General features: G+C 72.3%; 59 protein-coding genes and 1 pseudogene (1 of these 60 only partly in view). 30 read left to right on the top strand and 30 right to left on the bottom strand.

The features are described 5' to 3' along the window. The 4 genes from ACZ7GX_RS32820 to ACZ7GX_RS32835 form a co-directional block, all read right to left on the bottom strand. Positions 1 to 251, bottom strand: a 251-nt coding sequence (locus ACZ7GX_RS32820; protein WP_498782400.1) for a hypothetical protein, incomplete at its 3' end; no start/stop codon positions are given. Between the two features lie 113 nt (positions 252 to 364). Further along, positions 365 to 667: a type VII secretion target gene (locus tag ACZ7GX_RS32825; RefSeq protein ID WP_498782402.1), complete on the bottom strand. Its 303-nt coding sequence runs from the start codon at positions 665 to 667 to the stop codon at positions 365 to 367. Positions 668 to 688: 21 nt separating this feature from the next. After that, positions 689 to 1249, bottom strand: a complete 561-nt coding sequence (locus ACZ7GX_RS32830) for a YbaB/EbfC family nucleoid-associated protein (protein WP_498782404.1) — start codon at positions 1247 to 1249, stop codon at positions 689 to 691. Positions 1250 to 1378: 129 nt separating this feature from the next. Continuing rightward, positions 1379 to 1753: an FKBP-type peptidyl-prolyl cis-trans isomerase gene (locus tag ACZ7GX_RS32835; protein WP_230572641.1), complete on the bottom strand. Its 375-nt coding sequence runs from the start codon at positions 1751 to 1753 to the stop codon at positions 1379 to 1381. Between the two features lie 159 nt (positions 1754 to 1912). On the opposite strand from ACZ7GX_RS32835, the gene ACZ7GX_RS32840 reads away from it, so the two are divergent. Continuing rightward, complete coding sequence (locus ACZ7GX_RS32840) at positions 1913 to 3844, top strand: beta-propeller domain-containing protein (protein WP_498782406.1); 1932 nt, start codon at positions 1913 to 1915, stop codon at positions 3842 to 3844. Here the strand turns inward: ACZ7GX_RS32840 and ACZ7GX_RS32845 are convergent. Next, positions 3837 to 4589, bottom strand: a complete 753-nt coding sequence (locus ACZ7GX_RS32845) for an EI24 domain-containing protein (protein ID WP_498782543.1) — start codon at positions 4587 to 4589, stop codon at positions 3837 to 3839. The two genes, ACZ7GX_RS32840 and ACZ7GX_RS32845, sit on opposite strands and share 8 nt — an antisense overlap. A 114-nt stretch (positions 4590 to 4703) precedes the next feature. Here ACZ7GX_RS32845 and ACZ7GX_RS32850 point away from each other — a divergent pair, with 114 nt between their 5' ends. After that, positions 4704 to 4934 carry a hypothetical protein gene (locus tag ACZ7GX_RS32850; protein WP_498782408.1) on the top strand — a complete coding sequence of 77 codons (231 nt, stop codon included), beginning with the start codon at positions 4704 to 4706 and terminating at the stop codon, positions 4932 to 4934. Between the two features lie 27 nt (positions 4935 to 4961). Here ACZ7GX_RS32850 and ACZ7GX_RS32855 read toward each other — a convergent pair whose 3' ends face one another. From ACZ7GX_RS32855 to ACZ7GX_RS32875, 5 genes are all read right to left on the bottom strand, one after another. Next, on the bottom strand, positions 4962 to 5399 hold the full coding sequence (locus tag ACZ7GX_RS32855) for an SRPBCC family protein (protein ID WP_498782410.1): 438 nt from the start codon (positions 5397 to 5399) through the stop codon (positions 4962 to 4964). A gap of 53 nt (positions 5400 to 5452) precedes the next feature. Next, a complete protein-coding gene (locus ACZ7GX_RS32860; protein ID WP_053722518.1) occupies positions 5453 to 5635 on the bottom strand; it encodes a hypothetical protein in 183 nt (60 codons plus the stop codon). Between the two features lie 129 nt (positions 5636 to 5764). Then, positions 5765 to 6211, bottom strand: coding sequence for a DUF309 domain-containing protein (locus ACZ7GX_RS32865; protein ID WP_498782413.1), 447 nt, complete (start codon positions 6209 to 6211; stop codon positions 5765 to 5767). 44 nt (positions 6212 to 6255) lie between these two features. Beyond that, the gene (locus tag ACZ7GX_RS32870) at positions 6256 to 6666 is read right to left on the bottom strand and encodes a VOC family protein (RefSeq protein ID WP_498782415.1); all 411 of its coding nucleotides are present in this window, start codon (positions 6664 to 6666) and stop codon (positions 6256 to 6258) included. A 22-nt stretch (positions 6667 to 6688) separates the two neighbouring features. Beyond that, positions 6689 to 7096 carry a helix-turn-helix transcriptional regulator gene (locus tag ACZ7GX_RS32875; protein ID WP_498782417.1) on the bottom strand — a complete coding sequence of 136 codons (408 nt, stop codon included), beginning with the start codon at positions 7094 to 7096 and terminating at the stop codon, positions 6689 to 6691. A gap of 31 nt (positions 7097 to 7127) precedes the next feature. Between ACZ7GX_RS32875 and ACZ7GX_RS32880 the strand changes: the two genes are divergently transcribed. The 3 genes from ACZ7GX_RS32880 to ACZ7GX_RS32890 all read left to right on the top strand — a co-directional run bounded on the left by ACZ7GX_RS32880 (position 7128) and on the right by ACZ7GX_RS32890 (position 9186). Then, a complete protein-coding gene (locus ACZ7GX_RS32880; protein WP_498782419.1) occupies positions 7128 to 8165 on the top strand; it encodes a DNA polymerase IV in 1038 nt (345 codons plus the stop codon). Further along, positions 8162 to 8719 carry a dihydrofolate reductase family protein gene (locus tag ACZ7GX_RS32885; protein ID WP_498782421.1) on the top strand — a complete coding sequence of 186 codons (558 nt, stop codon included), beginning with the start codon at positions 8162 to 8164 and terminating at the stop codon, positions 8717 to 8719. Before ACZ7GX_RS32880 ends, ACZ7GX_RS32885 begins: the two co-directional genes overlap by 4 nt. Before the next feature lie 344 nt (positions 8720 to 9063). Next, the gene (locus tag ACZ7GX_RS32890; RefSeq protein WP_498782423.1) at positions 9064 to 9186 is read left to right on the top strand and encodes a hypothetical protein; all 123 of its coding nucleotides are present in this window, start codon (positions 9064 to 9066) and stop codon (positions 9184 to 9186) included. Here ACZ7GX_RS32890 and ACZ7GX_RS32895 read toward each other — a convergent pair. Continuing rightward, positions 9167 to 9964 carry an SDR family NAD(P)-dependent oxidoreductase gene (locus tag ACZ7GX_RS32895; protein WP_498782425.1) on the bottom strand — a complete coding sequence of 266 codons (798 nt, stop codon included), beginning with the start codon at positions 9962 to 9964 and terminating at the stop codon, positions 9167 to 9169. The genes ACZ7GX_RS32890 and ACZ7GX_RS32895 overlap by 20 nt on opposite strands. A gap of 48 nt (positions 9965 to 10012) precedes the next feature. Here ACZ7GX_RS32895 and ACZ7GX_RS32900 point away from each other — a divergent pair, with 48 nt between their 5' ends. After that, positions 10013 to 10417, top strand: coding sequence for a winged helix-turn-helix transcriptional regulator (locus ACZ7GX_RS32900; RefSeq protein WP_498782427.1), 405 nt, complete (start codon positions 10013 to 10015; stop codon positions 10415 to 10417). On the opposite strand, the gene ACZ7GX_RS32905 is transcribed toward ACZ7GX_RS32900, so the two are convergent. Then, positions 10369 to 11031, bottom strand: coding sequence for a type 1 glutamine amidotransferase domain-containing protein (locus ACZ7GX_RS32905; protein ID WP_498782429.1), 663 nt, complete (start codon positions 11029 to 11031; stop codon positions 10369 to 10371). The two genes, ACZ7GX_RS32900 and ACZ7GX_RS32905, sit on opposite strands and share 49 nt — an antisense overlap. A gap of 113 nt (positions 11032 to 11144) precedes the next feature. Between ACZ7GX_RS32905 and ACZ7GX_RS32910 the strand changes: the two genes are divergently transcribed. After that, complete coding sequence (locus ACZ7GX_RS32910) at positions 11145 to 12050, top strand: LysR family transcriptional regulator (protein WP_498782431.1); 906 nt, start codon at positions 11145 to 11147, stop codon at positions 12048 to 12050. Between the two features lie 22 nt (positions 12051 to 12072). Here the strand turns inward: ACZ7GX_RS32910 and ACZ7GX_RS32915 are convergent, their stop codons facing one another. Then, positions 12073 to 12783 carry a S1 family peptidase gene (locus tag ACZ7GX_RS32915; protein WP_498782433.1) on the bottom strand — a complete coding sequence of 237 codons (711 nt, stop codon included), beginning with the start codon at positions 12781 to 12783 and terminating at the stop codon, positions 12073 to 12075. Between the two features lie 132 nt (positions 12784 to 12915). Here ACZ7GX_RS32915 and ACZ7GX_RS32920 point away from each other — a divergent pair, with 132 nt between their 5' ends. Beyond that, positions 12916 to 13749, top strand: a complete 834-nt coding sequence (locus ACZ7GX_RS32920; RefSeq protein ID WP_498782435.1) for an ADP-ribosylglycohydrolase family protein — start codon at positions 12916 to 12918, stop codon at positions 13747 to 13749. Here the strand turns inward: ACZ7GX_RS32920 and ACZ7GX_RS32925 are convergent. Together ACZ7GX_RS32925 and ACZ7GX_RS32930 are read right to left on the bottom strand one after the other, a co-directional pair. Further along, complete coding sequence (locus tag ACZ7GX_RS32925) at positions 13737 to 14585, bottom strand: SRPBCC family protein (protein WP_498782437.1); 849 nt, start codon at positions 14583 to 14585, stop codon at positions 13737 to 13739. The genes ACZ7GX_RS32920 and ACZ7GX_RS32925 overlap by 13 nt on opposite strands. Continuing rightward, complete coding sequence (locus ACZ7GX_RS32930; RefSeq protein WP_498782439.1) at positions 14582 to 14908, bottom strand: ArsR/SmtB family transcription factor; 327 nt, start codon at positions 14906 to 14908, stop codon at positions 14582 to 14584. The genes ACZ7GX_RS32925 and ACZ7GX_RS32930 overlap by 4 nt, the downstream gene beginning before the upstream one ends. A gap of 148 nt (positions 14909 to 15056) precedes the next feature. Here ACZ7GX_RS32930 and ACZ7GX_RS32935 point away from each other — a divergent pair, with 148 nt between their 5' ends. The 6 genes from ACZ7GX_RS32935 (at position 15057) to ACZ7GX_RS32960 (ending at position 19408) form a co-directional block, all read left to right on the top strand. Further along, positions 15057 to 16190, top strand: coding sequence for an aminotransferase-like domain-containing protein (locus tag ACZ7GX_RS32935; RefSeq protein WP_498782441.1), 1134 nt, complete (start codon positions 15057 to 15059; stop codon positions 16188 to 16190). An 87-nt stretch (positions 16191 to 16277) separates the two neighbouring features. Beyond that, on the top strand, positions 16278 to 16667 hold the full coding sequence (locus tag ACZ7GX_RS32940; protein WP_498782443.1) for a hypothetical protein: 390 nt from the start codon (positions 16278 to 16280) through the stop codon (positions 16665 to 16667). Between the two features lie 7 nt (positions 16668 to 16674). Next, a complete protein-coding gene (locus ACZ7GX_RS32945; RefSeq protein WP_498782445.1) occupies positions 16675 to 17769 on the top strand; it encodes a sensor histidine kinase in 1095 nt (364 codons plus the stop codon). Further along, on the top strand, positions 17766 to 18371 hold the full coding sequence (locus tag ACZ7GX_RS32950) for a response regulator (protein ID WP_498782447.1): 606 nt from the start codon (positions 17766 to 17768) through the stop codon (positions 18369 to 18371). Before ACZ7GX_RS32945 ends, ACZ7GX_RS32950 begins: the two co-directional genes overlap by 4 nt. 147 nt (positions 18372 to 18518) lie before the next feature. Next, positions 18519 to 18908, top strand: a complete 390-nt coding sequence (locus ACZ7GX_RS32955; protein ID WP_498782449.1) for a hypothetical protein — start codon at positions 18519 to 18521, stop codon at positions 18906 to 18908. A 14-nt stretch (positions 18909 to 18922) separates the two neighbouring features. Beyond that, on the top strand, positions 18923 to 19408 hold the full coding sequence (locus ACZ7GX_RS32960) for a hypothetical protein (protein ID WP_498782451.1): 486 nt from the start codon (positions 18923 to 18925) through the stop codon (positions 19406 to 19408). On the opposite strand, the gene rnhA is transcribed toward ACZ7GX_RS32960, so the two are convergent. Next, entirely contained in the window at positions 19364 to 19849 is a 486-nt protein-coding gene (gene rnhA, locus ACZ7GX_RS32965) for a ribonuclease HI (protein ID WP_498782453.1), read from the bottom strand. The two genes, ACZ7GX_RS32960 and rnhA, sit on opposite strands and share 45 nt — an antisense overlap. 85 nt (positions 19850 to 19934) lie before the next feature. Here rnhA and ACZ7GX_RS32970 point away from each other — a divergent pair, with 85 nt between their 5' ends. From ACZ7GX_RS32970 to ACZ7GX_RS32980, 3 genes are all read left to right on the top strand, one after another. Beyond that, complete coding sequence (locus tag ACZ7GX_RS32970) at positions 19935 to 20765, top strand: class I SAM-dependent methyltransferase (protein WP_498782455.1); 831 nt, start codon at positions 19935 to 19937, stop codon at positions 20763 to 20765. 63 nt (positions 20766 to 20828) lie between these two features. Further along, on the top strand, positions 20829 to 21227 hold the full coding sequence (locus ACZ7GX_RS32975; protein ID WP_498782457.1) for a hypothetical protein: 399 nt from the start codon (positions 20829 to 20831) through the stop codon (positions 21225 to 21227). Between the two features lie 37 nt (positions 21228 to 21264). Further along, positions 21265 to 21543 (top strand): DUF7336 domain-containing protein, encoded by a 279-nt coding sequence (locus tag ACZ7GX_RS32980; RefSeq protein WP_498782459.1) that lies wholly within the window; start codon positions 21265 to 21267, stop codon positions 21541 to 21543. Between the two features lie 290 nt (positions 21544 to 21833). On the opposite strand, the gene ACZ7GX_RS32985 is transcribed toward ACZ7GX_RS32980, so the two are convergent. Then, positions 21834 to 22931 (bottom strand): beta family protein, encoded by a 1098-nt coding sequence (locus tag ACZ7GX_RS32985; protein ID WP_498782461.1) that lies wholly within the window; start codon positions 22929 to 22931, stop codon positions 21834 to 21836. Between the two features lie 240 nt (positions 22932 to 23171). On the opposite strand from ACZ7GX_RS32985, the gene ACZ7GX_RS32990 reads away from it, so the two are divergent. Further along, positions 23172 to 23993, top strand: a complete 822-nt coding sequence (locus ACZ7GX_RS32990) for a DUF4365 domain-containing protein (protein WP_498782463.1) — start codon at positions 23172 to 23174, stop codon at positions 23991 to 23993. 61 nt (positions 23994 to 24054) lie between these two features. Here ACZ7GX_RS32990 and ACZ7GX_RS32995 read toward each other — a convergent pair whose 3' ends face one another. After that, positions 24055 to 24732 carry an MBL fold metallo-hydrolase gene (locus tag ACZ7GX_RS32995; protein WP_498782465.1) on the bottom strand — a complete coding sequence of 226 codons (678 nt, stop codon included), beginning with the start codon at positions 24730 to 24732 and terminating at the stop codon, positions 24055 to 24057. A gap of 117 nt (positions 24733 to 24849) precedes the next feature. Here ACZ7GX_RS32995 and ACZ7GX_RS33000 point away from each other — a divergent pair. Further along, positions 24850 to 25788: pseudogene (locus tag ACZ7GX_RS33000) on the top strand (acyltransferase family protein); the annotation flags it as partial. A gap of 101 nt (positions 25789 to 25889) precedes the next feature. Here the strand turns inward: ACZ7GX_RS33000 and ACZ7GX_RS33005 are convergent. Beyond that, complete coding sequence (locus tag ACZ7GX_RS33005) at positions 25890 to 26681, bottom strand: maleylpyruvate isomerase family mycothiol-dependent enzyme (RefSeq protein ID WP_498782467.1); 792 nt, start codon at positions 26679 to 26681, stop codon at positions 25890 to 25892. A gap of 247 nt (positions 26682 to 26928) precedes the next feature. Here ACZ7GX_RS33005 and uvrA point away from each other — a divergent pair, with 247 nt between their 5' ends. Next, positions 26929 to 29802 carry an excinuclease ABC subunit UvrA gene (uvrA, locus tag ACZ7GX_RS33010; protein WP_498782469.1) on the top strand — a complete coding sequence of 958 codons (2874 nt, stop codon included), beginning with the start codon at positions 26929 to 26931 and terminating at the stop codon, positions 29800 to 29802. 358 nt (positions 29803 to 30160) lie between these two features. Next, the gene (locus ACZ7GX_RS33015; RefSeq protein ID WP_498782471.1) at positions 30161 to 30682 is read left to right on the top strand and encodes an SRPBCC family protein; all 522 of its coding nucleotides are present in this window, start codon (positions 30161 to 30163) and stop codon (positions 30680 to 30682) included. Positions 30683 to 30820: 138 nt separating this feature from the next. Here the strand turns inward: ACZ7GX_RS33015 and ACZ7GX_RS33020 are convergent, their stop codons facing one another. The 7 genes from ACZ7GX_RS33020 to ACZ7GX_RS33050 form a co-directional block, all read right to left on the bottom strand. Further along, positions 30821 to 32194, bottom strand: coding sequence for a hypothetical protein (locus tag ACZ7GX_RS33020; RefSeq protein ID WP_498782473.1), 1374 nt, complete (start codon positions 32192 to 32194; stop codon positions 30821 to 30823). Beyond that, positions 32191 to 33564, bottom strand: coding sequence for a hypothetical protein (locus ACZ7GX_RS33025; RefSeq protein ID WP_498782475.1), 1374 nt, complete (start codon positions 33562 to 33564; stop codon positions 32191 to 32193). Before ACZ7GX_RS33025 ends, ACZ7GX_RS33020 begins: the two co-directional genes overlap by 4 nt. Before the next feature lie 5 nt (positions 33565 to 33569). Then, complete coding sequence (locus tag ACZ7GX_RS33030; protein WP_498782477.1) at positions 33570 to 34220, bottom strand: hypothetical protein; 651 nt, start codon at positions 34218 to 34220, stop codon at positions 33570 to 33572. Next, on the bottom strand, positions 34217 to 34828 hold the full coding sequence (locus ACZ7GX_RS33035; protein ID WP_498782479.1) for a response regulator transcription factor: 612 nt from the start codon (positions 34826 to 34828) through the stop codon (positions 34217 to 34219). The genes ACZ7GX_RS33030 and ACZ7GX_RS33035 overlap by 4 nt, the downstream gene beginning before the upstream one ends. A 385-nt stretch (positions 34829 to 35213) precedes the next feature. Then, positions 35214 to 36608, bottom strand: coding sequence for a GntP family permease (locus ACZ7GX_RS33040; protein ID WP_498782481.1), 1395 nt, complete (start codon positions 36606 to 36608; stop codon positions 35214 to 35216). After that, on the bottom strand, positions 36605 to 38194 hold the full coding sequence (locus ACZ7GX_RS33045; RefSeq protein ID WP_498782483.1) for an N-acyl-D-amino-acid deacylase family protein: 1590 nt from the start codon (positions 38192 to 38194) through the stop codon (positions 36605 to 36607). The genes ACZ7GX_RS33040 and ACZ7GX_RS33045 overlap by 4 nt, the downstream gene beginning before the upstream one ends. 11 nt (positions 38195 to 38205) lie before the next feature. After that, positions 38206 to 39459: an amino acid deaminase gene (locus ACZ7GX_RS33050; RefSeq protein WP_498782485.1), complete on the bottom strand. Its 1254-nt coding sequence runs from the start codon at positions 39457 to 39459 to the stop codon at positions 38206 to 38208. Between the two features lie 102 nt (positions 39460 to 39561). Between ACZ7GX_RS33050 and ACZ7GX_RS33055 the strand changes: the two genes are divergently transcribed. From ACZ7GX_RS33055 to ACZ7GX_RS33065, 3 genes are read left to right on the top strand one after another with little or no spacing between them, the layout of a single operon-like run. Beyond that, on the top strand, positions 39562 to 40530 hold the full coding sequence (locus ACZ7GX_RS33055) for a sugar kinase (RefSeq protein ID WP_498782487.1): 969 nt from the start codon (positions 39562 to 39564) through the stop codon (positions 40528 to 40530). Next, complete coding sequence (locus ACZ7GX_RS33060; RefSeq protein ID WP_498782489.1) at positions 40527 to 41276, top strand: IclR family transcriptional regulator; 750 nt, start codon at positions 40527 to 40529, stop codon at positions 41274 to 41276. Before ACZ7GX_RS33055 ends, ACZ7GX_RS33060 begins: the two co-directional genes overlap by 4 nt. A gap of 29 nt (positions 41277 to 41305) precedes the next feature. After that, positions 41306 to 41689, top strand: a complete 384-nt coding sequence (locus ACZ7GX_RS33065) for a RidA family protein (RefSeq protein WP_498782491.1) — start codon at positions 41306 to 41308, stop codon at positions 41687 to 41689. A 432-nt stretch (positions 41690 to 42121) separates the two neighbouring features. Here ACZ7GX_RS33065 and ACZ7GX_RS33070 read toward each other — a convergent pair whose 3' ends face one another. Continuing rightward, entirely contained in the window at positions 42122 to 44398 is a 2277-nt protein-coding gene (locus ACZ7GX_RS33070) for an ATP-binding protein (protein ID WP_498782545.1), read from the bottom strand. A gap of 107 nt (positions 44399 to 44505) precedes the next feature. Here ACZ7GX_RS33070 and ACZ7GX_RS33075 point away from each other — a divergent pair, with 107 nt between their 5' ends. Beyond that, the gene (locus ACZ7GX_RS33075; protein ID WP_498782493.1) at positions 44506 to 45102 is read left to right on the top strand and encodes a hypothetical protein; all 597 of its coding nucleotides are present in this window, start codon (positions 44506 to 44508) and stop codon (positions 45100 to 45102) included. Between the two features lie 37 nt (positions 45103 to 45139). Here ACZ7GX_RS33075 and ACZ7GX_RS33080 read toward each other — a convergent pair whose 3' ends face one another. Further along, entirely contained in the window at positions 45140 to 46669 is a 1530-nt protein-coding gene (locus tag ACZ7GX_RS33080; RefSeq protein WP_498782495.1) for a S8 family serine peptidase, read from the bottom strand. A gap of 245 nt (positions 46670 to 46914) precedes the next feature. On the opposite strand from ACZ7GX_RS33080, the gene ACZ7GX_RS33085 reads away from it, so the two are divergent. Continuing rightward, positions 46915 to 49146 carry an ATP-binding protein gene (locus ACZ7GX_RS33085; protein WP_498782497.1) on the top strand — a complete coding sequence of 744 codons (2232 nt, stop codon included), beginning with the start codon at positions 46915 to 46917 and terminating at the stop codon, positions 49144 to 49146. A 4-nt stretch (positions 49147 to 49150) separates the two neighbouring features. Here ACZ7GX_RS33085 and ACZ7GX_RS33090 read toward each other — a convergent pair whose 3' ends face one another. Further along, positions 49151 to 49501, bottom strand: coding sequence for a DUF1844 domain-containing protein (locus ACZ7GX_RS33090; protein WP_053722440.1), 351 nt, complete (start codon positions 49499 to 49501; stop codon positions 49151 to 49153). Between the two features lie 267 nt (positions 49502 to 49768). On the opposite strand from ACZ7GX_RS33090, the gene infC reads away from it, so the two are divergent. From infC to ACZ7GX_RS33110, 4 genes are all read left to right on the top strand, one after another. Continuing rightward, complete coding sequence (gene infC, locus ACZ7GX_RS33095) at positions 49769 to 50374, top strand: translation initiation factor IF-3 (RefSeq protein WP_498782499.1); 606 nt, start codon at positions 49769 to 49771, stop codon at positions 50372 to 50374. Between the two features lie 73 nt (positions 50375 to 50447). Continuing rightward, the gene (rpmI, locus tag ACZ7GX_RS33100; RefSeq protein WP_123746324.1) at positions 50448 to 50642 is read left to right on the top strand and encodes a 50S ribosomal protein L35; all 195 of its coding nucleotides are present in this window, start codon (positions 50448 to 50450) and stop codon (positions 50640 to 50642) included. A gap of 99 nt (positions 50643 to 50741) precedes the next feature. Continuing rightward, positions 50742 to 51131 carry a 50S ribosomal protein L20 gene (gene rplT / locus ACZ7GX_RS33105; protein WP_073892005.1) on the top strand — a complete coding sequence of 130 codons (390 nt, stop codon included), beginning with the start codon at positions 50742 to 50744 and terminating at the stop codon, positions 51129 to 51131. Next, complete coding sequence (locus ACZ7GX_RS33110; RefSeq protein ID WP_498782546.1) at positions 51128 to 51976, top strand: TrmH family RNA methyltransferase; 849 nt, start codon at positions 51128 to 51130, stop codon at positions 51974 to 51976. Before rplT ends, ACZ7GX_RS33110 begins: the two co-directional genes overlap by 4 nt. A 402-nt stretch (positions 51977 to 52378) precedes the next feature. On the opposite strand, the gene ACZ7GX_RS33115 is transcribed toward ACZ7GX_RS33110, so the two are convergent. Continuing rightward, positions 52379 to 54798 carry the 3' portion of a hypothetical protein gene (locus ACZ7GX_RS33115; protein WP_498782501.1) on the bottom strand. Its footprint extends 382 nt past the window's final position, so the window shows 2420 of its 2802 coding nt (coding positions 383–2802); its start codon lies off the right edge, out of view; it ends in the stop codon at positions 52379 to 52381.

Below are 54798 nucleotides of genomic sequence, written 5' to 3' on the forward strand. Positions count from 1 at the left end.
GCGATCTTCCCGAGCTCCTCGGCGACGTTGTTCCACGTCGTGGAGTACGACTCGATCACCGGCGGGTTCCCGGCCAGCCAGTCCAGCATCTCCTTCAACGGCTGCATGTGCTCCATCAGGAACGACGCCGCCGAGGACAGCAACGTGCCGAACGGGTCGATCGCCATCGCCGCCGCGTCCGCCGCCAACCCGACCATGCCCAGGCCGGCCTCGACCCAGTTGCCGTCCTTGATCCCGTTGAACGTGTCCATCGCCGACTCCGCGATGGAAATACCGGTCGCCCACCCGTTGTCACCGGTACCCGCGTTGAAGAACGAACCCGACTCCGCCGGCGGCGCCTCGACTAAGGGGTTCTCGCCCGCCATCAGTCACCGGCCTTGAAGCTGTCCCGGATCGCCTCTTCCATCTCCCGGTACTGGTTGACGGTGTCCTTGACCGCCTTGCCGGCGGCGTCCATGGCCTCCACGGCACCCTGGAGGGCGTCCAGCCCGTACTGCTCGACGGGGTCGAGCATCATCCGGAACGGCTGGCAGATGATGCCGTAGGCGTCGGTCGGCATGCTCACGGTCTTCGCCGCGTCCACCGCGCCCTGCAGCCGCGCGCCCAGGTCGTCCAGTTGCTTGCTGTGCGCCTCGAGCGTTTCCGCGACGATCTCGAAACCGGCCATGTGATCCCCCTGGAAGGCTGGTCAGGAAAGGAAGGACTGTCCGCCGAAGTCGTCGTCCTCGTCCGGACGGCGCGCGGGCCTGCGCGCGGGCGGCGGGGTGGGCGGTGGCGTGGCCGGCGGTCCGGGACGCGTGGCGGGCGGCGGGGGCGTGTCGTCGTCCTCGATCCCGAAGCGCATCTCACGGCCCACCGGCGGCGGCACGGGCTCTTCGTGCGGCGGGGTGGGGAAGTTGCGCTTGGCCTCGTTGAACAGCACGTTGGCCGTCTCGTCCTGCGTGCCGATGGTCTCGGCCATGGCCTGCTGGAGCAGTTCCGGGATGCGCGCCTGCGCGCGTTGCAACGTCCTCATCACCTCGGCCGACACCTCGGCCATCCGCTTGTCCCGCGCGGACTCGGCGATCTCCAGGTGGGTCAGGATGCCGTTCGAGCCGATGGTGAGCTTGACCGAGCCGTCGCGCGAGGCCTCGGAGATGGTCATGCCCTGCACGCGGGCGGCCATCTCCTGGTAGCGCTCGGCCTTCTGCTCGATGCTCTGCTGCCACTGGCTGAGCATCCGCTCGGACGCGCCGATGTCCTCGGGCACGACGGCTCTCCCCCTCGAAGATGACGTGCGGTTGGTCCACTCAGGATGACGCAATGGTGAACGGCCCGGTTCCGCCCCCGGGTCAAATGCTCCGAACGGAGCAGGGGGCGCAACCGGGCCGTGCCGGCACTAGTTCACGCCGAGCAGGTCCACCACGAAGATCAGCGTCTCGCCGGGCTTGATCACGCCGCCCGCGCCGCGGTCGCCGTAGCCCAGGTGCGCCGGGATGACCAGCTTGCGCCGGCCGCCGACCTTCATGCCCGCGACACCGCGGTCCCAGCCGGCGATGACGCGACCCCCGCCCAGCGGGAAGCTGAACGCCTCGCCGCGGTCCCAGGAGGCGTCGAACTGCTCGCCGGTCGAGTGCGACACACCGACGTAGTGCACGTGCACGAGCTGACCGGGGGCCGCCTCGGGCCCGTCGCCGACGGTGATGTCCTCGATCACCAGGTCGGCGGGCGGGGCGCCCTCGTACGGCTCGACCTCGGGCTTGCTCGGGGCCATTTGACTCTCCTGTGGTCGCTCCGCCCCCGGACGCGAGGGCGTTGGGCAATCGGTCCTGCCCTACTCAATCATGTCGCCCCGGGTGCAGCCGATCGGCCTACGCCCGGACCGTGACCGCCGCCGCGCAACCTTTTGCCCCGTCCGTCCCGTCCTGGGTGCATGAGGCGACGGTCCTGGGGTACGCGTGCGGCGCTGTTCGGCGGCGCGGCACTGGTGGTGGGGGTGAGCGCGGCCTCCGCCGTGCCCACCGAGGCGGAGGACTGGCGGATCGTGCCGCCGATCGAAGCCGTGCCGGTGGAGCTGGTGGCGTTCGACACGTGCGACACCGCGCTGGCCGAGCTGCGCGAGGCGATCTCGCCGCACGTCGGCGCGCACGGGGTGGGTGGCCGCACGTTCCTGGCCAAGACCGACGGCGACGTCGCGATGGAGAGCCAGGCGGACTCCCGTGCGGGCAGCCCGCCCCGTGACGCCGCCGCCGTGCCCGAGCACTCCAAGACGAACGCGCACGAGGCGGGCGTCGACGAGCCGGACCTGGTCAAGACCGACGGCAAGCGGGTCGTGACGGTGGCCGACGGCAAGCTGCGGGTGCTGGACGTGGCCACCCGGCAGCTCACCGGCACGCTCGACGTGCCGGGCGGCCACGCCTCCCAACTGCTGCTGCACGATGACCGCGCGTTCCTCATCGGCGCCGGGCACGGCATCGCGGGCCGCGGAATCGAGTTCGACGGCCCGACGGAGGTGTACGCCGAGGACTCGTCGGTGACGTTGGTCGACCTGTCCGCCGCGCCGCGCGTGCTGGGCACGCTCACCGTGGACGGCCGGTACGTCGACGCGCGCCAGGTCGGCGGCGTGGTGCGGGTGGTCGTGCACTCGGGGCCGCGGCTGCCCTGGGTGTACCCGACGAACGACCGCAGCGAGGCGGAGTCCCTGATCGCGAACCGGGAACTCGTCGCCACCGCGCCGATCGAGTCGTGGCTGCCGCGCTACGAGCTGTCCGACGCGGACGGCTCGCGCTCGGAGGGCACGCTGGTCGCGTGCGACCGGGTCAGCCACCCCGAGCAGCACTCGGCCACGTCGATGCTGTCCGTGCTGACGTTCGACTTCCCGGGCGAGCTGGGCAATGGCGACGCGGTGACGATCATGGCCGACGGCGACACCGTGTACGGCACGGGCACGTCGCTGTACGTGGCCGACGACCACCACCTGCGGCCGATGACGCGCTTCGCGCCGACCACGCCCGCGACCACGGCGATCCACCAGTTCGACGTGTCGCAGCCGGGCCCGCCGAAGCACGTCGCGTCCGGGCGGGTCGCGGGCACGCTGCTCAACCAGTACTCGCTGTCCGAGCACCAGGGTCACCTCCGGGTGGCGACGACCTCCGGTGACGCGCCGGGCATCCCCGAGCAGGCGCCCGCCACGCAGAGCGCGGTCACCGTGCTCAAGCGGGACGGCGCGACGCTCGTGGAGGTCGGCAAGGTCGACGGGCTCGGCGTCGGCGAGCGGATCTACAGCGTCCGGTTCGCCGGGCCGGTCGGGTACGTGGTGACGTTCCGGCAGGTCGACCCGCTCTACACGCTGGACCTGTCCGACCCGGCGGCGCCGCGCAAGGTCGGCGAGCTGAAGATCACCGGCTACTCGGCGTACCTGCACCCCGCCGGTGACGGGAAGCTGATCGGCGTCGGCCAGGAGGCCACGGCGCAGGGCCGCGTCACCGGCACGCAGGTGTCGCTGTTCGACGTGTCGAACCCGGCCGCGCCGGCCAAGCTCGCGGGCCACCACCTGCCCGGCGCGAGCTCGGAGGTCGAGTTCGACCCGCACGCGTTCCTGTACTGGCCGGCCCGCGACCTGGTGGTGCTGCCGGTGTTCGGGTCGGGCGCGAGCGGGTCGGCGGCGGGCGGCCTGCTGGTGCTGCGGCTCGGTGACGGCGCGTTGTCCGCGCTGGGCACGGTCCGGCACGAGCAGTCGACCTACGACCCGGGCATCCGCCGGGCGCTGGTGATCGGCGACGACCTGTGGACGGTGTCCGCCGTGGGCGTGGGCGTGGACCGGATCGACGGGTTGGCGCGGCAGGCGTGGGTGCCGTTCACCTGATCTGGTCGTGGAGCAGGCGGTGCGCGAGGACCGTGCCGCCTGCCATCGCCGCCGGCAGCACCACCAGCGCCGCCAACGGGATCAGGCACAGCAGGTAGGTCGGCACGGCGAAGCCGAGCGTGACGGCGCGCCGCTTGCGCAGCGTCCGCCGGCGCACGTCGAGCTTGAGGCCGCGCCGGGTGAACGGGATGCCGGTCAGCTCGATCGCCAGCAGCGACGCGTTGACGAGCACCGCGACCACCGGCACCACCGTCTGCCCGACGACCGGGATGAACCCGGCGGCGAACAGCGGGATGGCCAGCAGGATCGCGATGCCGACGAGCACGATCGCGTCCCGCACGCCGACCGCCGCCGACCGCAGCCAGGTCACCTGCTCCGCCTCGGGCACGCCGCCGAGGTGCGTGTCCTCGACGGTCTCCGCGATGTGCTCGTAGAACGGTCCGCCGATGATCAGCGTGATCGCGGTGAACAGCAGCAGTCCGATCGCGACGAACGCGCCGATGATCGAGAACCCGGCGGCGAACCGGGTGGCCGCGCGCAGGCCCTCGTTCCAGTCGTCGGCGAACGGCGTGACCCAGGCGGCGATCTCGTCGATCCACACCGCGAGCCCGACCAGGCCGCCGACCAGCAGCACGGTCGTGATCAACGCCGGGACGGCGCCGATGAGCAGCAGTTTCGGCGAGCGGAACACCAGCGAGAAGCCCTGGCCGAGCAGTCCGACACCGGTCGAGAAGTCCCGCAGCACCCTGATCACCGGCGGAGCATATCCACCGTGGGGCCCGTGAAGTCGAAAAACGGTGGTCGCGCCGTTCTGGGAGCGGTGCCAGACTGAGGGTCTCTGGGGAGAGGACGTTTCGTCATGGCACTGGATCACACCGAGCCCGTCCTGCTCGTGCGCAAGCGCGCGGACCTCGTCGGCGAGTGGGAGCGGAGCTGCCACCTGGCGCCGTTGCCCGACGACGGCACGCGGTCGACCCTGCTGACCCTCTGCGGGGAACAGCTCGACCTGGACATGGCCGAGCTGCTGCCGGAACCGGAGGGAATGCCCTGCGTGGCGTGCCTGCTCACGGCGCCGCCACCGCACCGCTGAACCGTCGTCGTCGGGCCGCCGTCGTCGTCAGCCGACGTGGCGGGAGAGGGCGTGGAGGTCCTTGCGGAGGTTGGCGCGGACGAACCGCGCCACGAGCGGGCCGACCAGCCGGTAGTGCCGGCCCGCGTCACCGCGGACGCGGATGGACGCCATCGTCGCGCCCGCGTGGGCGGTGTCGAACCGGTAGGTGACGTGCATCGGGAACGGCCCGGCGACCGACTTCATCTCCAGCAGCGTCGGCGGCTCGTGCGCCACCACCCGCAGCACGTAGTCGATGCGCCTGCCGAGGAAGTGCGCGGTGCGCGTGACCTCCGCGCCGACGCCGAACCCGCCGCCGGGCGCGGGCGCGCTCAGCTCGGCGCGCTTGATGCCGCGCGTCCACTCGTGGTCGTGCCGCCAGTCCATCGCGTACCGCGCCACGACCTCGGGCGGCTGGTTGATCAATCGGCGCGCGGACACGTCCACGCGCCGATTGTCCATCCGGGACGGCCCCCGCACCCGGCGAGGGCCGTGCTCTCCTAGCGACGGCGGCGGAAGCTCAACGCCCGCGCGCCGGCGCCGACGCCGGCCAGGTGCAACGCCACGCACAGCAGGCCCGCCACGAGCAGCGTGCCGCCGTCCAGGACGGAGCCGAGCGAGGCGTTCGCGAGGTCCAGCAGGAGGGCGAGGCCGAAGATGACCGCGGCGATGATCGCTAACACGGGAAACCTCCCTGGTGAGGTGGGTGACCACCAGTTACCCCGCGGCGGGGTCCGCCAAGCGCGCGTTCGGCCGCACTTCGCGGTCCGGACAGGTCAACGGCACGGCGGCAGCCGAGCGTGATCAGTTCGTCACGAATCCTTGGCCAGCCGCGGCACGCCGTCGCCCGACGCCGCCCAGGCGACCAGGCCCGCCACGTCCACCCCGTGCGGCGGGTCGTCGCGGTAGGGGGTGATGTTGCGCGCGCCGCGGCTCAGCAGCGCCGAAGCGCCCGACGCGTTGCCGCGCGCGGCGTGGGTCATGCCCACGGCCAGTTGCGCCAAGCCGCGCCACAGCTCCCGCTCGGGCTCGGGCGCGGCCTTCCACGCGTCCTCCAGCACTTCGTGCGCGTGGAACGGCCGGCCGAGGTCGAGCAGGCGCTGTGCTTCGACGAGCGACTCCTCGGGCGTGCGCGGCACGCCTTCGGGCTGGCGCTCGACGCCCGGCAGCCCGTAGGGCAGCGGGCGGCCGAGCCCGTCGCGCGGGCGCGCGTTGCGGGCCCGGCCCTGCTCGTCGCGGTCGCGTGGGCTGGTCGGCACGTGGTGATCGTGTCACGAACCCCGTCACCGCGAAACGGCGCGGTTCAGCTCTTGAGCGGCCCGGAGAACCGCAGGTGGTTGCCCGACGGGTCGCGGAACGCGCAGTCGCGCACCCCGTACGCCTGGTCCATCGGCTCCTGCATGACCTCCGCGCCCGCCGCCCGGAGCCGCTCGAACGTGGCGTCGCAGTCGTCGACCCGGAAGATCGCCGCGCCCAGGGAGCCCTTGGCCATCAGCTCCGTCATCGCGGCCGCGTCGTCCGCCGGCCGGCCCATGCGCGGGTCCTCCAGGACGATCTCCACGTCGGGCTGGCCGGCCGGGCCGACCGACAGCCAGCGGAACTGCTCGATCGGCGCGTCGGTGCGCACTTCGAGGCCGATCACGTCGCGGTAGAAGGCGAGCGCCTCTTGCTGGTCGCGGACCTGCAGGAACGTGTGCGAGATCTTCATGCTCATGCGGGGAACCTATCCGCGCTGGTCAGACTCGTGCTTCTCGAGATCTGCTCGGGCGGGTGACCATTTTGGACCAGCACGCGGGCACCGCGGCGACCTCGTCGTGGCGGCGCGCCCGGTAGGCGCTGGGCGTCTCGCCGACCAGTTCGGTGAACCGCGAGCTGAACGAGCCGAGCGACGTGCAGCCGACCTCCATGCACACGTCGGTGACGCTGAGGTCGCCGCGGCGCAGCAGGGCTTTCGCGCGTTCGACGCGCCTGGTCATCAGGTAGTTGTACGGCGTCTCGCCGTAGGCCAGCTTGAACTGCCGGGCGAAGTGGGACGGCGACATCAGCGCGGCGCGCGCCATCGCCGGCACGTCCAGCGGACGGGCGTACTCGCGGTCCATCAGGTCCCGTGCCCGGCGCAGGTGGGCCAGTTCTTCCGGTCGCACGGTGACAGCCTCCCACGGCGATACTGGCGTGGTGTCCGGATCGGACTGGGTCCTGCACGTCGACCTCGACCAGTTCATCGCGGCGGTCGAGGTGGCGCGCCGGCCCGAGTTGCGCGGCAGGCCCGTGGTCGTCGGCGGAGCAGGCGACCCGACGCAGCGCGCCGTCGTGGCCACCGCGTCCTACGAGGCGAGGGAGTTCGGCGTCCACTCGGGGATGCCGTTGCGGCTGGCGAAGAAGCGCTGCCCGGACGCGGTGTTCCTGCCGTCCGACGCGCCCGCGTACGAAGAGGTGTCCGCGCACGTGATGGACGTGCTGCGGGAGCTGCCCGTGGTGGTCGAGGTGCTCGGCTGGGACGAGGCGTTCCTCGGCGCGCGCACCGACGACCCGGAGGCGCTGGCCGACACCGCGCGCCGCGCGGTCAAGGCGGAGACCGGGCTGGAGTGCTCGGTCGGCATCGGCGACAACAAGCTGCGCGCCAAGCTCGCCACCGGGTTCGCCAAGCCCGCCGGGGTGTACCGGCTGACCAGGGACAACTGGGTCGAGGTGATGGCCGGACGGCCGGTGACCGCGTTGTGGGGCATCGGGTCGCGGACCGCGGCCAAGCTCGCCGAGCTGGGCGTCGGCACGGTCGAGGAGTTGGCGCGGACCGAGCCGGAGGTGCTGGCGGCGCGGTTCGGGCCGGCGATGGGGCCGCACTTCCGGCAGCTGGCGCTGGGCGCCGGCGACACGGACGTGACCGCGACGCCGTGGGTGGCCAAGTCGCGCAGCCGGGAGACGACGTTCCAGCGGGACCTGACCGAGCCGGACCGGATCCGGGAGGAGGTCCGGCTGCTCGCGCGGCGGGTGGTCGAGGACGTGCGGGCGGAAGGGCGGCCCGCGGTCCGGGTGGTGGTGAAGGTGCGGTTCGTGCCGTTCTTCACCTACACGCGGGGCGTGTCGCTGGCGGAGCCGACGATGGAACCCGGGCCGATCGAGGACGCGGCCGTGGCGGCGTTGGCAAGATTCGAGGACACACGTGCCGTGCGCCTGCTGGGGGTGCGCGTCGAGTTCGCTGGAGGAGCACCGTGACGAAGGTCGTGCTGAACGGCTCGGTGTCGCTCGACGGCTACAGCGCCGGGCCCAACGTGGGCGAGGAGCACCCGATGGGCGAGGGCGGCGAGCGGCTGCACGAGTGGATGTTCGCCGAGGGGTCGGACGGTGACGCGCCGTTCGCGGCGACGGTCGGCGCGGTCGTGCTGGGCAGGCGGACGTTCGACCTGGGGCTGAAGTACTGGCAGGACACGCCGTTCCCGGTGCCGAGCTTCGTGCTCACGCACGAGCGGCGCGCGCCGCTGGCGATGAAGTCGGCGGCGTTCACGTTCGTCACCGACGGCCCGGAGAGCGCGATCGCCCAGGCCCGTGCGGCGGCGGGGGACAAGGACGTGCTGGTCATGGCGGCCGCGGAGTCGGCGGGGCACGTGCTGCGCGCCGGGTTGGTCGACGAGATCCGGCTCCAGCTGGTGCCCGTGCTGCTCGGCGGGGGCTCGCGGCTGCTGGACGGCCTCCCGCCCGCCGAGCTGGAGCGGATCGAGGCCGTCGAGGCGGACGACGTCCTGCACCTGCGGTTCCGCGTGCTCAGGTGACCTCGGTCCAGGTCGAGCGACGAGATGAGGTCGCGGTAGATCTTGCCCGGCTCGTGGACACCGCGGCGAGCCCGACACGCCCCCGTGCCGGGCTCGCCTCATTGCCGGCGTTTGCCCAGTTCGTCGTGGCCATGGACGACAGCATCGTGTACGTGGCGCCGCCGGACGTCGGCGCGCTCGGCTTTCCAGCCAGTCCCTGCACTGGCTGTATTCCGTGTTGCCTTGGTGAAGGCCGATGTTCGGTGCTGCTTGATGCGAAGCCCGACCGACACCTCAGACGCCATGGTGATCCCCGCCCAGGGTCGTGATCGGAGCTTCCGGATACCGGGACACGGTTCCCGGCGATGTTCGTGGCCGCCTCGTCCGGAGTGGCCGATGAGGAGCAGGGCGCGGCCTCCGCGTTGACCACCACGTTGCAGCAGGTCGGCGGCTCGCCGTCGTTCCGCGTCACCGCGCCGAGGCGGTGATGTCCTCCAGCACGGCGTAGAGCCGGGCGGCGGCGGTCCGGTCGAACTCGGGCCTGGCCAGGTCGACCGGCGCGCCCGCGCGCGAGGCGGTGAAGGCGGCGGCGGGTGGGTCCGCCAGGAACCGGTGGACCTGGTCCGCCGCGTCGGCCGTCGACCGGGCGAACAGGCGGGCCACCAGGTCCAGCGCCCGGCCGCGCGCACCGCCGACCTGCGCGCCGAGCCCGCTGTCCACGAACATCGGGTTGTGCAGGACGTACCGCACCGCGCTGCCCGGGTGGCGGTCCGCGAACCCCGCGCCGAGCAGGTCGGCGGCCCGCGCGCCCTGGCTGACCGCCCCGAACGCCCGGAACCCGCGGCTGAGCGCGAGGTCGTCCCACTGGATGCCCGGTCCGCGCAGCCCGGCCACGCCGCACAGGCTCACCACCACCGGCGCGGCGGAGCGCTCCAGCACCGGCAGCAACCGTTCCACCAGCGCGAACCGGCTCACCGCGTAGAGCGCGAACGAGTGCTCCAAGCCGTCGGCGGTGACCACGCGGCGCGGGGTGAAGCGGCCCGCGCCGAGCACGAGGTGGTCGACCACGTCGAACCGGGCCGCCACCTCGTCGGCCACCGCGGCCGTGCCGGCGACCGTGCCGAGGTCGCCTCGAATCAGCTCGACCCCGTCCGGCGCGGCGGCCGACCGGCCCACGACCGCGACGCGGTGCCCCTCGCTCGCGAGCCGTTCCGCCAGGGCCCGGCCGATGCCGTTCGTGCCGCCCGTGATCACCGCGTTCGCCATAACCTGAAGCCTGGTGCGCACCGCGACGACCCGGAAGAAGGCACATCCATGTCACTGGTCCCCGCGCCGGTCACGGTCGCCGACCGCGCCGCCTGCTCGGTGTCCGGCCTGCTGGCCCGGGTCGGCGACAAGTGGAGCCTGCTGCTGCTGGCCCTGCTCGCCGAACGGCCCTACGGCTTCAACGAGCTGGACCGCGCGGTGCACGGGCTGAGCCGCCGCATCCTCACCCGCACCCTGCGCAACCTCGAGCGCGACGGCCTCGTCAGCCGGGACGTGCGGCCGGGCAAGGCCGCCGGCGTCACGTACGCGGCGACCGCGCTCGGCCGCTCCCTGCTGGACCTCGTCGTCCCCTTGGGACGGTGGGCGCTGCGGCACGAGGACGAGATCGAGGCCGCGCGTTCGGCCTACGACAACGCTTCCAGCACCCGCCGCGCGGTGTCCACACTGGACTGAGGGTTCTGGCCGGTGACCAGGTTGCCGTCCACGACGACCGTGCTGGACCACGCCGGACCGGTCTGCGGGACCGCGCCGAGCTCGCGCAGCCGCGCCTCCACCAAGTACGGCACGGCCAAGCCGCCTTGGCGCTCCTCCTCGTCGGTGAACACGGTCAGCCGCCGCCCGGCGAACGCGAACGAGCCGTCCTCGCGCACCGCGGACAGCAGCCCGGCCGGGCCGTGGCACAGCGCGCCGACGACCTTGCCCGCCTCGTCGAACGCCACCAGCAGCCGACCGAGGTCCGCGTCGGACGCGAGGTCCGCCATCGGGCCGTGCCCGCCGGGCAGCAGCACGCCGTCGTAGTCGGCCACGTCGACGTCCGCCAGCCGCAGCGGCGCCGCCAGCTCGTCGTCGATGGACGCCAGGTAGGCGCCGAACTCCTCGGTCACGCTGACCGCGTCCACGGTGGGCCGCGCGCCGCCCGGGGTGGCGATGTCCACCCGCACGCCCGCGTCCCGCAGCACGCGCACCGACTCGACCACTTCCTCCGCCCAGAACCCGGTGGGGTGGCTCGACCCGTCGGCCAGCACCAGCCGGTCGGCCGCCGAGACGACCACGAGAACCCTGCTCATCCGTTTCATCCCTCTCGAGAAGTCGCTGTACTGCTCGGACAACGACCACCCCATCACGTTTCATCCGGTAGCGTGCGGCCGGCCATAAGTCTTCTTATAGCTCTGGAGTTGCGATGGCGGACCTAGACCTGCTGTCCACGTTCGTGGAGATCTACCGGTCCGGCTCGCTGACCGCCGCCGCCCAGCGCCGCGGCCTGACCCAGCCGGCGGTCAGCGGCCACCTCGCCCGGCTGGAGCGGGAGCTGGGCGAGCCGCTGTTCGTGCGCTCCAGCCGCGGCGTCACGCCGACCGCGCGCGCCGACGCGCTGGCCCGCCGGGTCGGCGCGCACGTGGACGAGCTGCGCTCGGCGCTGTCCGAAGTGGACGACCGGGAGGCGTACGCGGGCACCGTGCACCTGGCGGGCGCGGTGGAGGTGGTGGCCGCGCGGGTGCTGCCGGCGCTGGCGCCGCTGACCGCGCGCGGGCTGCGGCTGAGGATCACCCTCGGCCTGGCCGACGACCTGCTCGCCGCGCTGGTCAACGCGAGGCTGGACCTGGTGGTGTCCGCGGTGCGCCCCGCGGACCGGGCGGTGGTCGCGACGCCGTTCGTGGACGAGGAGTTCGTGCTGGTCGGCGCGCCGACGCTGGTGCGCACGATCGACCGCGCGCTGCTGGCGTCCGACCCCGTGCGCGCGTTGGCGCACCTCCCGCTGGTCGCGTACGCGGAGGAGCTGCCGATCGTGCGGCGGTACTGGCGCAGCGAGTTCGGCCGCCGCCCGCCCAACCCGGTCGCGGTGGTGGTGCCGGACCTGCGGGCGGTGCTGGCGGCCGTGGTCGCGGGGGCCGGCGTGTCGGCGCTGCCGCGGTACCTGGCCGACCCGGCGCTGGCGGCGGGGTCGGTGGAACTGGCGCACCAGGCGGTCGTGCCGCCGTTGAACACGCTGTTCCTGGCCACCCGGGTCGGCGGGTTGGCGAACCCGTCGGTGGCGCTGGTGCACGGCCACCTGATGGCCCGCGCGCGGGACTGGGGCGTGCTGTGACGCCCCGGTCCCGCGCGGGGGGTCAGACGCCGGCGATGGACTGGATCCAGGACCGGTAGCGCGTCACGTTGGTGTAGGCGGTGGTGGTCTGCCGGTCGCTGGTGGACGCGACGCCCACCTGCACGCCGCCGGCCATCATCGGGCCGCCCGAGTCGCCGCCCGCGGTGATGCCGTCGCCGCGCCGGGCGCAGATCGCGCTGCCGCCGTAGGCGTCGGTGCAGCCGCCGGTGACGGTCACGTTCGCGACCTTCAGGTACTGCGACTGGCAGTTGATCTCCGAGCCGCACCGGGACGTCGCGCCCCAGCCGTAGACCTGCACGTTCTGGCCGACGGTGACCGAACCGGGCTGGCCGAGGCGGGCGTAGGTCGCGGACACGGAGCGGTCGAGCCGGACCAGCGAGAGGTCCGACGAGTGGTTGTGGGTCTGCACGCCGTTGGCCATCGTGCCGCCGGAGGTCTGGTCGAGGCTGCCGATGCGGAACGACAGCCCGCCGCCGCTGACGCAGTGCTTCGCGGTCAGGATCCACGTGGGCGCGATGATCGTCGCGGTGCACGTCTGCCTGCCGTTGGAGAACAGCCGGGCCGCCCACGGCGCGTTGCTCGCGTAGCCGCCGCCGATGATGTACGGCGTCACGCCGCCCTCCGCCGCCGGCGCGGCCGACGCCGACGGCGCCAGGGCGAGCAGGGAGAGCAACGCGGCCGCGAGCGCAGGGATCAACCTGGTGATTCGCAAGGGTTTCCTCGATTCCGAAGACACGCGATTCCTCGCGCACAGGGGTGTCTTGGGTCACGAGATTCGTACCACTCGAACGGGTGAAAAGGGATATCTCGAAACAGTCATAACGCGCGCTATACGGTGTGCGTCATGCTCGTCGAACTGGCCATCGGGGACGCGTACGGCGCGGGCTTCGAGTACGCCCCGGCATCGCTCGTGACCAGCCACAACACCCTTGCGGGGTACGTGCGGCACCCGCGGCACCTCGGCATTCGCCCCGGCGCGTACACCGACGACACGCAGCTGACGCTGGCGTTGGCGGAGTTGCGGGTCTCCGGCGCGCCGTGGACGTCCGAGTCGGTGGCGTCGGCGTTCGTGACCGCGTTCCACCGCGACCCGCGCGAGGGCTACGCGCGGGGTTTCCAGGCTTTCCTGGAGAGCGTGCACTCCGGCGCGGAGTTCCTGGCCCGCATCCGGCCCGACAGCGACAAGAGCGGCGCGGCGATGCGCGCCGCGCCGGCCGGGCTGCTGCCCACCGTGGCCGACGTGCTGCACCACACCGACGTGCAGGCCAAGGTCACCCACGACACGCCGGACGGCGTGGCGTCGGCGCGGGCGGCGGCGTTGGCCGTGCACTACTGCCACCACGGGCTCGGTCCGGTGGCGGAGGTCGGCACGTGGATCGCCGCGCGCCTCGGCTCCGACGCGTGGGCGCGGCCGTGGCGGGGCAAGGTCGGGTCGAAGGGCGTGATGAGCGTGCGCGCGGCGCTGACCGCGTTGGCCGACGGCGGCTCGCTGAGCTCGGTGCTGCGGGCGTGCGTGGCCTTCACCGGCGACGTGGACACGGTCGCGACCGTCGCGCTGGCCGCCGCGTCGCGGTCCGCCGAGATCCGCGCCGACCTGCCCCGGGCGCTGGTGGACGGGCTGGAGAACGGGCCGTACGGCCGCGACCACCTGGCCCGGGTGGACGCTCAGCTGCTGTAGCGGCCGAGGAGTTCGGCGACCCGCTCCTCCGGCCACGGGCGGACGTCGCCGAACGTGGCGGCGAAGAACAGCTCCAGGTGCGCGTGCCAGGCCGCGAGCGCCCGCGGGGCGAACGCCGGGTCGGCCAGCGCGTGCGTCAGCTCGACCGTCGTGCCCTGGTCGGGGTCGTGCCGGAACTCCCAGCGCACCCGGCCGGTCGGCGAGTCGAACGCCAGCACGCGCGGCGGCGTCCGCTCGACCAGCGGGCCGGCTGGCACTTGCGGGTTGGCCGCGCGGGCGGGCACGCCCTCCTCGCCGTCGGTGAGCAGCGCCCACACCTCCTCCAGCGGGCGCCAGACGAGGTCGCGGACGAACCGCACCACGCCGTCGTCCACCCGGCCCTCGTCCAGCCCGAACTCGCGGATGTAGTGCTCCATCGGGCCGCGCACGTCCGTCGGCGGCTCGAACGGGCGGTCGTCGAGCCGCGCCTCCAGGCCCGCGAGGCAGGTGTCCCAGCCGGCGGCGTTGCGCCCGGCGCCGTGCTCGTCGCCGAGGACGTGCGTGAACACCAGCAGGCAGCCGCGCTCGTGCGGCAGCAGCTCGAACCGCAGCACGTCGGTGTTCCAGCGGAACGCGAACACCTTCGGCGGGTCGGACTCCAGCACCTCGCCGGTGGTGACCTGGTCGGGGAAGGAGAACGTGATCTCCCGGCCGTCGATCGCCACCGCCGCCGGGAACCAGTGCGCCAGCTCGGCGGGCTCGGTGACCGCCCGCCACACCAAGGCGGGCGGGTGCGCCAGCACCCGTTCGAACCTCAGCACGGGCTTGCCGTCGATCCTCCTCAACTCGGTGCTCACGAGTCCCTCCCGTCCGTCCCGTCGATCGCGTCCAGCCGCCGTTCCAGCGCGTCCAGGCTGTCCTCCCACATCCGCCGGTACGGCGCGAGCCAGGCGTCGACCTCGGCCAACGGCCCCGGCCGCAGCCGGTAGAGCCGGCGCTGGGCGTCCCGCCTGACCTCGACCAGCCCGGCCTCGCGCAGCACCTTCAGGTGCTTGGACACCGTCGGCTGGCTCACCGACAGCCCGTCGACCAGGTCGTTGACCGGTCGCTCGCCCCCGCGCAGCACGTCGAGGATCCGGCGCCGGTGCGGGTCGGCGAGCACGGCGAACGTAGATGCCATGACAGGAATATAGCCCGATCGGCATATGCGCTGTCAACCGAGGGGTCGGAAAGGTAGGATGGGTTCGGCGCCTCGACCCCAGTGCGGCCTACCTCATGCGTGGCACAACCGCGTGAACCCTTCCGCTCGACCTTCGAGGAGCCCTTCCATGCCGCGCACGTTCGCCGGCTCGCCGGTCCGCGACCTGCTCGCCCTCACCTCCCGGCCCGAGGTCATCTCGTTCGCGGGCGGCCTGCCCGCGCCCGAGCTGTTCGACGTCGACGGCCTGCGCACGGCGTTCGACCAGGCCGTGTCCCGCCGTTCCCTCCAGTACGCGCCCACCGAGGGCGATGTGGACCTGCGCGGCCTGGTCGCCGACCGGCTGACCCGGCGCGGCCTGCCGACCGCGGTGGAGGACCTGCTGGTCACGTCCGGCTCGCAGCAGGCGTTGACGCTGGTCGTGACCGCCCTGCTGGAGCCGGGCGCGGTCGTGGCGGTGGAGGAGCCGACCTACCTGGCCGCGTTGCAGTGCTTCCAGCTCGCCGACGCGCGGATCGTGCCCGTCGCGGGCGACGAGCACGGCATGGACCCGGCCGCGCTGGCCGAGGTGATCGAGCGGGACCGGCCGGAGCTGCTGTACCTGGTGCCGACCTTCGCGAACCCGACCGGCCGGACGTTGAGCGCGCGGCGGCGGGCCGAGATCGCCGCGCTGGCCGACCGGCACGGCCTGTGGGTCGTCGAGGACGACCCGTACAGCGAGCTGCGCTACCGGGGCGAGCCCGTGCCGCCGCTGGCCTCGATGAGCGACCGCGTGCTGTACGCGGGCAGCTTCTCCAAGGTCGGCGCGCCGGGCATGCGGCTGGGCTGGCTGCGCGCGCCCGCGTCGATCATGCGCACGCTGGTGATCGTGAAGCAGGCGGCGGACCTGCACACGTCCACCGTCGACCAGGCCGCGGCGGCGGCGTACCTGAAGGCGAACGACCTCGACGAGCACATCCGGGGCCTGTGCGCGGCCTACCGGGAGCGGCGGGACGCGATGATCGGCGCGCTGCCGTCGACCGTGCCCGCGGGCGCCCGGTGGAGCGACCCGGACGGCGGGATGTTCGTGTGGGTGGCGCTGCCCGGCGGGGTGGACACGTCGTCGCTGATCACGGCGGCGTTGGCGCGGGACGTGGCGTTCGTGCCGGGCGCGCCGTTCTACGCGACCACGCCGGACCGGTCGACGCTGCGGCTGTCGTTCACCACCAACACGGCGGACGAGATCGTGGAGGGGATGCGGAGGCTGGCGACCGTGCTGCGGTAGCGCATGGTCGGACCGTGCGATCCGCACGGGTTCCCGGTGACACCGCGGGGGTGGGGCTTGTGCGCGGCCGGCCCCAACGTGGTTGCCATGAAACGTTCTTCGATCCTCTCCTTGGTGATCTCGACGGCGCTGGGCATCGCGATCGTGGCCGACGGCGACGACGACTGGACCGGTTTCGGCACGTGGGGACTGGTCGCGTGCGCGTTGGTCTACCTGGTCGCGGGGCTGCTGCGCGGCGAGGTGCGCCGCACCCGGCTGGTGTGGGCGCAGGTGGCGGGCGTGGTCGGGTTCGGCGCGGTGGCCGGGATCGCCCTGCTGGTGGACCCCGGGGTCGGCCGGTACCTGGTCGCGGCGGGCTGGTTGGCGCACGCCGGCTGGGACCTCGCGCACTTCCGCGCCAACCTCGTCGTGCCGACCTGGTACGCGCTGGCGTGCGCGGTGGTCGACGCGTTCGTCGGCGTGTCGCTGGCATGGTGAGCGCGTGATGCGACAGGCGAGGGTGCTCACGCTCGTGTCGCTGGGTGTGGCCTGGTCGACCAGCCTGGCCGGGCCGGGTGTCGGCGTGCTGCTGGAGACCCGGCCCGCCTGGGTGGTGGCGGGGCTGGTCGGCGTGGTGCTGTTCGCCGCCGCGCACGCCGGCGTGCTCTACGCGGCCGTGACGCCGGGTGTGGCGCGGGGCCGGTGGGACGTGGCGTTCGTGGCGGTGTCGCTGCTGTCGGTGCCGTTGCTGGCGCCCGTGGCGGTGGGGCGGTGGGACACGTGGGCGTGGGTCGGCGCGGCGCTCGTCGGCACGGCCCCGGTGCTGGTGCGGCGGCGGTCGTGGGCGGTGGCCCCCCTTGTGGTAGCGGTGGCGGTGGTGGTGTCGCCGGACCCGGTGCGGGCGTTGGTGGTCGCCGGTGGTGTCGGTGTCGGGTTGGCGCTGATGCACGTGCTGCCGGTGTGGTTGTGGGACCTGGTCGTGCAGGCGCAGCGGGGGCGTGAGGCGCGGGCGCGGCTGGCGGTGATCGAGGAGCGGCTGCGGTTCGCCCGGGACGTGCACGACCTGCTGGGGCACCGGTTGACCGTGATCGCGCTGAAGGCGGAGCTGGCGTCGCGGCTGGCGCTCGTGGACGGTGAGCGGGCCGGTGCGGAGGCGGACGAGGTGCGCGCGCTGGCGTCGGCGGCGTTGTCGGAGCTGCGGGAGGCCGTGCGCGGGTACCGGACCGTGGAGCTGGCCGAGCAGGCGTCGGCGATCGAGCAGGTGTTGACCTCGGCCGGGGTGCGGTGCACCGTGTCGGTTCCGGCGGAGTTGCCCGCGGCGGCGCGCGAGCTGTCGTGGGCGTTGCGGGAGGCGGGGACGAACGTGCTGCGGCACAGCCGGGCGCGGTGGTGCTCGGTCGACGTGGTGGCGGGCGCCGACGAGGTGCGGCTGACCGTGGCGAACGACGGCGCTTCCGGCAGCGGTTCCGGCGGTGCTTCCGACGGGGCGCGCGGGTCGGGGTTGAGCGGGCTGGCCGAGCGGCTGGCCCGGGTGGGCGGGACGGTGCGCACGGGGGAGGAGGACGGGGTGTTCACGCTGGTGGCGACCGTGCGGACGTGATACGCGTGCTGCTGGCCGACGACGAGGAGCTGATCCGCGTCGCGGTGGCGGCGTTGCTCGGGCTGGAGCCGGACCTCGAGGTCGTGGCGCAGGCCGGTGACGGCCGGGAGGCGGTGCGCGCGGCGTTGGCGCACCGGCCCGACGTGGCCGTGGTCGACCTGCAGATGCCGGAGCTGGACGGGTTCGAGGTGACCGCGTCGCTGGCGTCGGCCTTGCCGGGGTGCGCGGTGGTGATCCTGACCGGGCGCGGCAAGCCGCCCCACCTGCACCGCGCGTTGTCGGCCGGGGCGAAGGGCTTCCTGCCGAAGGGGTCGCCGGGCGGCACGCTGGCCGACGTGATCCGGCAGGTGCACGGCGGCGCCCGGTACGTCGACCCGGAGCTGGCGGCGGACGCGCTGACCACGCCGCCGTGCCCGTTGACGCCGCGTGAGCTGGAGGTGCTGCGGCTGGCGGAGTACGACACACCGGTGGCGGTGATCGCGCGCCGCACGCACTTGTCCGCCGGGACGGTGCGCAACTACCTGGCCGCGGCGGTCGCGAAGCTCGGCGCGGCGAGCCGGTCGGAGGCCTACGTCACCGCGCACGACAACGGCTGGTTCTGAAACGCCCCCGGATCCCCGGACCGGCCCGGTCCGGGGACGGGTTGCGCGCCGTCCCCGGCAGGTAGCGGAAGTTTCCGGCGGCCCGAGGCTTGGCCGGCGCCCGCCCCCTCCCTACTTTCGTGGCATCTCAAGGGAAAAGGGGGCCACATGACCGACCACGCGCTGTCGATCCCGTCACCGCCACCACCGCCGCGGCCCCGGCCACGTGCCGCCGTCGTGCTGCTGGGCCTGCTCACCGTGGTCCTGGTCGGCGCGTCCGTGCTGGCGATCGTGCTGTTCGTCGGGGCGAAGGAGGAGCACGGCCTGGAGGTCCAGCGCCTGGACCAGACCAGCCGGTCGCTCGCCGAGGCCGAGGAGCGGCTGGAGGAGACCGAGTCGGCCAACGACACCGTCATCGGTCGGATCTCCACGCTGGAGGCGCAGAACGCCGAGCTGCACAAGTGCGCCGACCCGGCCAGGGACTCGATCATCGCGGCGCGGGACGACGATGACGCGGCCCTCGGGCCCGCCGTCGACCGCGCCTCGGACAACTGCTGAGCCGGGGAGCCGACATGACCACGCCAGAACCCGACCAGGCGTTCACGCCGCCCTCGTCGAACCCGACTGCGCCGACCTCATTCGCGCCGACGCCGCCGACCCCGCCGAACGGCGTGTCGATGCAGCACCAGCCGACGCCTCCGCCACCCGCGCGCCCCGGCCGGGCGCCGATCGTCGCGCTGACCGCGCTGGCCGCCGTGTTCGCCATCGTGGCGGGCTTGTTCACCGTCCTCTACCTGGGCGAACGCGCCGACCGCAACGCGCTCGCGGCCACCAGGGCCGACCAGGAGCGCACGCTCGCCGACGTGTCGGGCAAGCAGGAGGAGGCCGACGCGACCCTGGAGACCAACCGGTCCCGGGAGTCCACCCTGTCCACCGAGCACGACCTGCTCACCCGGTGCGTCGAGGCCGCCAAGGGCTACTTCGACCTGCCGCCGGAGCAGTCCCCGGAGTCCTCACGCCTGTTCCGCATCATGTACGACGTCTGCCCGCAGATCTGACTCCATCGCCGCCCGGACGCCGCGGACCGCCAGCCGGTCCGCGCGTTCGTTCTCCGGGTGCCCGGCGTGGCCCTTCACCCAGTGCCACTCGACCTCGTGGGGCGTGGTGGCGGCGTCGAGGCGCTGCCACAGGTCGACGTTCTTGACCGGCTGCCTGCCCGAGGTCAGCCAGCCGTTGGCCTTCCACTTGGTCATCCACGACAGCACGCCGTTGCGGACGTACGTGCTGTCGGTGTAGATCCGCACCACCGACGGCCGCTTCAAGGTCTCCAACGCGCGGATCGGCGCCATCAGCTCCATGCGGTTGTTGGTGGTGGCCGACGACTCCCCGCCGAACAGGTCGCGCTCGTGCGACCCGTACCGCAGCACCGCGCCCCACCCGCCCGGTCCGGGGTTGCCGCTGCACGCGCCGTCGGTGTAGATCTCCACCACCTGCTCCATGCGGGGAACATACCGACCGGTTCGAGCAGGCCGGGACACGGCTTGTGCGGCGGGACGTCACCCGGGAGGTGGTGGTTGTTCCGCCGTGAGCGCAATCGCTTTCGCCCGGACGACGGCCGTGGGCACGCTGTCCGGCATGGCGCAGGGATTCCGGGGTGACGTGGCCGAGTTCTACCACCGCTACCGGCGGGGGTACCCGCCGGCGGTGTTCGACGCGGTGGTAGAGGTGTTCGGGCTGACACCGGACGACGTCGCGGTGGACCTCGGCTGCGGCACGGGCCAGGTGACCGTGCCGCTGGCGGCCCGGGTCCGCGCCGTGATCGGCGTCGACCCGGAGCCGGACATGCTGGCGCACGGCCGCCGCGCGGGGGAGGAGCGGGACGCCGCGAACCTGGCGTGGGTGGTCGGGACGGACGCGGACGTGCCCGCGTTGCGCGCGGTGCTCGGCGACGGGTCGGTCGGCGTGGTCACGATCGGCCAGGCGCTGCACTGGATGCGGCACGACGAGCTGTTCCGGGCGGTGCACCCGCTGGTCAGGCCCGGCGGTGGGGTGGCGGTGCTGACCAACGGCACGCCCCTGTGGTTGCAGGACGAGGACTGGTCGCGGGCGTTGCGCGAGTGCCTGGAGCAGTGGCTGGGCACGCCCGCCGGCAGCGCGTGCGGCACCGACGAGGAGAGCCAGGCGCGGTACCGGGAAAGCCTGGCCGCGGCCGGGTTCCGGGTCGACGTGCGCGGCGTCGACTACACCGACACCCTGGACCTGGAGTCCATTGTGGGCGGTGTCCTCTCGGCGCTGCCCGTGGACCGGCTGCCCGCGGACCGCGAGGCGTTCACCGACCTGGTCCGCGACGCGTTGGAGCCGCACGCGCCGTTCACCGAACACGTCCGCGTCACCGTGCTGACCGGGCGGCGGTGACCTGGTCGGCGGGCCCCGCGGATCCCCACCTCGATCCCGCCGCTCGCACCTAGGCTCGGCGGGGTGGACGAACCGAGCAGCCCCGTGGCCGGGATGACGATCAGCGTGCGGACCCGCCGGGACGTCGTGGTGGTCGACCCGGAGCGGTTCATGGCCGCCGCGCGGGCGGCCTACCGGGAGCTGAACCCGGGCCTCACCGACGCCGAGGTGGCCGAGGCGGTCGCCGACGTCACCGACGCCGCGTACGCGTTGATCGACCGCGACGGCGACCTCGTCCCCGAGTCCTCCCGCGCCGGCCGCCCGCCACTGCCCGGCGTTCGCGTCCCGGACCGCCCGGACGGCCTGTCACCCGCCGGCCGCGTCCAGGAGCTCGTCCTGGACGAGCCGCAGCCGTTGCAGGACTACGGCTGCTTCCTCCCGGAGGACGTGTTCGCCCGCCCCACCGCGGCCCACGACGAGTAGCCACGCGCCCGGGGCTCGTCCTCGTACAGTCGGGTGCGTGGAAGTCTTCCTGCTCTGGCACGTCCGCCACGCCCGGAACCTCGACGGCTCCCCGGTCGAGCACGTCGACGAGGACGGCGAGCTGACCTGGGACGAGTGGGACGGCGACAACCTGAAGTTGTTGGGCGTCTACTCGACGGAGAGCCGCGCCCGGGAGCGGATCGAGCGCGCGAAGTCGACGCCCGGCTTCGCCGACGAGCCGGACTGCTTCCTGGTCGACCCGCACGAGATCGACCAGGACGCGTGGACCGATGGGTTCATCACGATCGTCGAGTGACCACGGGCGGGGCCGCCGCCAGTCCCCGGAAGTCCCCGCAGTCACGGTGTCCTTCGCCTTGGCCTCGACGTCGACCGCATTGCCGATCTTGGGAGCGGTGCGGGGCGCTCCCCCTGTGACTCCGTCCGCGAGACGAGGCCGCCGGGCGAGCAGGCAGCCGCGTCCCGCGGACGGGCAGTACACCTGGTCTGGTCACAAGCGTGCCGTGTCGACTCCGCTCGGGCCGGGCAACCATGCGTGTCCTTCTGGCCAAGTGGTCAAGCACGGGCCGTCAGCCCTCAAGGCCGGCATCAGAGGTCGGATGGCGCCCGGCGCGTCACGTGCTCGATGTGGTGCGACGTGGCGATGGCTATCCAGCGGGGTACGGTGCCCGCGGTTCTCCCGCCCCCTCGCCTGCAACGGGTCAGCTCGTGGTCACCCCACGAGAAGTCCCTGCCGGCGAACTCCGGCCGTGCCAGCAGCTCCTCCGCCAAGGCGGTGAAGGCCTCGACGGCGGCACCCTGCACCGGCTTGCCGTCTTCCCGGGCGAGCTGTCTGCGCAGCGCGACCACGGAACCCGGAGCCGTGTAGTAGAGGTACGGGTTGACGGTTCTCGGGCCGGGGTCCCCGCCTTTGGGTGGCACCGGGTGAACCACGCCGTAGTCCCCGTAGTTCACCGCCCCGCCCACCTGCTCGGCGACCGCATGCCACAGAGGCACTTCGGGGCGATGACGGGTAGTTGTGGCGAAGCTGTTCCGGTTGGCCGGGATCGAACCGGCCAGCAACGTCGTCGTCGACGGCCCGATGCCGTCGACGACAGTGCCGATCAGCCGTGCGGTCCGTGTCACATGGGCGGGCTGCACGGTCTCGATGAAGCCGAGGTCGATCACAGCGTGCAGCTGCCCCGCCTCGACACCGGTCCGGCTGACGACGCGCCGGAGCCGGGCGACGATCTCTGCCGGCGGGGTGGCGACCCCGCGCACCCGCACCACGACGTCCCGCGGCCGGTGCTGCCGGAGCAGGGAGATCGTCCTGAGCTCGTCGTCCGTCGCCGAGTCGCCAACGACTGGGGTCAACGCGGTGACGTCGAGCGCCAGAAGCCCGAGTTCGTCGTGCAGCGTGTTCTCGATCTGCTTGTCGAGGAACTCCAACGGGCCGCCCGGCTGCCGGGCCAGCGAACTGGTCGCGCTGAGCAGGTGCGCGTCGATCCACAGCGGATTGTCGTGCGCCGCAGCGTCCACCGCGGCTCTGACGAGCGCGGGCAGGAGTTGCCCTCTTTCCGCTACTCCGACGGAGTCCAGCAATTCCACGAGGATCGCCGGTCGTGACCCGGGGCTCGCCGGAAGGTGGAGGAGCGCGTCGAGTTCGCCCTTTTTGCTCTTCAACGCGACCAGTGGGGTGAAGGTCATCGCGCGACTCCCTGCCGAACAGTGCCTGTGGTCGCAAGCCGGGCAACTTCGATCCTGGGAGTTCGACCGGTCCGCTGACGCCCGCCGATCGGGTGATCTTCAGCTCCGCTCTCGCGCCGAGAGGCCCGGTGACCCGTGCGGGATCCAGGCCACCGCATAAGTGCGGTCAAGCTACGTGCCCGGCGATGGCGGCGGTGCGGTGGTGGCCCGGTTTTCCGGAGGTCGTGGTATTCGTGGTGCATGGCAAGCGTGAGTCCCGACCGCCGAACAGGGCGTGTGGGATTGAACCGGGTGACGGCGTTGTTCGAACGGCATCACCACATCGTGCAGCCGATCGACGGTTCCAACGACTTCGGCGTAGACCTTTACGTCACCTTCGTGTCGGATTTCAAGACCACGGGTGACACGATCGCGGTGCAGGTCAAGGCCGGAAGATCCTACCGCTCCGCAGGCGGTTACCGGGTGCGGGTCGGCGAGCACCGCGACGACTGGTCCAAGCCGAACATCCCGGTGGTCTGCGTTGTCCACGATCCTGAAGCCGACACCCTCCACTGGGCGAACGCCACCGCGCAGTTGCGAAACGCGAGTCGATTCGGCGATGAACTCAAATCGATCCGGGTTCCCCGTGAGTCGGTGCTGGCCGACGACACGTTACCCGAATTCGTCGACGAACTCCGCCTCCACCTCTCCTCGCGCACCGATCTCATTCACGCCCTGGCCGATCACGTCGGTGCCAGTGTGGAGTCCACCGACTACGTGGCCCATTTCATCAACGAGTTCGGCGATCTTCTCTTCTTCCAGCAGCAACTCGGCGTGCCGTGGGCGGTGTTGCGCCACAGCAGGGGAGGAGGGGTCACTCTCTTCGTCGAGAATCCAGATTCCCTGGCCATAACCGACTACGGCGAGGCGGCCTGGGTGGAGGGAGGCAGGATGGTGGACGACTTCTTGGAACACCATGACACCCCTGGCCGTGTGGTCTTGACCGTGGACGAGCGGATGTGGATGCGATTGTGCGCGACCGCGAGCGCGTGGTGGCGCAAAGCGCCGGCGCGGAAGGGCTGAGCGAAGCAGGTCGTGCGGGTGGACGGGCTGCTCGTTCTCACCGAACAGCCCGTCTGCCGGCTCACCAACCTCGCGCGCGCCACTCGTCCAGGTGAGGTCGCTCACGCCCCAGGGTGGTGTCGTCGCCGTGACCTGGGTAGACCCACGTGTCGTCGGGCAGCTCGGCGAAGATCCGGGTCTCCACGTCGTCGATCAGCGAAGTGAAGGTTTCGGGCGACGTGGTTTTGCCGACCCCTCCCGGGAACAGCGAGTCCCCGGTGAAGAGGTGGGGGTGGCCGGTTGGGTCGCGGTACAGCAGGGCGATCGAGCCCGGCGTGTGGCCGCGCAGGTGGATCACCGTCAACGGGACCTCGCCGACGTGCACCGTGTCGCCGTGCCCCACCAGCACGTCCGGCGGGATCGGCAGCACCTCCGCGTCCGCCTCGTGCGCGATGGTGTTGGAGCCGTTCGCGCCCGCGACCGCGCCGAGGGCGCCCCAGTGGTCCTGGTGCCGGTGCGTGGTCACGACCGTCTTCAGCCTCGGCCGCTGCACGTCGTGGCCGACCACGTCCGACAGCCGCTCCGGGTCGGCCGCCGCGTCGATGAGCAGACCCTCGTTCGTCGCGCGGCAGACCAGCAGGTACGCGTTGTTGTCCATCGGGCCGACCGAGACCTTGGTGATGGTCAGCGCGTCGAGGGTGCGCCGTGCCGCCGGGCCGCCCGGCGACACGTGCCCCTGGTAGTCCTCTAGTACGTCCACAATGGCCGACCGTATCCGACCCGGCACCCTTCAGGGCTCCCACAGGTCGACCCCATAGGGTTGGTAACGGTCACCGCCGCTCCCGGCGATAACGTCTGATTAGGGTTCTTCTTCCTCGTGCCTACCAAACGTCGGATCAACTGGGACGTCCTGCGCATCCTCGCCGTGCTGTGCGTGCTCCTCCAGCACGCCACCCGCGTCGGCCCGGCCAACCACCCCGAGCTCAGCCGGCCGTCGTTCGTGTTCGGCTTCGAGTTCGGCGCGAGCACGCTCGTGGTGATCTCCGCCTTCTTCGCCTGCGCCTCGCTGGCCAAGGGCGAACCCGGCCGCTTCCTGCACAACCGCCTGGCCCGCCTGCTGCCCGCCTACCTGGTCGCCGTCGTGGGCACCTACACCGTGCTGCGCCACCTCGCACCGGACGGCTGGAGCGAGCTCGAACCGCGCGACCTGCTCGTCAACGTCCTCATGCTCCAGAGCTGGTTCCCGGAGGCACGCCTGGTCGACGCCGCCTACTGGACCCTCCCGATCCAGGTCACGGGCTTCATCGCGGGCGCCCTGCTGGTGTCGCGGATCCGCGGCCGGGCGGTCAAGCCGCTGCTCTGGGTCCTCATCGTCGTCCCCCTGGTCATCCGGGACTGGACCGCCGACCCCGGCCTCGTCCACGCCCTGTACAACGGCCTCGGCGCCCAGCGCGCGCAGCTGTTCGCCATCGGCGTCGCCATCTGGCTGTGGTCCAAGGGGCGCCTCGGCGACCGGCACCTGTTCGCCCTGCTCACGGCGACCCTCCTGGTGCAGGTCGGGCACAGCGGCGACCTCGCGTCGACCATCGGCTTCGGCGTCCTGCTGATCGGCGTGTGCGCCGCGGCGGGCGGCCCGGACTGGGACATCGCCCCCGTGCGCCTGCTCTCCCGGCCGATCAAGTGGCTCGCGGGCATCTCCTACGGCGTGTACCTGGTCCACCAGGAGCTCGGCTACCTCGTCATGGCCAAGGTCTCACCCCACGGCGGGCCGTGGGTCGAACTGGCGTTCTTCACCGGCTCGGCCGTCTTCCTCGGCTGGCTGCTCACCAAGTTCGTCGAACGCCCGGCGCACCGCGCCCTGACGGCGAGCCGGCCGACCCTCGCCGGCCTGCTGCTCACCGCCCGGCTGCACGCCGCTCAGAGCCACTTGGGCAGCGTCGGCGCCGTCCCGTTCAGCCGGGCGCCGCTGTGGCGGCCCGTCAGCCACGCCAGCACGTCCGCCGCCGCCCCGCCGACCGCGGGCGACGTGGCGCTGTCCGCGGTCAGCTCCCAGCCGCGCTGACGGCCGTCCGGGAACACCGCCTCCACCCGCACCGACGGCGTGTCCGCCCGGTCGGCGTACTGGCCGACGGCCTCCTCGAGGAAGTGCTCCAGCAGCTCCGGCGGCAGGTCGGCGAACCCGACGCCCCGGTCGAGGTCGACCAGGTGGAACCACACCTCGCGCAGCCGCAGCCACGGCACCCGGTGCGCCAGGAACGGACCCGACGTCGGGTGCACCACCTCCGCCTCCCACGCCGTGGCCGGCAGCTCGCGGGCGGCCGTGGCGAACCGCTGGCACGCCGCGTCCAGGTCGGCCCGCAGCAGCTGCGGCAGCCGTCCCGCGCCCTCGGCGATGTCCGCGTCGCGGTCCACCGCGCTCGGGTACATCTGGTGCTCGACGCCCGTCTTCGCCCACATGAGCAGGTTGACCAGGGCGTCGGCGTTGCGTGCGAGGTGCGTCACCACGTGCGCCCGGCTCCAGCCCGGCAGCAGGCTCGGACCGCGCAGCGCCGAGAGGTCCAGGGCCGCGACGACCTCGTACAACGCGCCTGTCGCCCGTTCGACCTCGGCGAGCCCGGCGACCGCGTCCTGGACCGCGGCCGACTGCTCGCGGGGCGCGGGTACGCTCGTCTGGGCGGATCGGACCTGGGCGGCATCAGCGAAGCTCATGGGCACCTCATCCCGGCGTTTGCGGCCGAACGGCCTATCACCCCAGCGTAGGGGCGTTCACTACCGACCGGTAGAGCCGTTGGCGCACGATCGTGGGAGTGTGCCCGTCACGATTTGTCGGTACCCGGCCCTAGCATGGTTGACGCCCTCCCCGACAGGGCCGACGCGGTGGCCGGGCCGACGCGGTGGTCCGATACGCTTTTCGAACGTCTGTTCGGGGGAAGGTCAAGAACCGAAGGGAACCGTTGTGGCCGACCGGCTTGTCGTTCGCGGGGCGCGCGAGCACAACCTGCGAGGGGTGGACCTCGACCTGCCGAGGGACAGCCTCATCGTGTTCACCGGGCTGTCCGGCTCGGGCAAGTCCAGCCTCGCCTTCGACACGATCTTCGCCGAGGGCCAGCGCCGCTACGTCGAATCGCTCTCGGCCTACGCGCGGCAGTTCCTCGGTCAGATGGACAAGCCGGACGTCGACTTCATCGAGGGCCTCTCGCCCGCGGTGTCGATCGACCAGAAGTCGACCAGCCGCAACCCGCGGTCGACCGTGGGCACCATCACCGAGGTCTACGACTACCTGCGGCTGCTCTACGCCCGCGCCGGCAAGGCGCACTGCCCCACGTGCGGCGAGGCGATCAGCAAGCAGACGCCCCAGCAGATCGTGGACCAGGTGCTGGCCATGGAGTCGGGCACCAAGTTCCAGGTGCTCGCGCCGGTCATCCGCGGCCGCAAGGGCGAGTACCTCGACCTGTTCTCCACCCTGCAGTCGCAGGGCTACTCGCGCGCCAAGGTCGACGGCGTCGTCCACGCCCTCGCCGAGGTGCCGAAGCTGAAGAAGCAGGAGAAGCACGACATCGCGGTCGTCATCGACCGGCTGAGCGTGAAGGCGAGCTCCAAGCAGCGGCTGACCGACTCGGTGGAGACGGCGCTGCGCCTGGCCGACGGCCTGGTCGAGCTGGAGTTCGTGGACGTCCCGGAGCACGACCCGGGCCGGGTGCGCGGCTTCTCCGAGAACCTGGCCTGCCCGAACGGCCACGCGCTGGCGATCGAGGACCTGGAGCCGCGGTCGTTCTCGTTCAACTCGCCCTACGGCGCCTGCCCGGCGTGCACCGGCATCGGCGTGCGCAAGGAGGTCGACCCCGAGCTGGTCGTGCCGGACGACGAGCTGTCGCTGGCCGAGGGCGCGATCGCGCCGTGGGCGTCCGGCCAGACCGCCGAGTACTTCACCCGGCTGCTGGAGTCGCTCGGCCTCGCGATCGGGTTCCGGATGGACACGCCGTGGCGGCAGCTGCCCGCCAAGGTGCAGAAGGCCGTGCTGCACGGCGTCGACGAGCAGGTCAACGTCCGCTACAAGAACCGCTACGGCCGTGAGCGCTCCTACTACGCCAACTACGAGGGCGTGATCCCGTTCCTGGAACGGCGGCAGGAGCAGACCGAGTCCGAGTACATGCGGGAGAAGTACGAGGGCTACATGCGGGAGGTGCCGTGCCCGACGTGCCAGGGCACGCGCCTCAAGCCGGAGATCCTGGCCGTCACGCTGCACCACGGGCGCAAGGGCGACAAGTCCATCGCCGAGGTGTGCGCGATGTCGGTGGCGGAGTGCTCGGAGTTCCTCGACGGGCTCAAGCTCGGCAAGCGCGAGTCGATGATCGCGGGCGCGGTGCTCAAGGAGATCCAGGCCCGGCTGCACTTCCTGCTCGACGTCGGCCTCAACTACCTGTCACTGGACCGTGCGTCCGGCACTCTTTCGGGTGGAGAAGCTCAGCGGATCAGGTTGGCGACGCAGATCGGCTCCGGGCTCGTCGGCGTGCTGTACGTGCTGGACGAGCCCTCGATCGGGTTGCACCAGCGTGACAACCACAAGCTGATCGAGACCCTCGTCCGGCTGCGCGACCTCGGCAACACGCTGATCGTGGTCGAGCACGACGAGGACACCATCCGCACCTCCGACTGGGTGGTCGACATCGGCCCCGGCGCGGGCGAGCACGGCGGCAAGGTCGTGCACAGCGGCCCGTACCGGGAGCTGCTGAAGAACAAGGAGTCGATCACCGGCGCGTACCTGGCGGGGCGCAAGGAGATCCCCATGCCCGCCACCCGCCGCAAGGTCGACAAGAAGCGGCAGCTCACCGTGGTCGGCGCGCGGGAGCACAACCTGCGCGGCATCGACGTGTCGTTCCCGCTCGGCTGCCTGGTCTCGGTCACCGGCGTGTCCGGTTCCGGCAAGTCCACGCTGGTCAACGACATCCTGGCGACCGTGCTGGCGAACAAGCTCAACGGCGCGCGGCAGGTGCCGGGCAGGCACACGCGGGTGCGCGGGCTGGACCAGGTCGACAAGCTGGTGCAGGTCGACCAGTCGCCGATCGGCCGCACCCCGCGGTCCAACCCGGCCACCTACACGGGTGTGTTCGACCACATCCGCAAGCTGTTCGCGGCCACCACCGAGGCGAAGGTGCGCGGCTACCAGCCGGGTCGGTTCTCGTTCAACGTCAAGGGCGGGCGCTGCGAGGCGTGCGCGGGCGACGGCACGATCAAGATCGAGATGAACTTCCTGCCGGACGTCTACGTGCCGTGCGAGGTGTGCAAGGGCGCCCGGTACAACCGCGAGACGCTGGAAGTGCACTACAAGGGCAAGACGATCTCCGAGGTCCTCGACATGCCGATCGAGGAGGCGGCGACGTTCTTCGAGCCGATCAACGCGATCCACCGGCACCTGCGCACGCTGGTCGACGTCGGCTTGGGGTACGTGCGGCTGGGGCAGCCCGCGCCCACGTTGTCCGGTGGTGAGGCGCAGCGGGTGAAGCTGGCGGCGGAGCTGCAGAAGCGTTCGACGGGCAAGACGGTGTACATCCTCGACGAGCCGACCACGGGGCTGCACTTCGAGGACATCCGCAAGCTGCTCGGCGTGATCAACGGGTTGGTCGACAAGGGCAACACGGTGATCGTGATCGAGCACAACCTCGACGTGATCAAGACGTCGGACTGGCTGGTCGACATGGGCCCCGAGGGTGGGTCCGGCGGCGGCACCGTGGTGGCCGAGGGCACCCCGGAGCAGGTTGCCGACGTGCCGGACAGCTACACCGGCCAATTCCTGCGCGAAGCCCTACCAGCCACCGCCGCCGTCGGCTGACCAGTCGGACCCCGACCCGCCGGACATCCGACCAAGATCACCCGAAGGCGTGACGGCCTCCGGGTATGAATGGAAAGCCGGCCGGCGTTGCCGGAAATGATAGGGAGGCGCGGCGGCCCCGGTCACATCACCATCCCGGTGTCCGCGGGCCGTCACCCACCCAACCGGTCCACGTGACCATGGCGCCACCCCGCCCCGGTCCACGTGACCATGGCGCCATGCCGCTGAACCATGGCGAGCGTCCACCCGCCGCACCGCTGTCAGACACATGGCGTCCTGCCGCTGGCCCCTGCCGCCATGCCGCGGAACACCACGGCGTTCTGCCACGGAACCGCTCTGCTACGGAACTATGGGCGTCATGCCGCTGAACACGTACCGCTTCCGCAGCGTCTGGTCGGTGGACAGCACACCCGAGCGGACCTTCGACGTCCTCGCCGACCTGGGCAGCTACCCGCGGTGGTGGCCGCAGGTGCGCGTGGCCCGCCGCGTCGCCGACGACGTGGCCGAGCTCCGGTGCCGCTCGGCCCTGCCGTACGACCTGGTGTTCCAGGCGCGCCACAACGCCCGGGAGCCGGCGGCGGGTCTGCTGCGCGCGGACCTCGTCGGCGACCTCGACGGCACGGCGAGCTGGCGGATCTTCGCCGAGGGCACCGGTTCGCGCCTGGTCTACGACCAGGAGGTGGTGGTGCGCAAACCGCTGCTGCGCCGCCTGGCCCTCCTCGCCCGGCCGCTGCTCTTGGCCAACCACGAGGTGATGATGCGCAGCGGCCAACGGGGTCTGCGCACCTACCTGGCCGGGTTCCAGGCGGCGTTAGGGCAGGCGGCGGGTCAGGCGACCGGGCAGGCGGCGGGTCAGGCGGCGACGGGCGGTCAGGCCTGAAGGGGCGGGCACGGTCAGGTCTGAGCGGTCGGGTTTGGTCAGGCTTGAAGGGCTGGGTTCGGTCAGGCCCAAGGGGTGGGCTCGGTCAGGTGTAAAGGGCGGGGGCGGGGGCCTAGCTAGGCCCGAGGGCGTGCTCGGTCAGGTCTGAGGGTCGTCGGGCCACGGCAGCCGCGGGTCGGGGTCGGGGCAGCGCGGTAGGACCTCGCTCAGGTAGCCGACCAGCTGGGGGTCTGGCATCGAGATGTGGTCGCCCGCGGTGGTGGCGCCGGTCAGGCGGAACGGGCCGAACCTCAGCTCAGGGCCGTCGGGGGCGGCGAGGCGGTCGGCCCACGACCCGCCGTCGCTCCACTCGATCTCCACCTTGCGGGCGAGCACGGCGGCGGTCGGCAGCAGCGGCATCACGCCGGTCGGCACGAGCGACCCGACGAGGTCGCCGCCGGTGGAGATCCGGACGCCGTAGGTCCCGCTCGCCCGCGACCACCGCCAGGCGCGGCTGTGCAGCACCAGCGGGTCCAGCCACGGCCGGGCGATCTCGACCCGGCGCAGTTCACAGGCCAGCCGGAACCGGGTCGGCACGGCGGTCGGCAGCCGCAGGCCGCCGTCGAACTCCGCGGTGGACGCCTGGTGGAAGCCGCCGCGGGCGGGCGCGGGCCCGTCGCCGCACCGACAGCGGCACGGTTCCAGCCCGGCCCCGCCGGAGCGGTCCTGGTGGGCGAAGTCGAGCTCGTCGAACGTGAAGGCGGACCACCCGTCGTCGGTGAACCACTCCCGGTACGGGGGTGCGGTGTCGACGTGCTGGTAGTGGCCGCCCACGCCGTAGGGCCGGGTCCACTGCCCGAAGCGCTCACCCAGCCGCTGCCAGAACAACGCCGGCTCCAGCGCGTCGTACTGGTCGATCGTGGCGAACGCGAGGTCGACGCCGTCCCGGTCCCCGTCCACCCGCCACCGCTCCACGGCCCGGTCGAGCGCCTTGCGCAGCCGGGGCGGCACCTTCCGGCCGCCGTTGCGCTCGGTGGCCAGCGACTGCTCGTAGGCGGCCGACGCCTCCAGGTACGCCAGTCGGCACGCCAGGTACCGCTCGTACCGCGCGGTCGGCGCGCCGTCGGGCTGGAAGACGAGTGCGCGGGCCGCCGCCAGGTCCTGCCGCTGCCGTTCGGTCAGGTGCGTCAACGGCGGCTCCTTGCCGTTCAGCACGGCCTCGTAGACCTCCGTGACGTTCGCCGCGCCGCGCTGCACCACCCACGAGCACGCCAGCGTCGGGTTCAGCAGGTTCGACAGCACGTACTGCGTGCCCGGGTCGTCCGGGTCGAGGTTCTGCTTGACGTACTGGCCGGGCACCATGAGCGACAGCAGGGCGCCGCTGCGCTCGGCCACGGTCTGGGCGGCGGAGAAACCGGTCGCGAGCTTGCTGTACAGCTGGGCGAACAGCTCCGCGTCGAAGTCCTCCGGCGTGAGGTCGAACGGCCCGGTGCGGTACCGGGCCGTTCGGTCGTGCCGGCGTGCCGTGGTCACGGGTTGGGCCACTTCAGCGTCGGGTCGGGGTCGGGCGACTTGGGCAGCACCTCGCACACGAACGCCACGATCTGCACGTCCGGCGCGCTGATCTGGTTGTTCGCGATGACGCCGGTCTGGCTGCCGCTGTGGTCGGCCATGTTGAACCGGCCCGAGATGCTGAACGGACCGATGCCGACCGACGCCTTCGCCTTGATGGCGGTGTTCATCTGCTTGACGATCGTGTCGGTGAAGTTGCCCTTGACCAGCAGGTCCTTCGACAGGATCGCGGCGGTCGGGATGACCGTCATGGTGCCGGTCGGCGCGACGTCGGAGGCGATGTCGGCGCCGGTGGAGAACTGGCTGCCGTACGTCGGCGTGCCGGGCGCCCACCGCCACGCGCGGCTGGACAGCACCAGGGGGTTCATCCACGGGCGGTCCAGGCTGACGCGCAGGAGCTTGCAGCTGAACGCCAGCTCCGTCTGGGTCATCTTCGTGTACGACGAGTCCTTGCTGTAGTCGCCGTCGCCGGAGACCTTGAAGATGCCGAACGTGCCGTCCAGGCTGCCGGACACGCCGATGGCCTGGGACTCCTGCTGGTTGTCCATGTCCTTCTGGTCGAAGGAGAACGAGGTCCAGCCGTGCTCGCCGAACCACGACTTGTACGGCGGTGACACGCCGACGGGCTGGAACGGGCTGCCCAGCCCGGCGTCCTGGGCGCCGGTCTCGAACCGCTCGGTCAGCTTGTACCAGAACGTCTCCGGCTCCAGCGCCTCGTAGCGGGCGATGATCGCCGTGGCCGAGTCGACGGCGGAGCGGTGGCCGAGGCGCTGCCAGTCCTGGAGGGCCGCGGTGACCTTCCGCTTCAGGGACGGCGGGACGGGCGGGCCGCCGTCCTTGTAGTCCGCGTACGCGCTGTCGTAGGCCGTGATCGCGACCTCGTAGGCATCCCGGTACTTCTCGTAGACGTCCTCGTACTTCTCCGCGGTCTTGGTCGCGGCGTCGAGCTGCTTCAGCTGCTCGGGGGTGAGGTGCACCTCCGGTGCTTCCTTGTACTCGAGGACGGACCGGTAGTTGTTGTCGACCGAGCTCGCCGCGGGCTTGTACACCCAGCTGAACTGGGGGACGCGGCTGAGCAGCACGGACAGCGCGTACCAGTCGTCGAGGTCGTGCGCCGGGTTGAGGTCGGCGGGCACGTACTGGCCGGGGTTGAGGATCGCGAGCAGGAACTGCGGGTCCTGGCGCGCGGCGGTGGGGGAGTAGCGCGGTGGCAGCGGTTCGCCGAGCTCGGCGGCCAGTTCCGCGTCGCCCTGCTCGTCGGGCGTCACGCCGAGCGCGAGCGCCATCTTGGAGTACAGCTTGGTGAAGAGGGCGGCGTTCCAGTCGGTCACGACCCTCACCTCCCCGCCGTCGCGGGCTGCGCGGGCACGAACGGCAGCGCGCCGGCCACCTCGGGCACGCCGAGCCCTTCGGGGCTCAGCCAGCCCTGCGCGGTGCGGACGGCCACCAGGCAGGCCACTTCGCCGACGTGGACCGCGCTGAAGATGCGGTGCCCGTCGATCTGGATGCCCAGCACGTCCTGGTAGCTCGGCTGGCTGAACGGCATGGCGAGCATGACCCGGTTCGAGCCCGCGTACGCGGGGCTGACGGACTGCTGGAGCTTGTCGAGGTCGTCGATCACCCCGGGGACGAACGCGGCGCGGTTGTGCCACGACTCGGCCTTGAGCTCGACGATCACCTGCGCGTCCGGCGCGGCGGTCGTGTTGAGCAGCAGGTCGCACCGCTGCCGGGTGTTGGTGTAGACGGGCTGTTCCCGCAGGATCTCGGCGGTGGGCGCGGCCGTGAGGATGGACGCGGTCAGGTCGACCTGGATCCAGCCCTCCCACCCGCCCTTGACGGGCCAGTTGTACTTGAATTGGCCATCGCGCTGCCGGGCCCACCCCTGAATTGCTCCGATGAATTGCAGCACGTCGATGTGGGACATCATGCGCCTCCCAGTGGTCTCGATGTCCACTTCAGGTTGCGCGGCGCCGGCGGCGGTGGTCATCCACAATTTTGATGAAATCGCCGCCACGGGTGGCGCGGGTCGAAGTCGGGGCCGCAGCGGTGGGCGGTGGCCGCGGCGGCGGTCTGCGAGCGGACGTCGAGCTTGCGCAGGACCGCGGCGATCTGGCTGCGCACGGTGGCCACCGAGACCGACAGGTCGCGGGCGATGTCCTCGGCGCGGTAGCCCGCCGCGATGCCCGCCAGCACCCCCGCTTCGCGCTCGGTCAGCGTGCTGATGCGACGTGCCTCGTCGAGCCTCGCCCGCAGGCCGGCCAGTGCCAGGTCGCGTTCCGCGGCCGTGGGCGAGGCCGCCCGCAAGGCGTCGTGCAGGGCTTTGAGCAGGCATTCGTAGGGAAGGGCGGCGTCGACGGCCCGCGCGCCGCGGGCGACGTGGCCGATCAGGTCCTCGACGGCGCGGATGTCGCCCACCGCCACCACGACCCCGGCCCACCTGCCCTCGGCGGTGGGCAGGCGACCGGACTCGTCCTCCACGAGCACGACGCGGCGGGGGTTCGGCGGGCCCGGCGGCTCGGCCAGGCGGGGTCGCCAGCCGAGCAGCCGCAGGCCGCTGGCGAGCGCCTCGGCGAGCGCGTGCCCCTTGCCGAGCACCAGCACGTCCGCGTCGGGCGGCTGCTCGAAACGGGCGCCCCCGGTTATTCCGGGACCGTCGTCCGAAATGGTGGGCGGAGCCGAACAGCCACGTATCGGGAACAATGGGAAATCGCCCCCATCCCGAACCGGTGAACCGTTTCCAGCGATATTACCTCCGGTCGCGCATAGCGCGTCGCAATTCATCCCACCGGTTCAACGGGCCCTCCGGCGGCCACTCGGATGGCCGCACGGCGTACCGGCCGCCGGGGTGCGGTGTAGGCCGTTCGGACCAGTGGGTCACTCGGCGGGACCAGCGCCGCCACCTCCGCCGGCCGTGCCCGCCCGCGGTCCGCCTGGGTGGCTGCCAGGTCGCCCCCGGGAGGTTCACCACGCACCCCGCCGGCTACACCACCAGGCTCAGCAGGGCGGCCACCACGAACCCGACCACGGACAGGATGGTCTCCAGCACGGTCCACGTCTGGAGCGTCTCCTTCACCGACAGGCCGAAGTAGCGCGACACGATCCAGAACCCGCCGTCGTTGACGTGCGAGGCGATGATCGAGCCCGCGGCGATCGACATGACCACCAGCGCCAGCTGCGGCTGCGAGTAGTCCAGGTCGGCCACGACGGGCACGACGATGCCGGTCGTGGTCACGATCGCCACGGTGGCCGAGCCCTGCGCGATGCGCATGCCGCAGCTGATCACGTACGACAGCGCGATCACCGGCAGCCCGACGTCGGCCAGCGACGTGGCCAGCACCTTGCCGACACCCGTCGCGGACAGCACCGCGCCGAAGAACCCGCCCGCGCCGACCACCAGGAGGATCATCGCCACCGGCCGCAACGACGCGGCGGACAGCTCGGTCACCTGCTCGCGCGTCATGCCCCGGCGGAAGCCCAGCAGCCAGAACGCCAGCAGCAGGGCGATCGTCAACGCCACCGCGGGCGTGCCGAAGAACGTGAACACGCCCAGCACGGTGGAGCCCTTGGGCAGCAGGATGCTGCCGAACGTGCCCGCCAGGATCAGCACCAGCGGCACCGCGATGATCCCCAGCACCAGCGACAGCGGCGGCTCGCCCTTGGCCTGCTCGCCGCGCGCCTTCTCCGCGGCGGCCAGCATCTCCTCCGGCACGGGCACGTGCAGCCGCTTGCCCATCCACGCGGAGAACAGCACGCCGCCGATGAACCACGACGGCAGCGCCACGGCCAGCGCCATGACGATGATCCAGCCGAGTTCCACGCCGAGCATGCCCGCCGCCGCGACGGGACCGGGGTGCGGCGGCATGAACGCGTGCGTCACCGACAGCCCGGCCAGCAGCGGCATGGCGTACAGCACGATCGACCGGCCGCTGCGCTTCGCGGCCACGTAGACCAGCGGAGCGAGCACGAAGATGCCGATGTCGAAGAACACCGGCACGCCGAAGATCAGCCCGGACAGGCCCATGGCGAGCGGGGCGCGGTTCTCGCCGAACGCCCGCAGCAGCGACCGGGTCAGCACCTCCGCGCCGCCGGAGGCCTCCAGGATCGAGCCGAGCAGCGTGCCGAGGCCGATGATCGCGGCGACGTGGCCGAGGATGCCGCCGAAACCCTTCTCCACCAAGGAGTCCGACGCCTTCTGCGCCGAGCCGACCAGCGTCTCCACGGGCAGGCCCGCGGCGAGCGCGACCAGCAGGCCGACCACGAGCAGCGCGATGAACGGCTCGACCTTCCACCTGATGATCATCGCCAGGAGGAGGGCGATGCCGATCGCGGACAGCGTCAGCAGCCCTCCCGTGCTGTGCTGCAACCAGTCGATCACGGGCGGCTCCGGTGGTGTCGCAGGGAACGGCCGGGCAGGGCGTCGGTCCGCCCGCCCTCGTCGAGCACGGGCACCCCGTTGACGACCACGTGGGTGATGCCCGCGGCGGCCTGCCGGGGTTCGTCGAACGTCGCGGTGTCGGCGATCGCGTCGGGGTCGAACAGGACGAGGTCGGCGGCGTGCCCCTCGCGGACGAGTCCCCGGTCGGCGAGCCGGAGCCGCCGCGCGGCCCGCCCGGTCAGGTGGGCCACGCACTCCTCCAGGCCCAGCACGCCGAGTTCGCGCACGTACCGGGCGAGGTAGCGGGGGAACGTGCCCCACGCGCGCGGGTGCGGCCGGTCGCCGACCAGCAGGCCGTCGCTGCCGCCGGTGTGCGCGGGGTGCCGCATGATCGCGCGGACGTTGTCCTCGTGGCCGACGTGCATCAGGCACGAGGTGCCCAGCCGTTCGGAGAGCAGCACGTCGAAGTACAGCTCGGCGGGCGGCCGGCCCGCCCGGCGCGCCGACTCGGCGACCGAGTGCCCGACCAGGTGGGCGTTCTCGGCCTTGCGCACACCGTTGACCTCGATGGCGGACCAGTCGACCGGCACGCCGTGGCAGCCGTCGGAGCCGGTCTCCTCGACCTCGACCCGGATCCGCTCGCGGGTGCCCGGATCGGCCAGCCGGGCCAGGGTGGCCTCCGGTCCGCCCTCGCCCGCCCAGCTGGGCAGCAGCGCCGACAGGTACGTCGCGCCGGGCAGGTACGGGTAGGTGTCGAGGGTGATGTCCGCGCCGTCCGCGATCGCCCGGTCCAGCAGGTCCAGCAGCTCGCCCGCCCGACCCCGGTTGACCTCGAAGTTCATCGTGGCGTGCGCGAGGTGCAGCGGGCAGCCGGCGTCACGCGACACGCGCACCATCTCCGCGTACGCCTCCAGCGCGCCCGCGCCGTAGCTGCGGTGGTGCGGGCTGTAGAACCCGCCGTGCGCGCCGACGACCCGGCACAGCTCGGTCAGCTCGGCGGTGTCGGCGTACATGCCGGGCGTGTAGGTCAGGCCGGACGACATGCCCATCGCGCCCTCGCGCAACGACCGCGCGAGCACCTCCCGCATCCGGTCCAGCTCGGCGTCGGTGGCGGGCCGGTCCTCGTAGCCGACGCACAGCATCCGCAGCGTGCCCTGCGGGACGAGGTAGGCGGCGTTGACCGCGATGCCCCGGTCGAGGCGGTCCAGGTACTCGCCGACGGAGCGCCAGCCCCAGTCGAAGCCGGGCGGGTCGTCGTTCCACCCGGCCAGCTGCGCGCGCAGCACGGCCAGCACGTCGTCGTCCACGGGCGCGTAGGACAGCCCGTCCTGGCCGAGGACCTCGGTGGTGACGCCCTGCGACACCTTGGCCAGGTGGTCGGGGTCGGCCAGCACCTGGACGTCGGAGTGGGAGTGCATGTCGATGAAGCCGGGTGCGAGGACCCGGCCGTCGGCGTCGATCACCCGCCGCCCGTCGAGCCGGTCGCCGATCGCGGCGATCCGCCCGTCGCGCACGCCCACGTCCGCCCGGTAGGAGGGCGCGCCGGTGCCGTCCACCACCCGTGCGCCCCTGAAGACGATGTCCACGCCGAACCCCCCTAGAAGTAGGTGCGGATCAGGTCGACCACGGTGGTGCCCTCGACCACCGGGATCAGCGGCCACTTGTCGAACACCGTGCAGGGGTGGGACAGGCCGAGGCCCACCCAGTCGCCGACCTCGACGTCGTCGCCGGACAGCCGCACGAACGCGTGCTGGTCGTTGAGCGCGGTGACCTCGGCGGAGAACGGCCGCTCGACGCCGTCCCGGCCGCGCCGGACCTGCGGCTCGGGCAGGCCCTCGTCGAACGACGCGTCCCGCTTGCCCAGCGTCAGCAGCGCCAGGTCGGGCTGCGGACGTGAGGTGACCTGCGCCCACGCGCGCAACGCGCTGCGGAACGGTTGCGCGCCGGGCGTGCGGCCCAGGGGCGAGATGCCGCGGTAGAACCCGTCGTCGTGGGTGATGTACGCGCCGCTGCGCAGCACCGGCCGCACCGGGAACGGCCACGGCTCGGTGAGCTTCGCCGCCACCTGGTCGAAGTACGCGCTGCCGCCGGCGGTGACGATCGGCTCGTCCACCCCGAACAGGTCCCGCGCGGCGATCGCCAGCTCGCGCAACGAGGTCAGGTAACCGTCCACGACGGACCGCGCGGCCGGTGACGCGTCGTGCGCCAGCGCGCCCTCGTAGCCGCCGACGCCGGCCAGGCGCAGCGCGGGGCTCGCGGCGGCGGCCCTGGCCACCTCCAGCGCGGTGGCCAGGTCCCGCGCGCCGGTCCGCCCGCCGCGCGCCCCGAGCTCGACCAGCACGTCGACCGGCCGTTCGACCGCGCCCAGCGCCTCGGTCATCCGTGCCACGCCCGCGACGGAATCGACCCAGCAGGTGAACTCGAACGTGTCGTCGGCGGCCAGTTCCGCGGCCAGCCACCGCAGCCCGGCGGGGTCGACGAGCTGGTTGGCCAGCACCACCCGCGCCACCCCGAACGCCCGGTAGACCCTCAGCTGGCTGGTGTTGGCCGCGGTGATCCCCCACGCGCCGTGCGCCAACTGGCGGGCGAACAGCTGCGGGGCCATGGTCGTCTTGCCGTGCGGCGCCAGCAGCACGCCGTGGTCGGCGCACCAGCGGGCCATGGTGGCGAGGTTGTGCTCCAGCGCGGCGGCGTCCAGCACGACCAGGGGTCCGACGAACCCGTCGGCGAACAGGTCGAGCCGGCGGGCGGCCACGTCGCCGATCGTGGCGCCGAACGCGTCGGCGGGCAGGCCCTTGAACCGCCAGTCGACCCGCTCGTCGCGGATGGCGGCCACAGCGTCGAGATCCACGTCTCCCGCTCCTAACGTTGCGCATTTTGCAACGGCTATTGCGCGATGTGATGCTGGAGTGTGTAACATTCGGTCACCGCCGCCGTCAATCAAGGAGTTCGGATGCGGTTCGACCTGCCGGGCGGCGTGGTGTGCCTGGGCGAGACCATGGCGGTGCTGGTGCCCGCCGAACCCGGTCCGGTGCGCGCGGCGCGCACGTGGACCCGGGCGATCGGCGGCGCCGAGTCCAACGTGGCCATCCACCTGGCCCGGCTCGGCGTGCGCAGCCGCTGGGTGAGCGCGGTGGGCGACGACGCGTTCGGCGGCGCGGTCCTCGACGCGGTCGGCGGCGCGGGCGTGGACGTCACCGGGGTGCGCGTCGACCCCGACCGGCCGACCGGCCTCTACGTCAAGGAAGCCGACGCCGCCGGCAGCCCCGTGCGGTACTACCGGCGCGGCTCGGCGGCGTCCGCGATGGGACCGGCCACGCTGGACCGGCTGCGGTGGGACGACGTCGCGCTGGTGCACGTCAGCGGCATCACCGCGGCGCTCTCGGACAGCTGCCTCGAGCTGCTGCGCGCCGTCCTGCGCCGGCCGCGGTCCGCGCCGGTGTCGTTCGACCTGAACTGGCGGCCCGCGCTGTGGCACGACCGCGACCCGGCCGTGCTGCGGGACCTCGCCGACGCGGCCGACATCGTGCTCGCCGGCGCCGACGAGGCGCACGCCGTGTGGGGGACCGGCGACCCGGCGGCGCTGCGGGCGTTGCTGCCCGGCCCGACGACGCTCGTGGTCAAGCACGGCGCACGCGGCGCGACCGTGGTCGAGGGCGGCGCGTCGACGTTCCAGCCGGGCCTGCGGGTGGACGTGGTGGAACCCGTCGGCGCGGGCGACGCGTTCGCCGCCGGCTACCTCGCCGCGCACCTCGCCGGCGAGCCACCGGCGCGCCGACTGCGCGCCGGGCACCTCCTGGCCGCCTCCGCGCTGCTCACCAGGGAGGATGTCGGCGAGTCGCTGCCGCCCGCGGTGACCGTGCCACTGCTGGACGCCGATTCCCGCACGTGGGCCGCCGCACACCTGAGGAGACGTCGATGAGCCAAAGCCTGGACCGGGCGCTGACCCTGGTGGGGGAACTGGCCACCGGGCCCAAGACGCTGGACGAGCTGTCGGGCGTCATCGAGGTGCACAAGTCGACCACCATGAGGCTGCTGCGCACGCTGGAGTCGCACCGGTTCGTGCAGCGCGAGGGCGTGCACCACTACCGGCTGGGCACCGCCCTGTTCGACCTGGCCAACCGGGCGCTGGAGGAGCGGGACGTGCGGCGCAGCGCCGAGAACGCCCTGCGCGAGCTCAACGCCCGCACCGGCTACACCGTCCACCTGGCCTCCTACGAGGACGGCGAGGTCATCTACATCGACAAGTACGACAGCACCCACCCGATGCGGATGTACTCGCGCATCGGCAGACGGGCCCCGCTGCACTGCACCGCCGTGGCCAAGGTGCTGCTGTCGGACCTGCCCGAGCCGCGCCGCCGCGAGGTCGCCCGGTCCATCGACTACGTGCCGCTGACCGCGAACACCATCACCACGCCGGACGCGTACCTGGCCGAGCTGGACCGCGTCCGCGCCGCCGGCTACGCCGTCGACAACGCCGAGCACGAGGACTTCATCCACTGCGTCGCCGCGCCCATCCGCGGCGCCCGCGGCGAGGTCGTCGCCGCCGTGTCGATGTCCGTGCCCAAGGTGCTGCTGGACTTCGACGGGCTGCTCGGCCACCTGCCCGACCTGCTCGCCACCGCGCGGGCCGCCTCCGTCGAGTGCGGCTGGACGCCGCGCGACTGAAGACCCACCAGGAAGGAAACGCACAACCCATGGCGAAGACCGAGATCAGGACCGCCGACGCGCCCACCCCCGTGGCCGCGTTCTCCCAGGGCGTCCGCAAGGGACCCGTGCTGCAGGTGGCGGGCCAGGTCGCGTTCGACCCGGCCACCGGCGCCGTCGTCGGCGACACCGTGGCCGAGCAGACCAGGCAGGCGATGCGCAACGTGATCGCCGTGCTGGCGGCCGGCGGCGCGACCCTCGCCGACGTGGTGATGCTGCGCGTCTACCTCACCGACACCGCGCACTTCGCCGAGATGAACGCCGCCTACGGCGAGTTCGTCACCGAGGAGCCGTTCCCCGCCCGCACCACCGTCTACGTCGGCCTGCCCGACAAGCTGCTGGTCGAGATCGACGCCCTCGCGGTGGTCGAGTAGCCGTCACGGAGCCGGGGCGTCCGGGGGCAGCTTCGCCTGCGCCACGTCCGCCCCGCTCAGCTTCGCCCCCTCAAGTCCGAACCGGTCAGGCCGACGTCACGCAGACCGGCGCCGGCAACGCCCTCCGCACGACCTTGCGCAGCCGCGTCCTCTGTTCCGCGTCCTCTGCTCCGCGCTCCTGATCTTCCGCGACCAGTCAGGGTCGACATCCCTCATGCGGGACACACCGCCAGTCCCGCCGAAAAGTGCCCGAATGGGCGACCAACGGCCCCGGCAGTTGCCCGAACGGGCGATCGCGCGTACTTCTGCCGGTTGTTCTGCGTGGTGTCGGGCGCGCGCGGGCGATTGACTGGCCACAACCCCAAGAGCACGTCAGGGAAGGACCCGGCGATGGCTAGGAACGCATCACCGATCGGCTGATCGACAGCGGCCTCACAGAGCAGCGGCCTGGTCGCGGGACACCCCAGCCGCGACCGGGTCGCCCAGGTCGTCGAGCACGTCGGCCAACGCGCCGAGCACGACCGCCAGCCGGTGGTGCCGGTGATCCGACGCCAGCGCCGCCGCCCGCGTCAGCTCCACCCGCGCGCCCTCCGGATCGCCGAGCCGGTGCAACGCCAACCCGCGCAGGTAGTGGGCGTCGCACAGGCTCGGCGGCGCGGTCGCCGAGCGCAACAGCTCCAACGCCTCGTCCGCCGCCGCCAGCACCTCCGGCCACCGCTGCAACCGACCCAGCGTGTCCGCCGTGCGCACCAGCAGCGTCGCCGACATCTCGCTCGCCATCACCGGCGCCAGGTCCAGCTTCCCCGCCCGCACGTTCGCCAGCAGCTCCCGGTGCACCCGCACCGCGTCCTCGTACCGCGCCAACCCGTCGAGCACCAACCCCAGGCACGACAACGAGATCTGCTCACCCAGCGGGAACCCCGCCTGCCGGAACAACTCCTGCGCCCGCACCGCGCTGACCTGCGCCTCCTCCAACCGCCCGGTCCGCAGCTCCGACACCGACCGGTAGTGCACCGCCCAGCCCTGCTCCGTCACGTCACCCGCCGCCACCGACGCGCGCCACGCCTCGTCGTACAACGCCAACGCCTCCGGGTACCGGCGCATCAGCACCGACAGCGTCCACGTCAGGAAGTTCAGCTGCACGGCCTCGTCGCGCACGCTGCCCAACGCCCGCGCCGCCGCCACCCCCGCGGTGAACACCTCGACCCACGTCTCGGCCCGCCCGCGCTGGTCGGAGTACCAGTGCATCGCGGTGGCCAGCCGCAGCACCTCCGCGGGCAACCCGTTCGAGGCCGCCCACCGCATCGCGCCCAACCAGTTCGCGGCCTCCGCGGTCAGCCACGCGTCCGCGTCCTCCTGGCTGCCCAACGGCCCCGACGGCGTCGTGCGCGCGTCCGGGCCGAAGAACCCGGCCGCCGCCACCGCCGTGCCCAGCAGCCAGTCCGCCATCCGCCGCCGCCCCTGCGCCACCACCGGCGCCGGCTCCTCGTCGAGCAGCCGTTCACCGGCGAACACCCGGATCAGGTCGTGGAACACGTACCGACCGGGCACCTCCGCGGTGTCCAGCAGGCTCATGTCCACCAACTCCTCCAACGTGTCCTCGGCCGCGAACCGGTCCACGTCGGCCAGCACCGCGGCCAGGTCCGGCCCGAAGTCCGCGCCCGGCACCAGCGACAACCGGCGGAACAACACCGCCGCCTTCTCGCCGAGCTGCCGGTAGGACATCTCGAACGCCGTCCGCACCTGCAGGTCGCCCGCCGTCAACGCCGACAACCGCCGCCGCTCGTCCACCAGCTGCCCGGCCAGGTGCCCGATCGTCCACTTCGGACGGCTCGCGAGCCGGTTGCCCGCGATCCGCAGCGCCAGCGGCAGGTGACCGCACAGCTTCGCCACCCGCGCCGTCGCCACCGGCTCCGCACCCACCCTCGCCCGCCCCGCGATCGCGCCGAGCAGGTCGAACGACTCGACCGGGTCCAGCACGTCCAACCCCAGCCGGTGACCCGCCTCCAACCCGCCGAGCACCAACCGGGACGTCACCAGCACCAACGACCCCGACCCCGTCGCCAACAACGGCCGCACCTGCGCCTCGTCGGACGCGTTGTCCAGCACCAGCAACGTCGACCGCTCCCGCAACCGCGCCCGGTACAGGTCCGAGCGCTCCGCCTCACCCGCCGGGATCTCCTTCTCCGGCACGCCCAGCGCCACCAGCATCCGGTGCACGACCTCCGACGGGTGCACCGGCCGCACGTCCATCCCGCGCAGGTTGAAGAAGAAGCACCCGTCCGCGAAACGAGACGCCAACCGGTACGCCGCCCGCACCGCCAACGCCGTTTTCCCCGCGCCCGGCGGACCGTGCACCACGACCAACGACGTGGTCCGCGTCCCCTCCGCCACCGCCGCCAACTCGGCCAGCTCGACCTCGCGACCCGTCAGGTCGGCCACGTCCGGCGGCAACGCCGACGGCGTCGCGGGCGACGGCGCGCGCCGCGCCCGACCCTCCTTGGCCGCGTCCAGCAACTCCCGGATCTCGTGCTCCGCCAACGAGAGCACACCGGCCAGCGCCTCCACCGTGCGCCGCTGGGGCCCCTTCGCGCGACCGCGCTCCATGTCGCTGATCGCCCGCACGCTGACCCCGGAACCCTCCGCCAGCTCCTCCTGCGTCAACCGGACCCGCAACCGGTGTGCGCGCAGCAGCTCACCGAACGTCATCCCCACGCTTGCGACAGTAGTGCCACCCGCCGCGACACCGACCCGCGGTCGCGGCGACGACCGTCACGTCGGTTTCCGGTAACGCCCGGGTGGTAAGACCACACCTCATGAAGTGGTACGCGGATCGTTCGCCCCGACTGGCGTGGCAAGTGGTCGCCGACCTGCTCGCGGTCGCCTGGACCTGGTTCTGGGTGGACGTCGCCACGGCGGTGGGCGACGCGGTCCGCGCGCTGCGCGCGCCCGGCGACGGCCTGACCACCGCCGGGCAGGGCCTCAGTGACACGTTCGGCGACGCCGCCGCCAAGGCCCGCGAGGTGCCGCTGGTCGGCGGGAAGCTCGCCGACGCGCTCGAACGCGGCCGCTCCGCCGGCGGCACGCTGACCGACGCGGGCCAGGCCCAGGTGGCGGCCGTCGAGTCCACCGCGCTGTGGCTCACCACCGCGCTCATCGCCATCCCGCTGGCGTTCGTGCTGATCACGTGGCTGCCGCTGCGGCTGCGGTTCGCCCGACGGGCCGCGGTGGCGCGGCGGCTGCGCGACCAGGGACGGCTCGACCTGCTCGCGCTGCACGCGCTGACCACCCTGTCGCTGCACGACCTGGCGACGTTCCCCGGCGACCCGGTCGAGGGCTGGCGGCGGCAGGACCCCGAGGTCATCGAGGCGCTGGCCGCCCGGCGGCTGCGGGCCAGCGGCGTCCGGCCGTGACGCCGGGGCCCGCTCCGACCCCGGCGTCACGTCGCGATCACGCCATCCGGTGCCAGAAGACCTGGCCCGTCGGACCGTAGAGCACCACGTTCGAGTCGTTCTGCACGATCAGCCGGTCGGCCGCCGTGCCGTGCGTGTTCGTGTGCCACACCGGCTGACCGGCCTCCGTGTAGATCACCAGGTTGCCGTCGTGCTGGAGGACCACGTACGCCGCGCCCGTGCCGTGCGTGTTCGTGTGCCACAGCGCCTGACCGGCCGCCGTGTACAGCACCAGGTTGCCGTCACCCTGCATGACCAGCGTGAACCGGCCGTCCTGGGACACCTTGGCCTGCCCCGCCCGCAGGCCCTCGCCCCGGACCAGCGTGTCGGCGCCCGGCTGCGGCGGCGGCGCGGAACCCGTGAACAGCAGCGCGTTCGGCGAGCCCGTGCCCGGGTTGCCCACCTTGTTCGGCGTCGCGGCGGACACCAAGGCGTCCCGGACCTGCTGCGGCGACGCGCCCGGATTGCCCGCCAGGACCAGCGCGGCGGCGCCCGCCACGTGCGGCGACGCCATCGACGTCCCGCTGATCGTGTTCGTGGCGGTGTCACCCGTGCTCCACGCCGACGTGATGCCCACGCCCGGCGCGAACACGTCCGTGCACGTGCCCCAGTTCGAGAACGTCGCCCTCGCGTCGGAGCTGTCCGAGGCGTTGACCGTGATCGCCTCCGCCACCCGGGCGGGTGAGTACGAGCACGCGTTGGCGTTCGAGTTGCCCGACGCGACGGCGTACGTGACGCCCGACGCGATGGACCGGCGCACGGCCGCGTCCAGCGTGTCGTTCGCGCCGCCGCCGAGGCTCATGTTCGCCACGGCCGGCTTCAGCGCGTTCGCCGTGACCCAGTCCACCCCGGCGACGACGCCCGCGATCGTGCCCGAACCGGAGCACGTGAGCACCTTCACGCCGTGCAGCCGGACGGCCTTCGCCACACCGTGCGCCGCGCCGCCGACCGTGCCCGCGACGTGCGTGCCGTGACCGTTGCAGTCCGTGTTGTTGCCGTCACCGGTGGTGTTGGCGTCGAAGGTCGCCCGGCCGCCGAAGTCCGCGTGCGTGGCGCGGATGCCGGTGTCGATGATGTAGGCGTGCACGTTGCCCGCCGTGGTCGCGTAGCCGTAGTTCGCGTTCAGGGGCAGGTCGCGCTGGTCGACGCGGTCCAGGCCCCACGACGGCGGGTTCGGCTGGTCCGCCAGGGCCTCCACCCGCCGGTCCTGCGCGACGTAGGCCACCGCCGGGTCGGCCGCCAACCGCTTCGCCGCCCGTTCGCTCATGGTCGCCGCGAAACCGTTCAACGCCGACCGGTACCGGTGGGTGACGTGGGCGCCCACCTTCGCCGCCAGCACGTCCGCGCCGGCGCCGTCCTCCAACACCACGATGTAGCTGCCCGGAACGGCCGTCGGGCCACCGGCGTCGCGGATCTGCGGCTCGGCGGCCTGCGCGGGCGCCACGCCCAACACCGCCGCCAACACCACCGACGCACCGACACCGACTGCTCGGACTGATCGAATCCAGGGCGCGCGTAACTCTCCCATGTGGGGTTCTCCCTCGTGCAGGGTCGAGGATCAGGAGTTCGCGCGAACCCCTCCGACCCTGGCACGCCCACGTGCCGAACCTCCACCTCCCCGCAAAGCAACCCTTCGGCATCGGGCAGCGGACACGCAATCGTGCGGGGAACGGCACCGACCAACGGGTGAAACCCCACCGCCGGCGGCCGTGCCGCCCGCCCGACTGCGCGACCCTCAGGTGACTCACGCGGCGATCCGGAGGTGTCGCAGCCGTGGTGCGCCAACCCGAGCCGACGGTGCGGAACACGTCGACCGCCGACACCATCGGCACCGTCGTCCAGGTCGGCGTGGTGAAGGGCGGCATCAGCGTCCACCACCCGCATCCACTACCCGTCCCCCGGAACCTCCCGCCCCGCACGCCCACCTTCACCGACCGCCACGACGACCTCGCCCGGATCTGTGCCGACACCATTGGTACACCGCCCGTGCTCGTGGTGGACGGCATGCCCGGCGTCGGCAAGAGCGCCCTGGTGGTGCACGCCGCGCACGAACTGGCCCAGCGCTACCCGGACGGTCAGGTGTACCTCGACATGCGCGGCTACACCGCCGGGCAGTCACCGCTGAGCACCGGTGAAGCGCTCGGCATCCTGTTGGAGACGCTCCACGTGCCGCCCCGCACCATCCCCCGATCACTCGAAGCCAGGGTGGCGCTGTGGCGCTCGTTGCTCGCTCCCCGGAAGCTCCTGATCGTCCTGGACAACGTCGTGCGCTTCGCCGACGCCAGACCGCTGCTGCCCGGAACGGGGATGTCCCGGTGCCTGGTCACCAGCCGACGGAGGATCGGTGTCGCGGACGGCGTGACCATGCTCTCCCTCCGCGCCCTGCCCGTGCGGGAAGCGGCCGACCTCTTCGCGAAGTGCGCCGGACTCCCTCCGACCCCGGCGATCCGACCCGACACCCTCCACCTGGTCCGCAACTGCGGCCACCTCCCGTTGGCGATCACCATCGCCGCCGCCTGGCTCCGCAAGCACTCCGCCTGGAGCGTCGCGGAACTCGACACCAAACTCACCGACGCGGTCGCCGTGCTCGGACTTCAGGAGGAGGACGCTCACGTGGCCACGGCGTTCCAGCTGTCGTACCGGGACCTCACGCCACCTGCGCAGGAGCTGTTCCGCGCACTGGCCTTGCACCCTGGACCCGACATCTCCGCGCACTCGGCCGCCGCGCTGCGCTCGCTCGACCACGCCACCGCGCAGCGACTCCTCGACCACCTCTTCGACCGCCACCTGCTCGAAGAACACCGACCGGGCCGTTACCGGATGCACGACCTCGTCCGCGAGTTCGCCCGCGAGCTCGGCCGAGAGCACGACGACGAGGCCGACCGCGCTCTGTCCGTCCGCCGTCTCCTCGAAGACCTCTTCCGCAGGGCACAGGCAGCAGCACGACTCATCCCCACACCGATCAGCACACCTCGGGACGACACGCCCGAAGACGACGGGCGGCGTCACGCGGAGCCGACCGACTACTCCAGTGCCATCCAGTGGTTCAGGTCGGAGCTGCCCAACCTGGTCTCCTGCGTGCGCTACGCGTCGGCCCACGACGTGAAGCCCTACGCCTGGTCGATCGTCGCCGAGATCGGGCATGTCCTGTGCATCTGCGGAGACAGTGAGGAAGTGCCGGCAATCCACACGGCCGCGATCGAGGCGGCCGAGGCGCACGGTGAGCTGTCGGCACAGCGCGGCATGTTGCTCAACCTCGGCACGGTCCACCTCCAACAAGGCGACTACCCGGCCGCGCGAGCGGCGCTCACCCGGGCGCTCCGGATCTCGCCCGACGCCCACGACCAGCGGGGCATCGCCCTGTCGTTCACCTACCTCGGTGGCGCGAGCCAACAAGAGGGGAACTACGCCGATGCGTCCGCCCACCTGGAGCGGGCGCGCAGGATCTTCGTGGAACTGGGCGACCTCCACGGAGAAGCCGAGGCGCTCGGTCGGATCGGGGTCGTGCACCTCCAACAGGGCGAGCGGACAGCCGCCCTCGCGTCCTTGCAACGCGCCTTTGCCCTGTTCGCGCAGGTGGGCGACCGACGAGGGGTGGCCGGCGCACTGGTCCACATCGGCGTCGTCCACTACCGGCTCACCGGCGACGTCCCGGCGGCCCTGCGCCACCTGGGCGAAGCCCTCCTCGTCAACCGCGAACTCGGCGACCGCTACGACGAGGCCTGGACGCGTTCGGGCATCGGCATCGCCCACCGGGTCGCGGGTGAGCCGGAAGAGGCGCTGACACACCTCGACCAGGCCTTGCGGTCGCACCGTGAGATCGGCGACCGCCAAGGCGAGGCCACCGCCCTCGTGCACCTCGGCGCGGTGCAGCGGCAGCTCGGCAACGCCGACGTCGCCCGGGAGCTGCTCGAGGAGGCGCTGGACCTGGCCAGGGCGATCGGCAACCGCCGCGAAGAGGCCAACGCGCTCGCCGAACTGGGCGAACCGGGGCCCGGGGAATGAGCTGTCAGTACACGGGGCCGGTGTACTTCTCGCCGGGGCCCTGGCCCGGCTCGTCCGGGTACGCCGACGCCTCGCGGAACGCCCGTTGCACGGACTGCAACCCCTCGCGCAGCGGCCCGGCGTGCGGGCCCAGGTACTCGGCGGACGCGGTGACCAGGCCGGCCAGCGCGGTGATCAGGCGGCGTGCCTCGTCGAGGTCGCGGCGGGGGCTGTGCTCGGGGTCTTCGTCGGCCAGGCCGAGGCGCTCGGCGGCGGAGGAGAGCAGCATGATCGCCGCCTTGCTGATCACCTCGACGCTGGGAACATCGGACAGGTCGCGGACGTTGTTCGAAGGCAGGTCGGTCACGGGAGCCATTCTCGCAACCGCCCCCGACCGGTCGCCGATTCGGGGGTTGACAAGGCCATCTGCTACTATTCTCCGCGCGACCAGTCCCCACACGTGTGGGGACGGCAAGTGGAGCCCCGCTCCCACCCGAGTCTGCCGCTTCGTGCAGGTGGCCGGGTCCGGTCCATCGAAGGGTCGACTGCGCCCTTCGTTGTGCGATCGGTAGGAAGCGGGCCTCACACCGGGCAGGTGTGGGGCCTCTTGTCTTTGGCGCACAACGAGTCACAAAGGACGTGAATGACAAGTCCCTCGAACCGAGGTGCTCCGGTGAGCACCGAGCCGCGCATCAACGACCGCATCCGCGTGCCCGAGGTTCGTCTGGTCGGGCCGAACGGCGAGCAGGTCGGGATCGTTCGCATCGAGGACGCGCTCCGACTCGCCCAGGAATCGGATCTCGACCTCGTCGAGGTCGCCGCACAGGCTCGGCCGCCGGTCTGCAAGCTCATGGACTACGGCAAGTTCAAGTACGAGAGCGCGCAGAAGGCCCGTGAATCGCGCCGCAACCAGCAGCTGACGGTCATCAAGGAGCAGAAGCTCCGGCCGAAGATCGACCCGCACGACTACCTGACGAAGAAGGGCCACGTGGCCCGCTTCCTGTCGCACGGGAACAAGGTCAAGGTGACCATCATGTTCCGCGGCCGTGAGCAGTCCCGGCCGGAACTGGGTTACCGACTGCTGCAGAGGCTCGCCGAGGACGTCGCCGAGCTGGGGTTCGTCGAGTCGAACCCGAAGCAGGACGGCCGCAACATGATCATGGTGTTGGCGCCGCACAAGACCACGAAGACCCGTCCGATCAAGAACGACAGCGCCGACGAGGCGACGGACGAGTCTGTCGAAGAGTGATCTCCCGGCCTCCGGGCCGGGAGCAAGCATGGCCGCCCCCATCCCCGGTGGCTGCACGAGACTGAGGACGGAAATGCCCAAGAACAAGAGCCACAGCGGGACCTCCAAGCGCGTGAAGGTCACCGGCAGCGGCAAGCTCGTCCGCGAGAAGGCCGGCAAGCGCCACCTGCTGGAGAAGAAGTCCAGCAAGCTGACGCGTCGTCTCGCCGGCACGACCGAGGTCGCGAAGAACGACGTGCCGCGGCTGAAGAAGCTGCTCGGCCTCTGAACGTCCGAGGCCGTCCGAGCCTCCGAGGCCTAAGACCTTCACCCCCTTGAACACCGGGGTCGGCCCCCACCGGCCCCACGAGATCGACAGGATGGACCCGTGGCACGCGTCAAAAGGGCAGTGAACGCCCAGAAGAAGCGCCGTACCACCCTTGAGCTCGCCAGCGGCTACCGCGGCCAGCGTTCGAGGCTGTACCGCAAGGCCAAGGAGCAGGTGCTCCACTCGCTCAACTACGCCTACCGGGACCGCCGCGCCCGCAAGGGTGACTTCCGGAAGCTGTGGATCCAGCGCATCAACGCCGGTGTCCGCGCCAACGGCATGACGTACAACCGCTTCATCCAGGGCCTGCGGCTCGCCGGCATCGAGGTGGACCGCAAGATCCTCGCCGAGCTGGCCGTCAGCGACCCCGGCGCGTTCACCGCGCTGGTCGAGGCCGCTCGCGCCGCCCTGCCGAGCGACGTGAACGCGCCCGTCGAGGACAAGGCCTGAGCGCGGACGATCGCGCACCACGACCCGGGGATGCTCCGTTCACCGAACGGACACCCCGGGTCGTTGCCGCTAAGCGGCTGACCAGGCGTTCCGGCCGTGATCGCGCCGAACGGTTCCTCGCCGAGGGCGCGCAGGCCGTGCGCGAGGCCCTGGCCTGGGCGGCAGCCGGGCGCGGCCGGGTGCACGAACTCTTCGTCACCGCCGACGCCACCACCCGCAACGGTTCGCTGGTGCACGCCGCGGTCGACGCCGGCGTGCCCGTCAGCCCCGTGACCGACAAGGCCGCCGCCGCGCTGTCGGAGACCGTGACGCCGCAGGGCATCGTCGCCGTGTGCTCGCTGGTCGACGTGCCGGTGGCGGAGGCGCTCTCGCCGGGCGTGCGGCTGGTGGCCGTGCTGCACGGCGTGGCGGACCCCGGCAACGCCGGCACGGTGGTGCGCGTGGCCGACGCGGCGGGTGCCGACGCGGTGATCTTCGCGGGCGACGCGGTCGACCCGCACAACGGCAAGTGCGTGCGCGCGTCCACGGGCAGCGTGTTCCACCTGCCGATCGCGCGCGTGCGGGACGCGGATGCGGCGTTCGCGGCGTGCCGGGAGGCGGGGCTGCGGCTGGTCGCGGCGGACGGGTACGCGCCGGAGGACCTGGTGACGGCCGACCTGCGCGGTGATCTCGCGGCGCCGACCGGGTGGGTCTTCGGCAGCGAGGCGCACGGGTTGCCGGACGAGGTCGTGGCGAGCTTGGACGCTTCGCTGAAGGTGCCGATCTACGGCGAGGCGGAGAGCCTCAACCTCGCGACCGCCGCAGCGGTGTGCCTCTACGCTTCCGCTCGCGCTCAGCGGGTCTGACGAGACGGCTCGGCTGACTGCTCGCGGGACGGCTCGGCTGACTGGTCTGCGGTTCTGTTCGGTGGTGTTGCTCGGTGGTTCTGCCGGGTGAGGGTTGCCAGCGGCCGGCGATGGCTCGGCGGTCTCACGCGGCGCGGCGCGGCTGGCTCGGTGGGGTCGGCTGGCGACGGTTCGGTGTGGCCGGTGACTGGTGGCTGGTGGTGGTGAGGCCGGTGGTGGGTGGTTGGGGCACGTGGTGCTGGTGCCTTGGCCGGCCTCCTTCTTGTTCTAGGCGACGCGCGAGTTCGATTTTGGTTCTCGCCAGAACGGTGATTCGCTCGATCTGGTGATCATGGTTGACATTTGTGCCGAAGCGGTGGCGGCGTGCTGACCAGCGGGTTTGGTGGTCAGCACGCCGAATCGTCAGGTGTCCAGGCGGGTGGTGAGGGTGCGGAGTAGGGGGTCTCCCGAGGTCGGTTTGGACTGGGTTCGGAGAGCTTGCTCGAGCACGTTCGCGATGTCGCCGAGGATCTGCGGCGGGGTCTCGTCGGTCAGCAGGGTGCCGGCCCGGCGGGCTTCGGCTTCCGCGTTGGCCGCATCTCCGGACTCCAGGAGGAACCTCGCGCCCCGGGCCACCAGGAACGTCTGCCAGTCCGAGTCGCCCAGTTGGGCGGCCAGCTCCTCGGCGATGCCGTTCTGCTCGATCGCCGCAGCGTGTTCACCCGCCTGGACGTGCAGGAACGCCCGGATCGCGGCGATCCGCGCGGTCAGGTGGGTGCGGTGGTCGGGGTCCTCGACGGCGGGCAGGAGTTGTTCCGCCTCGGTCAGGGTGGTGGCGCACTCGGCGGCCTCTTCGTTCGGCAGCGCGGCGGCGGCCTCGACCAGGGAGCCCGCGGCTTCGGCCGGTTCCGACACCTCCTGCCACGCGGCCGCGGCGCCCTGGTAGGCGGACGCGGCTTCCAGCGGCAGGTCGAGGCGGCGCAGGACGCCCGCCAGGACGTCCAAGACCATGGCACGCCGCCACGGCTCGTCGGCCGGCACGAGTCCCAGGGCCACTTCCAGGTGACGGCGGGCGGCCTCGGTCTCGTCCAGCCGGGCGCACACCTGACCCAGCCGGTAGCGGACGGGGACGACGATGTCCGGGTCCACCTCGCCGCCGTCGATCACGCGCACGGCCTCTTCCAGGGCTTCGGCGGCCTCGACGAAACGGCCCGCCTTCAGGTAGCCGCCGGCCAGCGCGTAGCACGCCTTCGCCACGTCGTCCGGCACACCGACCTCGTGCCCGATCGCGACCGCCTCACGCAGTTCGGCCAGGTGCTCGGCCTCCAGCCCCAGCCGTTCGACCGACGCCACCCGCTGCCGGTGCGCCTCGGCCGTCCACGGTCCGCGCGGCGTGCTGAACGCGCCGACGAACTCGGCGGCGACGCGCACCGCGTCCTCCTCGCCGCGCACGGTCTGGATCTTCAGCAGCAGGCGCAGCGCGTCGAACCGCACCGAGGCCGTCGGCGCGTCCGACAGCACGGCCACGACCTCGGCGTGCGCCTCGTCCAGGTGACCGGTGCCGGCCAGGTGCTGGGCCCGGTCGCAGCGCGCCCGCGCCACCAGCTCCGGGACCTCGGCCCGCGCCAGCTCCAACGCCTCCGCGGTCAACGCGTCAAGCTCGTCGGTCTCGTCCTCGTCCGCCAGCAGGTCCGCGAGCAGCAGCCTGGTCAGCACCCGCGTGTACGGGGTGCCCGCGACCTCAGCCTCGGCCAGGCACGTGCGCGCCGCCGCGATGGCCTCGGCCGGCCCGTCGTCCTCGGCGCGCAGCCCCGCGCCACGCGCCCGGAACCGGTTGGCCAGGTCGTGCTCGCCGCACGTGACCAGCCGCTCGACCGCGACGTCCAGCTCGGCCAGCACCTCCGCCTTCGGCCGCACGTGCGCGCTCACGATCGCCCGCCGCGCCGCGACCAGCGCGCCCAACGTCTCGGGCAGCAACGGGTCCATGTCCTCCGGCAACGACCTCAGCAGCCGCATGCCGGTGATGAACTCGCCGCTGTCGAACGCGTCGCACAGCTGTTGCGCCAGCTCGACGGGGTCGGCGACCGCCACCGGGTCGTCCTCGTCCACTACGGGAGCGGGCGTGGACGCGACCGGCACCGCCAGCGCCACGGGGATCGTGTCCGGCGCGGCCAGCGTCCGCCGGATGCGGGTGCTCACCGCGTCACTGCCGTTGCGCTCGTCGAACTTCGCCGCGATCTCCAGCGCCTGCGCCTGGAGCAGCTCGCGCAGCTCCGGCGCGGTCAGCACGGTCGTCCGCCCGTCCCGCGGCACGGCGAACTCCTCGTCCGCCGACACCCGGCTGAGCAGCAGCGCCGCGCCCGCGGCGAAGTGCATGGCCCGTGACGGGCTGGTGGAGTGGTGCACCCGGTGCAGGTGGCCGCGCAGCAGCTCCACGCCGCGCCGCACGTTGCCCGACGTCGCGCAGAACTCCAGGTGGTCGTCCAGGTAGCCGCCGACCAGGTCGTCGCGCACCAGCCGGTACGCCACCACGTGCGCCTGCCGGGCCCGGTCCACGTCGCCGAGCGCCACGAACGCGGGCGTCAACGTGGTCAGGATGCCCTGCGGCTGGGTGGCGCAGCCGGTGTCCTGCTCCAGCTGGTGCTCGGCGTGCGCGACGGCCTCGGCGTGCCTGCCCTGCCGGATCAGGTGCCCGGCCTGCTCCTCGACGACGCACGCCTCGCAGTCGCTCATCGGGCCGCGGTCCATCGCCAGGTACTTCGCGAAGTGCTCCCGGTACGCCTCGTCGTCGCCGACGTGCGCGGCCACGTCGGCCCGCGCGCCGTGCACCGGCTGCATCGAGT

It is taken from the genome of Actinosynnema sp. NPDC037264 (genome assembly GCF_055603705.1).

Coding starts and splice junctions, on each gene's coding strand:
- ACZ7GX_RS32825 (WP_498782402.1), bottom strand. CDS start 667: ATGGCCGGTTTCGAGATCGTCGCGGAAACGCTCGAGGCGCACAGCAAG.
- ACZ7GX_RS32835 (WP_230572641.1), bottom strand. CDS start 1,753: ATGGCCCCGAGCAAGCCCGAGGTCGAGCCGTACGAGGGCGCCCCGCCC.
- ACZ7GX_RS32840 (WP_498782406.1), top strand. CDS start 1,913: ATGAGGCGACGGTCCTGGGGTACGCGTGCGGCGCTGTTCGGCGGCGCG.
- ACZ7GX_RS32850 (WP_498782408.1), top strand. CDS start 4,704: ATGGCACTGGATCACACCGAGCCCGTCCTGCTCGTGCGCAAGCGCGCG.
- ACZ7GX_RS32870 (WP_498782415.1), bottom strand. CDS start 6,666: ATGAGCATGAAGATCTCGCACACGTTCCTGCAGGTCCGCGACCAGCAA.
- ACZ7GX_RS32890 (WP_498782423.1), top strand. CDS start 9,064: ATGTTCGTGGCCGCCTCGTCCGGAGTGGCCGATGAGGAGCAGGGCGCG.
- ACZ7GX_RS32895 (WP_498782425.1), bottom strand. CDS start 9,964: ATGGCGAACGCGGTGATCACGGGCGGCACGAACGGCATCGGCCGGGCC.
- ACZ7GX_RS32900 (WP_498782427.1), top strand. CDS start 10,013: ATGTCACTGGTCCCCGCGCCGGTCACGGTCGCCGACCGCGCCGCCTGC.
- ACZ7GX_RS32905 (WP_498782429.1), bottom strand. CDS start 11,031: ATGAGCAGGGTTCTCGTGGTCGTCTCGGCGGCCGACCGGCTGGTGCTG.
- ACZ7GX_RS32910 (WP_498782431.1), top strand. CDS start 11,145: ATGGCGGACCTAGACCTGCTGTCCACGTTCGTGGAGATCTACCGGTCC.
- ACZ7GX_RS32920 (WP_498782435.1), top strand. CDS start 12,916: ATGCTCGTCGAACTGGCCATCGGGGACGCGTACGGCGCGGGCTTCGAG.
- ACZ7GX_RS32930 (WP_498782439.1), bottom strand. CDS start 14,908: ATGGCATCTACGTTCGCCGTGCTCGCCGACCCGCACCGGCGCCGGATC.
- ACZ7GX_RS32935 (WP_498782441.1), top strand. CDS start 15,057: ATGCCGCGCACGTTCGCCGGCTCGCCGGTCCGCGACCTGCTCGCCCTC.
- ACZ7GX_RS32940 (WP_498782443.1), top strand. CDS start 16,278: ATGAAACGTTCTTCGATCCTCTCCTTGGTGATCTCGACGGCGCTGGGC.
- ACZ7GX_RS32945 (WP_498782445.1), top strand. CDS start 16,675: ATGCGACAGGCGAGGGTGCTCACGCTCGTGTCGCTGGGTGTGGCCTGG.
- ACZ7GX_RS32955 (WP_498782449.1), top strand. CDS start 18,519: ATGACCGACCACGCGCTGTCGATCCCGTCACCGCCACCACCGCCGCGG.
- ACZ7GX_RS32960 (WP_498782451.1), top strand. CDS start 18,923: ATGACCACGCCAGAACCCGACCAGGCGTTCACGCCGCCCTCGTCGAAC.
- rnhA (WP_498782453.1), bottom strand. CDS start 19,849: ATGGAGCAGGTGGTGGAGATCTACACCGACGGCGCGTGCAGCGGCAAC.
- ACZ7GX_RS32985 (WP_498782461.1), bottom strand. CDS start 22,931: ATGACCTTCACCCCACTGGTCGCGTTGAAGAGCAAAAAGGGCGAACTC.
- ACZ7GX_RS32990 (WP_498782463.1), top strand. CDS start 23,172: ATGGCAAGCGTGAGTCCCGACCGCCGAACAGGGCGTGTGGGATTGAAC.
- ACZ7GX_RS33005 (WP_498782467.1), bottom strand. CDS start 26,681: ATGAGCTTCGCTGATGCCGCCCAGGTCCGATCCGCCCAGACGAGCGTA.
- ACZ7GX_RS33015 (WP_498782471.1), top strand. CDS start 30,161: ATGCCGCTGAACACGTACCGCTTCCGCAGCGTCTGGTCGGTGGACAGC.
- ACZ7GX_RS33030 (WP_498782477.1), bottom strand. CDS start 34,220: ATGACCACCGCCGCCGGCGCCGCGCAACCTGAAGTGGACATCGAGACC.
- ACZ7GX_RS33055 (WP_498782487.1), top strand. CDS start 39,562: ATGCGGTTCGACCTGCCGGGCGGCGTGGTGTGCCTGGGCGAGACCATG.
- ACZ7GX_RS33060 (WP_498782489.1), top strand. CDS start 40,527: ATGAGCCAAAGCCTGGACCGGGCGCTGACCCTGGTGGGGGAACTGGCC.
- ACZ7GX_RS33065 (WP_498782491.1), top strand. CDS start 41,306: ATGGCGAAGACCGAGATCAGGACCGCCGACGCGCCCACCCCCGTGGCC.
- ACZ7GX_RS33070 (WP_498782545.1), bottom strand. CDS start 44,398: ATGACGTTCGGTGAGCTGCTGCGCGCACACCGGTTGCGGGTCCGGTTG.
- ACZ7GX_RS33075 (WP_498782493.1), top strand. CDS start 44,506: ATGAAGTGGTACGCGGATCGTTCGCCCCGACTGGCGTGGCAAGTGGTC.
- ACZ7GX_RS33080 (WP_498782495.1), bottom strand. CDS start 46,669: ATGGGAGAGTTACGCGCGCCCTGGATTCGATCAGTCCGAGCAGTCGGT.
- ACZ7GX_RS33090 (WP_053722440.1), bottom strand. CDS start 49,501: ATGGCTCCCGTGACCGACCTGCCTTCGAACAACGTCCGCGACCTGTCC.
- infC (WP_498782499.1), top strand. CDS start 49,769: ATGACAAGTCCCTCGAACCGAGGTGCTCCGGTGAGCACCGAGCCGCGC.
- rpmI (WP_123746324.1), top strand. CDS start 50,448: ATGCCCAAGAACAAGAGCCACAGCGGGACCTCCAAGCGCGTGAAGGTC.